This is a genomic window from Embleya hyalina (assembly GCF_003967355.1).
In the GTDB taxonomy this organism is placed as follows: domain Bacteria; phylum Actinomycetota; class Actinomycetes; order Streptomycetales; family Streptomycetaceae; genus Embleya; species Embleya hyalina.
Genome location: NZ_BIFH01000060.1, coordinates 1 through 57671, shown reverse-complemented (window position 1 = coordinate 57671; position 57671 = coordinate 1). Strand labels below are relative to the sequence as shown.

Genomic DNA, 57671 nt, shown 5'->3' with positions numbered 1-57671 from the left:
CGAAGGCGTCGCCTACAGTGCGTCGAAGGGCGCTCTGGCCCAGCTGACCAAAGTGCTCGCCGTCGAGGGCGGCCCGCTGGGCATCCGCGCCAACCTCGTGGCCGCGGGCGTCATCGAAACGGACTTCCTCGACACGATCCGCCCCGACAGTCGCGCCTACCTGGCGTCCTTCGCCGCCGCGCAGCCCCTGGGACGGGTGGCGCAGCCCGAGGAGATCGCCGAGGTCCTGTGCTTCCTCGCCTCGCCCCGCTCCAGTTTCGTCACGGGGGCCGTGGTCGCCGCCGACGGCGGATTCACCGCAATCTAGCGACGCATCGGACGGCACATATCCGCCGATCCGGCGACGGTGGCGAACTACACCAGCACGCAGGACCAGGGCGGCGTGCGCCGGAAGGACGACCCGAAGCAATGCCCCGTCGCGAACTGGACCCCGGCCGCCCCCACGAGGCCCTCATCATCGGCGTCCGGTTCGCCGTGGGTACCTGGACCACCACGGTCGACGACGGCCGGCGGGCCATTCTCGGCGGAGTCGGCTCCCTGGGGTCGGTGGTCGCTGGGAAGGTGTGCGCATGGGTTCAGCGACTGCGGCCGACTACGGCTGGATACGTTCCTCCTTCGTGTTCCCCTCGGGGATCGAAGTCGGATACAGCCTGACGCTGGTGAGGGGTGTCCCACCCGAGGAGGTGCTGCGGGTGATGGGGGCCGAGCCGCGCGGCGGGTGCCGGGGCGCCGAGGAACTCTTCGAGCGGCAGGACGAACTCGTCGCCGGATCCGACGAGTGGGACGAGTCCTTCCTCGCCGGCGTATGCGCGGTGCCGGGCGGGGACGGGGACTGGACCCTCGTCCTGCACTTCGACGGAGGCATCGGCATGCGGCCGGGATTCCTGGAGACCCTGTCGGCGGGGTCGCGTGCCGTCATGCACTCCAGTAACGGAGGAAAGCCCATCCACATGTTCGAATGGTACGAAGACGGTGAACTGCGGGCCGGTTTCGAGTGGCCCACGGTCCGCCACGGCAGCGCCCCCGACGACCTGGTGCCACTGATGCACGAGGCCGGGTTCGACTTGGGCGAGGAATCCGACGTCGACACGTACGACAGAAAAGCCGCAGTCCTCGCACTCGCTGAGCAGCTGACCGGCGTGCGACTGACCGAGGACCTGCTGGGCAACTCCACGTACCTGCTGGGACACGTTCCGGAGGAACCCGCCGACGACTGGACCGGCGTCGTGATCGACCTCACCGACGCAAACCGTCAGGGCATCCACAAGGAAGTCACCCGCGAGCAGGTCGAGCACGCCATGGAGCACCATCGAGCACACCGCGACCGGCCGCTCCGCCTGGACGAACCATGAGGGGTTGCCCTCACTGCGGTGGCCGCCGTGTTCGTCCTGGCGGGACGCTCCGCCGACGAGCGGCAAAGCCCCGACCCCGATGCTCCCGTCTACCGGTCCGACATCCGCCGAGCCGCGAACCGCCCGGCGCGAAGCCGCAGCGTCGCTGCGGGATTTCCGACCCCGGCCGGCATCGTCACGTCCTCGGCGCGGGTCCCGCAGGGCTGCGGCGGTGTGGCCGCCCCGGGCGCACGGCCGGACATCGCCGAGGAGTTCCGTCACACCAAAGGAACCGACCGGACCGCATTGCCGGTTCGAGGTGATCCCCGACGCCCGGGCCCAGGTCGACCGGGGCGACGAGGGCAGGGTCCTCGCCCACCTTCCATCGCCACCGCCGCGCGATGCTCGTGCGCGGCGCCGCGCGTGACAGCCCCCTACACCCCGGACACCCTCCTGAACCTCGATGGCGGGGTCCGTCCCGAGATGATCGCGACCGACCACGCCTCCTACTCGGACACGGCGTTCGGGTCGACCAAGGGTCGACCCGATGGTCGACACCTACCGGCGCCTGGGTGAACCGCCGACCCACCGCGTAGGAATCGCGCGACCACCTGCCCGCGCGATCTGCCACGGCGGGCGGGGCCGGATCCGGCAGGCGTATCGCGAGGGCCAAGAATGGCGGTCGACTCGGATATGGAAACACCGCATGATCGGGAACCGGGAAGATCAACATTCCGGATTTCACGGAAATCGCGGCAGAATCAGAAAAGGCCATCGCACACGTAGCGCATCCACCCGGTTTCGCGTGGCGGTTGCTGACCCGCCCCTGCCGAGGTCTTGTCCCGCAACAGTGGTGCCTTGCCTGCTCACACGAGCGGACAGGGCACCATCGCGTCGTGGCCGCCCAGGGTGCATCCCCGCGATCTGCCACATGTGAAGCCGCGCCGCGGTCCTCCGACCATCGACCTGTTCGTCGTCCCCGACGAGTCGTGGATGATCAGCCCCGGCCGAGTGGAGCGCTCCGCGGCGGAAGAAATCGGCGCAACGGCAAGAAAAGTGTCACCGCTAATTCCTTTCCCCGAGTGCGTATGCATAAGGGAAAGAAGGAAGCGATGACACTTTTTCTTTACATGAGATCTCGACGACCATGGGTGCACCGGCTTCTTTCCGAATACCACCCACCCAAAATTCCGGAAACTCCGCCGGGTTCGTTCCGGCGCCGGATAATCGCCCCGACTTTGATGTCGTCCGATTGTTTCGACAAGCCCGACGCAACTCGCCGCGCGGTTCGTCTCATGTCCCGAAAAGCGACATCGAAGTGCCGCCGGAACTTTCACCGTCTGCGCGGCACCGTATTAAGTCGGTCCTGCCGACCCAAACTCGCCCTCAGTCCTCACGGCACACTCGAGAAACAAGTTCGGAGGCGCCGTGAGGCGCCGCAGGCGGTCCGGCACAAATGGCTGTTCCGACGCGAGTCGGTGCCGGCCAAGGCGTCGTTGCGGACCGGGGAGACGAAATGGGAAATCGTGCTGGGTGCACATCCGCTCCCACGCCCGAGCAACGCCTTTCCCCGACCCGAGTGCCTCTCCGCACATTTGGGGGTACCAGGTGGCCTCGGCCCACGTGCTCGCCGCCGACGGCCGCATCCCCGCGTGCACGTCGGTCCGAAGTACCCGCACGACGGTGCCGTTGTGCCTGTACATCGACAACACGCGTGTGGTGCCGAAGGGCGACGCCGGCGCCTCGGGTGCCACGGCCCGAGATCGGTTTCCTCAATCACATCGATGCCTCCCATGGTGGGCTCGTTCGCCGATGTCCACCTCGTGCGGCGCCGGGGTATCGCCACGCGTGCGTGCCGGCGAGGCATCGACATGGACGCGCCTCCAAGTTCTTCGGGTTGACGAGTGTCCGTGCGGGGCTCTCATACGCGGTGCGTACGAACGATTACACGATTGCAACGACCGGGCCCACACGGGAAGTCACCAAGGTTGCACGACGGGGCTACGAAAGTAGCTGGTTGTACCGCCGTGCCCGTGCTATGAACCGACGTCGATCACGGGCCACTTCGCAACGCCCGAGGCGCCGTGCGACGAGCCGGTGGCGGTCGGGGTGCGGTGGTCGATGCGGATCCGGCGTTCGGCGACGGGTTGCCGGCGCCCCGGCAGCAGTTCGCGGGCGGTTGTCGACGAGAACGTCGAACGTGTCGGCCCTGTGTTTCGGGGGGAACGCAGGCCGGCCGGTGTCGGTTGCGGTGGGTTTTCCCACATCGGCTTCGAGGCGTGCGGGCGAGTGCGGACGGTGAACCGGGAAAGGCTCCCGGCTCCCCACGAGGAGGGTTCACCGGTGGAAGACGCAACGGGCAGTGATGCGCGGCTCGGCGAAGGCGACCCGCCCGACAAAGCCGAAACGGTGGGCGCGCCCGGCCCGTTCACCGCCGCGACCAAGCCGATTCCCGCCGACTGGTACCTGCGTGACCAGTCGCCCGCGCCGACTTTGAGGCCCGCGTTCGCGCCGGAGACCCCGGCCGAGCCCGCCGAACGCCGACGCGCGAACGGTCGGGGACCGCGCCGGCGCCGCCTGCGCACGCCGATCGTGTGGGGTCTGGCCGGTGTACTGGTGCTCGGCGGGGCCGGGATCGGGGCGACCCTGTTCCTGCGAGATGATGGCAAGAACGATCGGGCCGATACGGCGGTCGGCGCGGAGCCTGCCCCCACGCCCACGGCCTCCACCGCGCCTGCGGCGGGGAAGCCGCCGGCCAACGACGTGGACTCGCCCAAGAACCCCAAGGCGCTCACGCCGGCCGCCTACGCCGCGTGGAAGCGAATCGACCAGGCGATGGCGGCCGAGGGCATCAAGCTGAAGCTGAACTCCGGCAAACGCGGCTGGAGACACCAGCAGAAGCTCCTGGACGACAAGATCGCCGAGGTCGGCTCCCGTGAGGCGGCGCTGCACTGGGTGCTGCCGCCGGAGAAGTCGATGCACGTCCAGGGCGTCGCGGTGGACATCTACCCGGCCGACGCCCAGGCCTGGCTCCAGGCCAAGGGTAGCGAGTACGGCTGGTGCCGACTGTACGACAACGAGGTGTGGCACTTCGAGTACAACGCCTCGTACACCAGGGGCTGCCCCCCGCGCCTGCCCAGCGCCCTCGACTCGTAAGGGGCCCGGACCGCCGGCGACTCGTCGTACGACGAAACATGCGGTTCACCCACCCGGGAAACGTCCCGAGGTTCGCGGCCTCGACGAAGCCCGATGACCGCGTCGGCAACACCGGACCCCGTCCCGCTCGGACGCACCCGACACCGACCGACACCCCGCAACCGCCACCGTGTGGAGGGTGAAGGCGGGGTTGGGGGAGCCGACGACCACTACGTCCGGCGGTGGCGGTCGGCCGGTGGTGTCGGAGTCGTCGCGGTCATCAGGCTTGCTCGGGGTGCAACGCGAGGGTCTCCAATGCGGTGACCACGGCGTAGACGAGCAGTGACACGACGACTGCCGCGACGCCGTAGGCCCAGATGGCCGTGAAGTCGCCCATGTTGCGGCTGCGTTGCAACAGCGCGGCCAGGACGTCACCGGTGATGAGCCATTCGGCGACCAGTGCCCCACCGATCGCGCCGGGGGCGGCGATGCGCGCCGCAGCGAACAACCACGGCACGCTGTACCGGAGTTGGACGAGCGCGAGCACGTGGAGGCGGGAGCCGCCGTTGACGTGGATCAATTCCCGTGCCTGACTGGGCGCCGCGTCCAGGCCCAGTGAGGCGTTGACGAAGGTGGGCAGGAAGGTGAGCAGGGCGACCACGACGGCGACCGAGGTCTGGCCGCGGCCCAGCACCAGGGCGATGACGGGGACCATCGCGGCGATCGGGATGGCGGCGAGGACGATGAGGTACGGCGCGAGCAGCCGGTCGAGCGCGGGCGACAGCGCGACGGCGACGGCCAGGAGGATGGCTGCGGCGAAACCGGCGGCGAGACCGACGAGGGCGTGTCCGGCCGTGGTCTCGAAGGCGTCGGCCAGGTCGGACCAGTGGGTGTGTACGTCCGGGCCCTGGGTGAAAAGGCGTGCCACGTCCGCCGGGGTCTTCGCGAAGTAGGGGTCGAGACCGAGTGCCCGCACGAACAGGTGCCAGCCGCCGAGCGCGACCGCGACGGTCGCCGCGACCGTGCCCGCGGCGGCCGCGACCCGGCGCCACGAGCCGGCGACGGTGACCGGTGCCGGACCGACGGCCAGGTGCGCGCCGTCGCGGGCCCACGGGGTGGCGAGTCGCCCCAGAAGGCGTACACCGACGTAGCCGATCAGGGTGAGCGCGGCGGCGGTCGCGCCCAGTGCCCAGGTGCGCTCGACCTGCAGGGCGGACCGGGCCTGCACCATCGCCACGCCCAGGCCCGTGCTGCTTCCCATGTACTCGCCGAGCATGGTGCCCACGACCGCGGCGGGCGCGGCGACCGCAAGGCCGGCCGTGATGCCGGGTAGCGCGGAGGTGATGCGCACCCGCACCAGTTGTGCCAGGCGCCCCCCGCCCGCCACGTGTACGACGGCCAGGGCGGCGTCGTCGGCTCGGCGCAGCCCGACCACGGTGGCGACGTAGGTCGTGAAGAAGACGAACAGAGCAGTCATGACCACCAGCGGCGCACGGCCGACGAAGACGATCTGCAGGATCGGGGCGACGGCCGTCATCGGCATGCAGTAGATGGCCAACCCGAGCCGGGCCAGGACGGGTTCGAGGCCGGGGACGAGTACGGCGATCGAACCCGCGAGGATCGCCAGGCCGTTGCCGATCAGGAAGCCCACGATCGCGGCGCGCGCGGTGGCTCCCGCGTGCGGGCCGATGGAGTCCCACTCGTCCCACACTTCGGAGACCACGGCGAGCGGGGTCGACACCAGAGCGTCCGCCTCGACCACGGTCCGCGCGAGCAGCGTCCACAGGCCCAGGCACAGCAGGCCGGACACCGCCGGTACCAGGATCCGGCGCACATCCACCGATACCGTCATTCCGGGTCACCTCCATGAAAGAGCAGAGCGCTCACCTGATCGCAGAGTTCACGGAACCGGGCGGAGCGCTGGGTCCGCGCGTCACGCGGTCGAGGCGGGTCGACGTCGATCGTGGCCCTGATGCGCCCGGGACGCGCGCTCATCACGACGATGCGGTCGGCGAGCAGCACGACTTCGTCGATGCCGTGCGTGACCAACACCGTGGTCATCCCGCGTTCGGTCCAGATGCGTTGCAGTTCCGGATTCAGTCGCCGCCGCGTCATGTCGTCGAGCGCGCCGAAGGGTTCGTCCAACAGCAGGACGTCGGGATCGGAGACCAGGGCCCGGGCGATCGAGACACGCTGCTGCATGCCGCCGGACAGGTGCGCGGGTCGGGCCGCGGCGAAACCGCCGAGGCCGACCAGTTCGATCAGTCCGGCGATGTGCGCGGGGTCGGAGCGGGTCCCGGCGACCTGGAGCGGCAACAGGTCGACCACGTCCGCGACGGCCCCGGTGTCGACGAGTCGGGTGACGAGACGACCGCCGATGCCCTCGATGTCGACCTGGTCGTGCCCGATCGCGTGCGGCGGCCGGCGCCGGGGTGTCGGTCATGCGAACGATCACCCCCAACGACACCGACATACCCGTGCCGCGGATGCCGGCGGCGGGCGCCGACCCTCGCCGGGGTGGTCGCGTGCCGGGGACACGGTCCCATCGGGGCTGTTCCTCCTTCTCCGGTGGCGAGTTCAGTCGGAGTTGGACCAGACCAGGATGCCGGGGCCGAACTCCGTGGTCACCGGGATGTGTGCCTCGGTGACCTGGTTCAGGTCCACATACACGCGACGGTTCGCCATCACCGGATCCTGCACGGTCGCCCTACGCCGCCTCCCCTTTTTCGATCCCGACGGCGGATCGTTCCGACGAGCCAGGCGTTTGCGGCGTGGCCGCTCGAAGGCCCTTGCCGCCACCCCCGCGCACCCGTCTCGACGTGGAGCAGCAGGCCCGCGTGCACGCGGGCCCGTGGTTGGTGTGTGTCGTCGACTAACGAACAGTGGGCTCGGAGCCAGTGACCTGAGTCAGAGATTCGGTGGCAGGAGGCGGCGACTTTGTCGAGGATGTCGTCGGCGGTCTTCGTCCAGGCGAAGGGCCGGGGCTGTTCGTTCCAGGCAGTGAGCCAGGACCGGATGTTTCGTTCGAGGGATTGGACGGAGCGGTGGACTCCGCGCTTGAGCTTCTTGCGGGTGAGCTCGGCGAACCACCGCTCCACCAAGTTCAGCCAGGACGCGCTGGTGGGTGTGAAGTGCAGGTGGAACCGCGGGTGTGCCGGCAGCGACTTCTTGATGTCCGGTGTCTTGTGGGTCGCATGGTTGTCGAGGATCAGATGGACCTGTAGACCGGCGGGGACCTCCTTGTCGAGCTTGGTCGGGAACTTCCTGAACTCGGCGGCGCGGTGGCGGCGGTGGAGTGAGCCGATGACCTTGCCGGTCGCGACCTCCAGAGCGGCGAAGAGCGTGGTGGTACCGGCGCGGATGTAGTCGTGGCTGCGGCGTTCGGGAACGCCCGGCATCATCGGCAGGACCGGCTGGGACCGGTCCAGGGCCTGGATCTGCGACTTCTCGTCAACGCAGAGGAGCAGGGCCTTCTCCGGCGGGTCGAGGTAGAGGCCGACGACGTCGCGGACCTTGTCGATGAACAGCGGATCCGTGGACAACTTGAACGTCTGGGATCGGTGTGGCGCGAGCGCGAAGGCCCGCCGGATCCCGGAGACCGTCGACTGTGACATCCCGGTCGCCGCGGCCATCGACCTGGTCGACCAGTGTGTCGCGTTCTTCGGCGTCTCCTCCAGAGTCTTGACGATCACCGGTTCGACATCCGCGTCGGTGATCTTCCGTGGGACACCCGGCCTCGGCTCGTTCCCCAACCGGTCCAGGCCGTGTTCCGGAAACCGCCGCCGCGTGCGGACCGTGTCCGGAGCAATGCCCAACCGGCGTGACACCTCCATGACCGAGTGCCCCTCGGCGCACTCCAGCACGATCCGCGACCGCTGAGCCAACGCTTGGGCCGTCGTGCGATGACGCAACCAGCCCTCCAGCACGGCCCGCTGGGCATCGGTCACCGACAACGGCGGAATCTTCGGACCCGGACGACTCATACCGAGGTCACCTGCCGTTGCTGTCGGACCGGACGCCGGCGGGGTGGGCGGTGGCGTGATCACCGGCAGGTGATCGACGCGAACGCGTTCTCCCGACCGCACCCGCTCTGACCCCGAGATATCTACACGTGGTGAGTCGGCTGTCAGGAAATACACACTCGACGCCGACGCTATCCCGATGGCGCGGCTCGCCGGCAACCCGCCGGATAGTCCTGCTGTTCGTAGGCTGCGAATATCGCTACGACGGCTCGCTGTTGTCGGGGCCGTTCCCGAGTACGCGGAGGACGGACACGATGAAGCACGCGCGCAAACTGACGGTCGGTCTCGGTGCCGTGGCGATGTCGGTGGGCATGGTCGCCACTGCCAGTGTCGCGAACGCCGGCACGAATGCCACGGACTACGGCTACAACTCCTACACCGGTGCCAAGGCCGCGAAGGTCTATTTCCAGCACAACGGTGACGTGTTCTACATCCACGACCTGGCCGCCGACGGCTGGGGGGTGGCCGTCCAGTATCGAGTCAACAATTCCAACACCATCACGATGGTTCACTGGGGCGGTGCCAATACCATGGTCGCCATCGGCCGCAGCGAGATCCCCGAGGGCGCGACCGTCCAGTTCCGGGCATGCCGGTGGCTTTCCGACCGTTCGGATTGCGGCCCCATGGCTTGGAGTGAAAGCGCAGTCAAGGCCAAGGCCTGACACCGACCCCCAATGGGCAACAGGGCCTTCCGGTCGTCGAGTGGGAGTTTCACCATCCTACCGAATCCGGAAGGCCCTCACTCCTTCATCGGTAAATCGCCGCAGGATCGTTCGAAGAGGGCATCGCACCTGGTTACTTGCCCCTGAAGAAGTCCGGCGCAGAAGATCACGTGCAAGCTTTCCCGCCTCCGGGCCGAGGTCCGCAAGGCGGAGGCCCCGCGCGGCCGGATCGACGACCTGGCGATCCTGTTCGAGCCGGCCGAGGAGATGGACGACCCGGACATCCGGGTCGAGGCCGAGACGGAGCTCACGGCCGTCCGCGAGGCCCTCGACGAGATGGAAGTCCGCACTCTCCTCTCCGGCGAGTACGACGAGCGCGAGGCGCTGGTCGACATCCGCGCGGAGGCCGGAGGCACCGACGCCTTCGACTTCGCGGAGCGGCTGCTCCAGCGCATGTATCTGCGCCGGGCGGAGCGCCATGGCCAATCGACCGAGGTATACGAGACCTCGTACGCGGAAACGGTCGGCGTCCGGTCGACCACCTTCGTCGTGAAGGCGCCTTACGCGTACGGCTCGCTTTCCACGGAGCAAGGCAGGCAGCGCACCGGCTGGTGCACAGGTCGCCGTTCGACAGCCAGGGCCGCTACTCGATCTCCTTGGCGAGTGTCGAGGTGCTACCGGTCGCCGAGAAAACTGATCACGTCGAATTCGACGCGTCCGAACTGCGCGTCGATGTCTCCCGTTCCTCGGGCGCCCGTTGTTTCGGTATCCCTCCCGACTCGGCGGTCCGGATCACACACATTCCGACCGGCATTGTCGTAATTTGTCAGAACGAACGCACCCAAGGGCGGAACAAGGCCGGTGCCATGGAAGTCCTCCGGGCAAAGCTGCTTCGGCACGGTCATCAAGCGGGATGGGCCAACGCACACGTTCTTGATGACGACAGTGACGGTTTCCGGAGCGGCGACGACTCCAACCGTTCTTACGTCCTATTTCCTGGCGAAGCAGTCAAAGACGTCCGCACCGGCCGCGAAGCCGGCGAACTCAGGGCTGCGCTGGACGGCGACATCGACGGCTTTCCAGAGGCAGGGATTCGTTGGCGCGCTGCAGGCCGCCGCTCCCTTACGCAGAGCGACAGCGGCAATCGGGCGCTGACATGTCTTGAGCGTGTTCCAGAGGCTCATGGCAGACACCTGTCACCCGGAGACGTCAAGCCTCGGGAGGCACGCACGACCACCATCGCCCTCGACGCCCTCGACGCCCCCGATCACCCGGCGGGCCCGTCCGCCGCGATGACCGCGTGGGCACGCTTGGTTCGGGCCGTACGTTTCCTGACCGCGACCGCGACCGCGACCGCGACCGCGACCGCAGCGCGTGGCGTGGCCACCGGCGTGGGCACCGCCGCCGGCACGCGGCTCGTGTGGTGGATCACCCACCACTGAACCCCGCGCCATCCCCGCAACGCCCGGGGCGCCGTCGACATACCCCGAACTCCGGGCGTGCTGCCGCCCGCGAGGCGAACCCCGGCGGCCTCCCGGCCGGCGCGGCCGGACCGGCGACACGGACGCGCCGAATCACCACTGGGGTACCGACCAACGACACCAGCGGCGAAGCCGGGCGGATCAGCACGATCGCCGGTACCACCTCGACACAGCCGCCTACCGACAGGTCCCCGAACAGGCTCGGCGTCAGCGGCGCCCCGAACGGCCACCGTCCACAACCACGCCAAGCGACGACCAAGGGCGGCATGGTCCCAGCACCACGCCATAAACCCGTTGGGTACGCAACGCGCAGGCCGCTCCGGAACGAGCAGCCCATCAGGGCATGTTCGTCGCGGATCGGTCCGCGCCAGTCGGCTTCGGTGAGGAACTCGGCCCACCCGTACCCGCCCGGCGGGAGTGCCGAACCGGGGTTCGTCGGACAGACGCTCCGGTCGATCGGCGGCGAACCGCATACACCACCCGGGCCCCATCAACCGGAACGCGAGGCGCCCGCCCGTCGATTCCCGCTTCCCGACCCCGCACCGGTTCCTCGATTCGCGTTCGGTGGATAGCGATGCCGTGGGCGAGGTCCTAGCTTTTCGGCAAGCCAACCGTTCGCTCGGGCTCACGGAGGACACAATGCATGCTCGGCGCACGATGCCGGCGACAATCTTGGCGATGACTTGTGTCGTGGGCCTGGCGGGCGTCGGGCAGGCCACGCCCGCGGCCGGCAAGGAGGATCTCGTCACCAACGGGGCCTTCGAGCCGGAACCCGACTATTGGTGGACCACCGGTGCGACCACGGCCGAGACCGTGGAGGGGCGGGCGCGAATCACGGTGCCCGACCGCACCAGCGCGCCCTGGGATTCGATGCTCGGGCAAGGTGGTCTGCATCTGACGAATCTCGCCGTGTACACGCTTTCCTTCGACGCCTCGGCGACCGTGACCGCCAAGGTTCGGATCACCGTCCAGTCGCATCTCCCGCCCTACAGGACCGTCTTGGACCGAACCGTCACGTTCGCCGAGAACACCGCCGGGCATACGCTGCGCTTCCTGGCCATGCCCGGCATCGACGCGACCCAGGTCACCTTCCAATTCGGGGGGCGCGCCAAGGGGTTCCAGGCGACCGTGGACAACGTGTCGCTGCGGCCGACCGGTTCGCCGATCCCCGGAGTGCCCGCGAAACCCTCGGCCTCTTCCCGCCCCGGTGCGAAGCCGGCCGACACCCCCGTTGCCCGACCGTCCTCCGCTTCCCCGCCGGCCGGCGCGACGACGTCCTCGCCCGCCATCAAGGTCCCTCCGGCGAGTCCGGGCGAGAAGTTCTACACCGACCCGATGAACAACGCGGCGGCGTGGGTACGGGAGCACGGCTCCGACCCGCGTGCGGCGAAGATTCGTACCGCGATCGCCTCGCAGGCCGGAGGACGCTGGTTCGGCGCCTGGAGCGGGGACATCGGCACGGCGGTGCGTACGTACGTCGACGCTGCCGCCGCCACGCGGAGCACGCCGATCCTGGTGCCTTACAACATCCCGGACCGGGACTGCGGCGGCGCGTCCGCCGGCGGCGCCGCCGGTTCGGACGCCTACCGCCGTTGGATCTCCGACTTCGCCGGCGCGGTCGGCGACCGCTCGGCGATCGTGGTGATCGAACCCGACGCCGTCGCCAACGTCGACTGCATGTCGACTCAGGGACGCGATGCTCGCTTCGCCCTGTTGCGCTACGCCACCGAGCAGTTCAAGGCCAAGGCACCCAACGCCAAGGTCTACCTCGACGGCGGCAACGCGGGTTGGATCGAACCCACCGCCATGGCCTCGCGGCTGGCCAGGGCCGGAGTGGCCAATGTGCGCGGATTCGCGGTCAACGTCTCGAACCACAAGACCACGGCGGACTCGGCCGGTTACGCCGAGAAGGTCCGCGCCGCGCTGCCGAACGGCGGGGCACGAACCGCCAATTACCTGATCGACACCAGTCGCAACGGCAACGGCCGTGCCAACGGTGTGTGGTGCAACCCGGCCGGCAGCAAGCTCGGCAAACCGTCCCGGGCGGGGACCGGCGGGGCCGAGTACGAACTGTGGATCAAGGTGCCGGGTGACTCCGATGGCCCGTGCGGTATCGCCCCAGGTGTCGCGGCCGGCACCTTCGACCCGAACCTCGCCACCCGTTTGATCGATGGCAGCTGACCGCCAGGGCGCCGCCCGCGCCGCGCCGGGTCGGGTCGGGTCGGCAGGAGTCGCAGCGGGGCGCGCCCACGTCGCAGTCGACGCCTCCGCCGGTGCCCGCGTCGAGCAACCCGGCCGCACGTTTCGAGGCGTCGACCGGCGATCGGCGGCGGCGCGAGGTCGGCGACGACTTCCACGGCGATCCCATGTCCGCCACTTCGTCGCCCTCGGCGACCTGCTTGACGAACAGGGCTGGACGCTCGGCGACGACGCCCGCTACGTCCAGCTCGGCGTGACCTCCGAAGCCGACCGGCAGAAGGGCCTCAAGACCGCCGTGTCCCGGTTCGGCGGTCTCAACGAACCGGCGCACAGTGTGCGGCCGATCGGCATGACGACCGAGGCTGGTGGCGGATCCATCGTCGGCATCGCCTCCACGGCCGGCTTTCGGGGCGCCCCGGCGCTGTCCGCCTGATCGACCGCTGCGCCGGCGAGCTCGACCTGCGCGACATCAGCGTCCACGCCCGCTCCAGGGCGTAGTCGTCGGCTCGGCGCTCGTCCACGGCATTCGTCGAACGCCGCAGTAGACACGGCCTCGTGCCGTTCGTACATGCCATCGGCGAACCCGCGAACGAAGCCCTGTGGCAGATTCGGGACCTCGGACGCGACTTCCCCGACACCACCATGACGGGCATCGACGCGGCGTTTCCTCCATCGTGCAGTACCAACAACCGCTCTCTGTCGGCGAGTCGACTGCCGATCGCGCCTTCGACACGTCGCAGGCCTACACCTTCGACCCATCCTGAACCCGGCGAACTGGCTCGTCATCCCATGAAGTTCGCCGCCGGCGCCACCGCCGAGAACCGAGGTGCGACTCTCAGTCCCCGTGCGCCCATCCGTGCGTCTCGCTCACCTCTGCCGCACAGAGGGTGGGATCGGCCGGAACGCTTGCCGATGCCACAAGCCACGCTCCGGGAGTCGGTGCGCTGCGCGGGGGCGCGTTTCGGCGAGAGCCGGGTAGGCGCCGTTCGGGCCAATGGGGCCACCCTGCCGGGCCGTTCGCGTGTCGGTCCGGCGGGAGACTTCGGGAAGGAGGCCGTTGATCATGGGTTTGGATGGAGCGATATTCGCCGCTCAGGGTGGCTTGTTGACGGGTGGTCGTCCGGACGGGCCGAATTGGTTCCCGTACGCGTTCGTGGCGGTATAGGTGCTTATCGCGTTTTTCTGATCCCGCACTACCTCAGGAAGCGCAAGCGCTGATCCGGGGGAGGTGAGCGGTCGCCGATCGGGCGCGTGTGGTGCGTAGTTCGAGATCCCCATGATGAAGTCGCCACCGTCTGGCGTCAGTTGGCGACGGGAAGTGTCGGGTCGGTGACCCGGACGGCGGCTGGGATCGGCGCGGAGTCGGTGCAGAAGGACTCCATGTCACTGCCCGGTGCGGTTCGAAGTCGCCCAATGGGCCGGTCGCGGGTGGACGGGGGCAACTCCATGCACCGACACCGTGGCAACGCCCGCGCTGCGCGGAAGGCCATCGGACGGCATGGGGCGGGGCGCGACCTCGGGAGACGGCCGGAAAGGCGATCACTCCTCCACGGGCCCGGCTACGGGATGCGGGCGAATTCGTCGATGCCCGGATTGGGTTGCGTCCCGTCGGGGAGCGGCAGACCCGCGCAGGTCAGGTGCGGCACCAGCCGATCCGGGTCGGAGGCCCAGCGGTCTCGGGGCCGGTCGAATCAATGATCCAGGCCCGGAAGTCGCGGGACGGCTGTGCGCCCAGTGCCAAGACATGGTCGCTGTGTGCCAATGCGGGCTTCCTCGTCGACGGCAAGAATCGACACGCGTCACGCAGGAGCACACGCGCACGCCGCATTGCCACGGGGGGCACGGATGAGCCATCTGATCAGGGCGCAGGTGAGACGGTACGCCCGGCACGGCCGGGGCGCTCCTGTGCGGATCCTCGCCGAGGGGGCCGCGGCGGTGGGCAAGTGCGGACAGGAACAGGTGCCGCGGCGCATGGAAAGGGCACACATGCGGCGCCGGTGGCGCCGACCGTGGTTGGGGCACCAAGGCGGCGCCGGAAGCAGGCAGGACTCACCGCCGCGTGTGGCCCTTGCTTGCGTTTGCTCGAGTAGCCCGCACACGACGGTCCGGCTCCGGCCGGGGGCAGTTGTCGACGTTGCCCCGTCTCGGGCCGGACGGTTCTCGTTCTGTGCGACGTGCGCCGACGTTCGAGATTTTGCTCCAGGGAAAGTCGTGCTCCCTTGTGGAGGCGGCTTTCCCGGCTGTTTCTTCTTCGTTCCCAGGCCGGCAGAGAGGTATTTCATGGAGCCTACGACGTTCTGGAGCCGGCGCCGAGTGATAGCCGCCGTGGCGACTGGCATGGCGGCGGCGGCGCTGCCGATGACGGGTCTCTCCCGGGCCCGGGCCGCCGAGGGCGGCGATGTGGAGACAGGGGACGGTCTCGGTCTGCCCGACACCGAGCGGGCCAAGGTGGTCGAGGCGTGGATGACGGGGGGCAGGGCGACGAAAGCGGCGGCCGGTCACGCGCTGGCCGGCAGCGATACCGAGGTCGCGCTGTTCCTGTCCGAGACGCTGCCGAAGGTGGGGGCGGAGGACGACCGGGTCGCGATCATGGCGTTCCTGGCCGGGGCCGGAAAGGGCATGCAGCGCGACGCGGTCGCGGCCTTGAACGCCGGTGACACGGCGATCGCGGCGTTCGTCGCGAACGGCTTCAGGGCGTCCGTGCTGGAGGACTACCGGGTGGCCGCCGCCACGGTCATGAACGAGGGCGGTCAGGCCCTGACCCGGTCCGCGCAGGCGGCGTTGAACGACGGCACACCCGCCACACTGCACACGTTCCTGACCGAGGGCCAGTTCTCGGCCCGCGCCGAGGACATGCGCGTCGAGGTCACCAAGTACATGGCCACGGCCGGACCCGAGGCGCGCAAGTACGCCTCGCGCGCGCTCGGCGGCAGTGATGACGATGTCGAGTGGTTCCTGGAGGTGGGCCGGAACATCGCCCACGCCCGGGACCAGGAGGCGTCCAGGATCGAGGAGTTGGTCGCGGTCGTGGCCCGGGCGGGACGCACCGCCCAGTCCCAGACGGACATGGCCGTCACCGCTTCCGAGCAGGCGATCACCGCGGCCGGCAAGGCCAAGGAGGCCGCCGAGAAGGCCGCGGAGGAGGCCAGGGCGGCCCAGCAGGACGTGCGCAAGTCGGCGGCCGCGGCCCGGCGCGCGATCTCGTCGGCACAGGGCGCGGCGGACGCGGCGCGGACCGCGGTGCGCGCGTCCCAGGTGGCGACGGAGGCGTCGCGGCTGGCGTCACGGGCGGCCACGGCCGCCCAGCATGCCGCGTCGGCGGCGGCTTCCGCGGCGTCGCGGGCGTACAAGGCGGCGATCGACGCTTCGAAGGACGCCAACACGGCGGAGACGGCGAAGAACGCGGCGGTCGCCGCGCGCAACGCCGCGGCCAGGGCCCGCGAGATGGTGGCGGGGCTGGACAAGGTCCTTCGAGAGGTCGGACGGGCCAAGGCCGCAGGCAAGCAGGCTGCCGCTGCCGCCGCCGGGGCCGCCGGTGCGGCGGATGCCTCGGCTGCTGCCGCCGCCGAGGCCGGCGCCGCTTCGGGCGAGGCTCGCCGTGCGGCCGAACAGGCGCGCCGTCAGGCGGACATCGCCTCCTCCGCGGCACGCCAGGCCGGCGCGGCCGCATCGAGGGCCGACGCGCTGTCGGAGGCCGCCGCCGGTGCGGCGCAGTCCGCGCGTAGCGCCGCCAACTCGGCCGCCGTGCACGCCGACAAGGCCGCGGACGCGGCCGAGGAGGCGGTGAAGTACGCCGGCCAGGCCCGGGACTTCGCCAACAAGTCCACCGCACACGCGGCCGAGGCGATCAAGGCGGCCGACACCGCCACCAAGGCCGTCGCGGACGCCGTCGAGGTGGAGGCCAAGGCCCGTGAGGCCGAGGCGGCCCAATTGGAGATGGAGCGCCAGGAGGGCATCGCCGAGGCCCGGGAACTCGCCCGCGTCGAGAAGGAGACGCTGACGGCCCACGCGGGCAGGCTCAACCAGGTCCAACAGATCAACCAGGAGATCCTGGACCTCCTCGGCCAAGCCGAGCAGGCGTTGAAGGAGGGTGACCTGGCGCCGGCCGCCGTCGCGGGTCGCAAGGCGGCCGTGGGGCTGTTGCAGGCGAGCGGAACCTGGACTCGGGAGGCCGCGCAGTTCGCCCTGGCGGGTACGGACGATGCCATCCTCGGCTGGATCGATCTCGACCGGGCCCTGGCACAGGCCCAGGACGACCGTGAGACCGCCCTCTACCTGGCGCAGGTCGGCAGCCCCGCCGTCGCCGAGGCGGCCGCGCGGGCGTTGACCGACGACACCTCGACGGCCGTGGGGGACTTCAACACCTCGGGACGTGTCAAGGCGTCGCAGGAGGACAATCGACGCGCCATCTTGAAGATCATCAATGACGACCCCGGGCCCGCCGTGCGCAAGGGCGCGGAGGACGCGCTGAACAAGAACACCCCGGAGGCGCTGCAACACTTCCTCGACGTCGAGTTCCCCGAGTTGCTCATGGAGGACGATCGGGTCAAGATCGCCGCCCTGCTCAACGGCGCCGGGGTGTACATGCGGGTGTTGGGCGAGATCGCCATGGAGGGCCCGTCCTGGATGCGCCGGCAGTTCCTGGAGAAGGTCCGCTACCTCGCCGCGCAACTGGACCTCGACACCGACGCCCATGTCGCGGCCGTGAAGGGGGCGATCGCGGCAGCCGCCCGCATCGCTCACGAGGCACAGCAGGACGCCGCCCTGGCCTCCAAGGTGGCCGCCGAGGCACGCAAGGCCGCGGCCGAGGCCGCGAGGTGGGCCGCCGCCGCTCAGGCATCCGCCCGCAACGCCGCCGACTCCGCCGCCGAGGCCCGCAACAACGCCGACATCGCGGACAAGGCTGCCGCAGAGGCCAAGGCCTCGGCCGAGAAGGCCAGATCCGCCGCCACGATCGCCCGTGCCGCGGCGCGCACCGCGAACTACGCCGCGAACCGTGCTCTGCAAGCCGCCGAGAATGCCGACAACTCCGCGCGCCGGGCCCGCGCCTCGGCCGAGCGGGCCCGCCAGGATCAGCTCCGCGCGGGCAAGAGTGCCGCTGAGGCGGAGGCCGCCGCCCGGGACGCCCACCGTATCGGGCTGCAGGCCCGGGAGGACGAACAACGCAGGCGGGCGCTGGAAGCGCAGCGCAAGGCCCAGCAGGACCGGGACAACAACGTCAATCCCTCCGACACGCCTGACAACGACCGGGTCAGGCAGCAGGACCACTGGTGGGAGGACATGGACACCTGGATCAAGGTGGCCGGCTGGGTGGAGACGGGGGCGGGGGTCGTCGCCGCCGGAGCCTGCGTGGTCGCCGTCGTGGCACCACCCACCGCACCCGTCTCCGGGACCGTGGCGGCGGTCGCCTCCAATATCGCGATGGGGGCCAGCGGCGTGAGGGCCGGGCTCACCGGGTTGGAATACGGCTTCCGCAGCTCGGCATTCGGCAGGGCACTCGGCGGCTTCGCCCTGACGACCGTCACACGCGGGGGATACAGGCCCTTCAAGTTCGCCAAGAAGCAGTTGGACTACGTCCTGGCGGCCTGAACAGCCCGAAGCCCGAAGCCCGAAGCCCGAAGCCCGAAGCCCGAGGCCTGAGGCCCGAGGCCCGAGGCCTGAGGCCCGAAGCCTGGATGGTTGCGTTCCCACGGGAGCGCAACCGCCTCTTTCCCCGCCTCCCGCACGCGAATCCCGCATGCCACCAGGGGCCGGCGGGCTCGGCACTCCCCGCTCCCGGCGGTTGGTGTTCACTCTCTCTACACCCAAGGACCTCTCCATGAGATTTCTACGGCGGATCGTCGCCACCGGTGCGCTCGCGGCTGCCGGTGCCGCCGCGCTCTTCGCCCTCGCCACCCCCACCGCCGCCCCGGCCGCGTCCGCGCCGTCCACCGGGGCGGTCGCCGACGACCAACCCGGCTACGCCGTGGAGAACTTCGCCTACCCGGGCGCGGACAAGATCAAGACGGAGAAAGGCATCCTCCTCAAGCGCGGTGACGGGCACATCCTGCTGACCGGCTGCGCCGCCGGGACCGGGCAGCTGGAGGTGTGGGCCCGTGGCAAGGGCCAGTTCTGCTTCCGCGTCATCGGTGATTCCGGCCTGCTGACCCTCGAGGTCCCCTCGGTGTACGCGGTCAAGGGCGCCGCCGCGCAGTCCGCCGACGTCACCCTCACCGCCGCGGACAGCACCCGCCAGGACATCGAGGTCGGCAAGGACACCTGGACCCCGGTGGGCGAATCCGCCGATCCACAAAGCCGTGAGTTCGCCCTGCTCGAGATCCGCACGAGCAAGTGAGGAGGCCGCGCGCCATGTCTCGTACCCGGCACACCGACTTCGCCCGGCACCGCGGACACGGTCTCCGAGCCGTGTTGGCCGCAGGCATGTTGGCGGGCACCTTCGCGGTGAACGCCGTACCCGCGCACGCCGTCACCGGCCCCGCCGACTCCTCAGGCACTCACGACTACACCGCGCGCCTGGACATCGGTGGCGCCACACGCGGCTGCTCCGGAGTCCTGATAGACAGCGAATGGATACTCACCGCGGCCAGTTGTTTCGTCGACGACCCCGCACAGAGCCTCACCGTGCCGGCCGGCAAGCCGCAGCTGAGGACGACCGCGACCATCGGCCGCCCCGACCCGGCCACGAGTCAGGGCGCCGTGCGCGAGATCGTGGAACTGGTGCCGCGCACCGACCGCGACCTGGTGCTGGGCCGCCTGTCCCGACCCGTCGCCAACGTCACCCCGATCGCCATGGCCTCCACCACGCCCGGCACGGGCGAGGAACTGACGTTCGCCGGATACGGGCGGACGGCCACCGAGTGGGCGCCGCTGCAGTTGCACACCGGTGCGCTCTCGGTGAACGCGTCCACCGCCACCACGGCCACGTACACCGGCAGGGACGGTGCGGCCGTATGTCTGGGCGACACCGGCGGCCCCGTGGTCCGCACGACGAACGGCACCCACCAGCTGGTCGCCCTCAACAGCCGCTCCTACCAGGGCGGTTGCTACAACACCGATCCGGCCGAAACCCGCACCGGCGGAATCGCCACCCGCGTCGACGACCTGGCCCCCTGGGTGAACTCGAAGGTGAGCGCCGTCCCTGTCGCCGACTTCAACTGCGACGGCGTCGAGGACATCGCGATCGGCGACCCCAAGGCGACCGTCGGCGGCAAGGCCGCGGCGGGTCTGATTCGGGTGGTCTACGGCGGCGGCAAGGGCACCGCCGAGATCACTCAGGACCTCGGCTGGGTTCCCGGCAACGCCGAACCGGAGGACTGGTTCGGCGAGGTGTTCGACACCGCCGACCACAACGAGGACGGCTGCACCGACCTCGTCGTCGGCACCCCCGCCGAAGACCTCGGCAGCGCTACCGACGCAGGCACGGTCGACGTGCTCTACGGCGCGCGCAACGGCATCGGGACGGGACCCGCAACCCTGCACCTGGAACAGGGCACCGGCTCCGGGGCCATCGCTGCGGCGGCCTCCCAGACCGGGGACCGCATGGGCCACTCGGTCGCCGCCGGCCGAACCGCCGCGGGCGAGCCTTACCTGCTGATCGGCGTTCCCGGCCAGAGCTCCGGCAACCTGGCCAAGGCAGGGATGGTCTTCTACCTGCGGGGCACCACCAACACCTCCATCACCCAGGACAGTTCGACCGTCCCCGGCGGAAGCGAGGCCAACGACGGCTTCGGCACAAGCGTTGCCGCCGACGGCAACCACCTCGCCATCGGCGCCCCCGACGAGGCCATCAAGGACCAGGCCGGTGCCGGCGCCGTGTGGATCTTCGACCACAAGGTGAACACCGACGGCATCCCCACCCCTCTGCACGGCATCGACCAGGACTCCGACATCATCGACGGCGGCTCCGAGGCCGGCGACAGGTTCGGCGCCTCACTGTCCATGGCCGACTACCGCCCGGCCGGTGCCGCGGCCGCCACCGAGTCGGTACTCGCCATCGGCTCTCCCGGCGAGAGTCTGGGCGTCAACAATGTCGACCAACCCGAGGCCGGCCGCGTGGTCGCCGTCCGCATCACCGCCACGGGCGCCTTCAGCCAACTCAACAACTTCTGGCAGGGCACCGGCGACGACGCGGTGGCCGGTACCGCCGAACGCGGCGACCACTTCGGCGACCAGGTCGGCGTCGTGAACACCGCACCGCGAGCACAGAGCACCGCGGCCACCATGCGGATCGCCGTCGGCATCCCCGGCGAGGACATCAACACCGCCACCGACGCGGGCGCCATCCAGACCTTCTCGCTCCTCGGCACGCCCGGCGACTCCGACCACTGGATCCAGGCGGGCATGGTCGGCATCCCCGGCACCCCGGGAACGAACCAGTACCTGGGCCACAACATGCACTTCACCGGCACCGGACTGTACGTCGGCATGCCCTACGGTCCGTCCGACTACGGTGCGCTCCACGTCCTGCCGATGGGCAACGCGACCGCGGGCGGCACGATCGGCCAGACCACCACCTACCAGCCCGGCACGGGCGGCCTCCCTGCCACCGGCGACCGCTTCGGTCACGTGGCGCGGTAACTCCCCCTGCCCGGAAGCCTCCACCGGCCCCGAGCGGGCGGCCGTCGCCGTCCGGGGGCGCCCCCGCCCGGGAGTCGGCGCGGTCGCGGCCCACGGGACGAGGACGGTGCCGGGTCGAGCGCCGATGGCGGTACGGACGTAGGGGGCTTCACCGGCCGGGTCGGGCCGGCCGATGCCGGTGCGATCGGTGAGGACGACGTCGGAGCCGAAGCGGAACCGGCCCCGCCGACACCGGGAGCGGCGCCGGCGTCCGCTGCCCCGGGGCGCCCAGCGTCCGGTGCGCCCCCTCATCAGACGAAGAAGGAGACCCGACGAAACATGCATGAGTCACGTCCCGGGAGCACTGCCCGAATACGTGCGGCCAGACGACGTGCCCGCTCCACCGTACTCGCCGTGCTGATCGCGGTGACGGTGGGACTCGCGACCACAGGCATGACCCCGATACGGCAGGCCACCGACGAGAAGCCACGGCGGGCCCGCGAAGTGGTGGCCGCATCGAACCGGCCCGATGCTCGGACCCCGGCCACCGAAACCAGCTCCTTCCCCCTGGGGGCCGGAGAGCACTGCGAGTCCACGAAGGCGGGCTCGAAGGAGCGCAGGGCGGGCGCCGTCGAGGCGTGTGTGAGTGTCGGCCCCGCCCCGGCCGCACGCACCGCGGCGCAGGTGCGGGGCCTCGCAGCCGGCAGCTGTGACAACGCCGGCCCCGGCGTCTATTCGTACGAGCGCTTCGAGTACTGCGTGACCGGGGTGGACGTCCTCTACGTCCTGCGCAACAACAACGGCGCGGAGATCGGGCGCGGCACTCTGGAGATCGCCACCCGTGCGTCACTGCCCGCGAAGGGCACCACGTGGAACGAGCAGATCACGGTGAAGATGATCGGCGCGAGCGGCGACGTCACCACACTCAACGCCAAGTTTCGCGCCTCCTGCGGAACCGGCTGCACGGCGACGAAGACCGCACCCTGGTACGGCGGCGACCTGGCGCTCGGCCAGTCCCTCGGCGGCACCGTCGCCTACTCCTCGGCCCCCGCCGCGGGCGCCGTCGCGGAGTTCACCACCTCGTACAAGATGTACGTCACCTCCCCGGGCGCCACAGCCGTCGACCCGAATGCCTCGTGGGACAACCCACGCAGGATCCGCTGTGACGACGCGCTCGGAGGTACCTCGCGCGCGGGCTGTGCCGTTCCCTCGGTCATGCCCGTCGTGCCGATGAAAACGACGAACGCGGACCCCGGCGGCGCAGTCTCGGCCTACGACTGGGCGCAGAAGAACCTCGACGGCGCCTGGGGGAAAAAGGGAAGCCCGCTGACCCGGTCGACGAACGGCGTGGCCGCCCGCACCGCCGGCACGTGCGGCGGCTTCAAGGCTCAGCCGGAGCTCGTCACTGCCGACACCTGCGGTGACTTCCCCTTCGGCGAGGCGAAAGAGGGCGGTGCCGCAGGCGCGCAGTGCGCCGAGGTGATCCCCAACCTCGGCGACGGCGAATGGGACACGTACGTCCTGAACGACGGCCATGTCCTGAACCCCGCCGCACCCTGTGTGCAAGCCCATGTCAAGCCCGCCGAGAAGCAGTTCGCCGACACGCAGCTCGCCGACGGCTTTGTCGACCAACGGGTGATCGACGCCGACAGGTTCGAACTGGCGGTCTCGGTACCGGACACCGGCCCGCAGATCCGTTGCCTGAACAAACCCGCACCGGACGACTCGTTTCGCAACGAGGGCGGTTGGTTCAGGAACACGACCGAGGCGGTTCCGTTGATCAACCGGATCGACAAGGCGAGCGGGCCCGGACTGCGGCCGACCCGGGCTACGGCGTGCCTGGGCCTGAAGACCCCCGAGGGAAAAGGAACCAGCGATCCCATCACCGGCTGGGAGGACGCGCAGGACTTCAAGACGAAGAACGGGCAAACCGCCGGGTTGTCCCGATGCCACCTCATCGCAAGCATCCTCGGTGGACGAGGCAACGACGCGCCCACTCGGTACAACCTCGTCCCCTGCTGGCAGTCCGGCCTGAACACGGGAACGCCCAGCATGCGCACCTACGAGGCGATCGCGCAAAAACTGATCAAGGGCAAGCCGCCCGGTATCGGAACGGACGAAGCGGTCTTCTACCAGGTGACACCCGTCTACAAGAACGACGAGAGCACCGTCCCGGTGGGCGTCACGATGAGCGCCCACGTCGAACGAGCGAGCGGAGTGACCGAGAAGGCGTTCGCCAACGTCTACGTCACCAATACCCTGGGGAACACCGGGACGCTCAACCTCGGCAACTGACCCGAGATCCCCGCCGGTTCGGGCACACGGGAGCCGAGGAGAGTCTCACCACCCCACTGCCGCCTCGCGACGTCCCCGCACTCATCCCTCAGTCGACCCCACTCGCGCACACGGCAACCCGGCCGCACCCGTGTCCCGTGTCCCCGTCCGTACACGACAGTTCGATCGGCGGGCCGCTCCAGTGGCCCGCCGACCAGCCGTGGCCGTACTGCAACGCGCCGCCCGACAGTCGCGTGGCGCCCGGCAGTCCCCGCCACCGACGACGTGCGGCATTCCGGGGATCACTTCGTGCCGCTGATGCGTGCCGGATACCGATCCTCATCCCCGCATCCCACCGCCCCGGACGCGGACTCGGACCGCGTTCGGCACCATTCCCGAGTCGAGACTCGCCCCGGCTACGCCGCACGGCACCTCGACACGCGAACGCACGGATCCCGGGTCCGGAGTATCGTCCGCGGTCGGCCACTGCGGTTCACGGGGACGCGGGTTCGACTACCGGCGGGCCCCAAGGATCGTCCGCCGGCCCGTTCCTGACCCGCCGCGTGATGTCGGCTCGACCCGGCAGGCTCGGCGCACTCGCCGTCCGGCTCACCCGTGCCCGGGCCGAGGAACCGCCGGGAGGATGAGCGCATGAGTGTCGGTCACCAGTCGTACGCGTGGATCAACGAACCCGGATTACCCGTCTATTACCGCTTCACCTTGGTGCGGAGTCTGGAGCCGGACGAGGTCCTGCGTCGCTTCGGCGCCGATCCGGGCACCGTGAGGTCGATGACGCTCGAGGAGCGTTCGTCGCACCCGCAATCGTGGTTGTTGGTCTGCGTGCACGATCTCGGCGGCTGGACCCTGGCGATCGAGGACGACTGTCACGACGGCCCGGGGGAGAACGCGGTGACCGCGCTGTCGGCGGGGACCGAACTGGTCACCGTATACACCGATGTTCTCGCGCACCACCGCTTCACCCATATCGTCGACGGGGACGTTCGCACCGACTTCGACGCGCTGGACGCCGGCACGCGCTTCGGGAGCCGACCCGACGGCTTGGCGGCCGCCATGCGCCGGATCGGCCTCGACTCCCGCCCCGAGTTCGAGGATCCGGACGACGAGCCCGAGTACGTCGCCCACGCGGCCGCGATGCTTCTCGCCCTCGCCGAGGAGGTGACCGGCGTTTCCGTGACCGCCGAGATGTTGAGCGGCCCGGCACCCACCGCCGCGGTCCCCGAACCGGCGACGAACGGATGAAGCAACCCGGGCAACGGAAGGAACGGAGCACACGCGGGCGTGGCTCTGCTTCGCGTCGGGCCATCCGCCGATCCCCACCGGGAGCCGACGGTGGGGGGCGGCGGATCGGCCCGCCTCCCACGGCCGACTTCCCTGTGGGCGGCGGTGCGCGATGGTCCGGCGCCCTACACACCCACGCCCGCAGTGAGGCAACACCCTACGACCCCGACCGGCGCACCCGGGACCGGCCGTTCGTGCGGTGGCTGATCGACGGACTTGCCACGGCCGGCTCGACTCTCCGCCGAGACCGCCTCCTCCTTCGCCCCCCCGCGAACCGCTATCGCAGCCTCGGCGACACTCGCGCGGAGCTGATCGCGACCCTCACCGACATCGGCATCGAGCAGGTGCACACCGCGCATAGGGTCGGCCTCGTGGACCGGGCGCGGGAGCAGGAGTCGCGGGACCAGCCGGATCCCGCCCTCTCGGACGCGGACCTGCATCGCTTCCCGGGCCACGCTCGATCCGGCCGCGTCAGCCCTTCGACTCGATCTGCCGTGCGGGCACCCGGCCACGGTCGATGCCGCGGCGGCGATCTCGGGTGTTTCTCGGTTCTGTTCCTCTCGGGGTGTGTTCCGCGTCATCATGAGACTTCGGACCGTGACGAGCTTGGGGGCGTGTGGTGGGTGATCACAGCAAGCCGGAGCAGCCGTTGGACAAGGGTGAGCCGCCTCCCGGAAACGGCGACGGTCGTGTTCCCAAGCCCGAGGACCCGAAGGGCAAGCACAAGAAGGACCGGCAGGAGTGAGCGCCGTTCCCGACGACCTCGCCGTCCATCGCCGCCGCGCGCTCGCGGCGATGGACGCAGGCAACGCGTGGCCGAAGGAATCCCCGTGGCTGCGTGACGCCGTCGACGCCCTGCCTCGGGACGTGTTCGCGCCCGACACGGTGTGGACCTGGGACGGTCATGCCTGGCGCCGGGTCGACCGCGCCGAGGACCCGCAAGACTGGGCCCGGCTCGTCCACGCCGACCCGGACGAGGCGACGATCACCCAGATCACCGACGGCGTCCCGTCGTCGTCCCTGTCGTGTACGTCGATCGTCGTCGACATGCTCGACTCCCTCGACCTCGAACCCGGCCACCGCGTCCTGGAGTTGGGCACCGGCACCGGCTGGAACGCCGCCCTGATCGCCCACCGCACCGGCCCCACCGGCCACGTCACCAGCGTCGAGGCCGACCCCGCCCTCGCCATCGGCGCGGCCGCGACCCTGACCCGCGCCGGAGCACGCGTGGACGTTCGGATCGGCGACGGCGCCCTCGGCTGGGTCCCGAACGCCCCCTACGACCGGCTGATCGCCACCTACGCGGTCGACCGCGTCCCCCGCGCCTGGATCGAACAGACCACCCCTGGCGGCGACATCGTCCTCCCCTGGACCCGCCTGGGCTACTTCGCCCTCACCACCGCCAAGGACGGACGCTCCGCGAGCGGGTGGCTCCATGGCCTCGCCCAGTTCATGAACGCCCGCGGAACCCCCACCGCCCCCACGCACCGCCAGGTCCGCGCCGACCGCGACCCCGACCACCAACGCCCCCTCACCCGCGACCCGCGCCCCCTGCACGACAACGCCCACCTGATGTGGGCGCTGCGCCTGCGGCTACCCGACATTCTGTTCGACACCACCGTCGACACGGGCGGCGTCCACGCCCGCCTCCACGACGGCGCCGAGTCCTGGGCGACGATCTCCACGCCGCCGACCGGGCCCGCGATCGCCGCCCAGGGCGGTCCGCGTCGGCTCGTCGACGAACTCGAGGCCGCGTGGCACGCGTGGACCGCGGCGGGCGCGATCGGCCTGTACGAGCACGGCATGACCGTCACGGCCGACGACGAGCAGTTCGTCTGGGCGGGCGACTCCGACACCGGCCCCCGATGGCCCCTTCCCACGCCCGCGCCGATCACGATCGGGTGAAGCCGACACCGCAGCACACCGACGTCGAGCCTCGACCGGCACCGGATTCGGGACTATACGGGTCAATCGCCTTGGATGTCGCGTCGCATTGCTTCCCTGAGCTCCTCCAGAGCGGTGACGTACGGGCGATGGACGGCACGCCAGGTCGTTGTCCGGTTGTCGTCCCGCGTCGCGACCGTGCTTGTCTCCAGGTGTGTGGCGATCATCGCCTCCCGAATGTCCCGGAGCCGCCGGTACGCCTCGTCCGCCGCCCGACCGACCTCCGGCGAGGCGATCAGGCCCACCTCGTACCGGCGTCCCAGCAGGTCCTCCGACCGGAAGGCGTCCAGCGCCTCGTCCTTGCCCAGAGGTCCCGGGCGCCGGGCGGCGGCCTCCTGCAAGGCGGCGTCCGTCCGGGCCAACGCCCGGAGGTACCGGGCATAGCCGTCGCGCCGCACCGTATCGAGCCGGGCGCGCCGGTCCCGCCGCGCCCGAAACGCCTCGGCCGCCATGGTCGATGCGACGCCCAGGACGGCACCGGTCAAGGTCCCCACCAGCGTCAGCAACTCCACGCCTCAGCAACCTAGATGTCGATGGCCCACTGCGCGAGAGGATCAACCACAGTGCGGTGCAACAGGCAACGCCCAAGCCCGCACTGATTTGCGCCGAACCGGCGCCGCGAGTGTGGTGGTTCCTGTGGCGTCGCTCGGATTTCTGTCTGGTTTTCCTTACGACTTCCGGGTCGGGTAGGCGGCGACGACTGCGGCCGAAGGCCCGCATTCGTCGGTGCTCGTGCCGGGGGAGCCCGCATGGGAACCCCGGGATCAGTGGGCGTCCCGGGTGAGGAAGTCGAGCAGGATCCGTCGGCTGGTCTGGGATGTGAGGCTGCCGTACGCGTCGTCGAAGGCGTGTTCGGCGAAGGGCAGTTTCCGCACCTCTGCCGGGACGCCGTTCTTGCGGAGCGCGTCGCCGAAGTCGGTGACGGTTCCGGGGCGGGCGCTGCGGTCGCGGTCGCCGACCACGAGCAGGGTGCGGGGCAGTCCGGCGCGGATGTCTGAGGTCGGGGAGACCTCGCGGTAGCGGTCGGGGTATTGCTGGGGCGTGCCCCCGGTGAACAGTTCCGCCGCTTCGCGGGTTCCGGCCACGTCGTTCTTCCACATGTCGGTGACGTCGGTGCCGGGGTAGAAACCGATCACGGAGGCCGGGGGTTCGGGGGTGGTGCCCTCGGAGGCTTCGATGGTGCCGTTGTGGAGGCGGTAGGCGGCGTTCATCGCCAGGGTGCCGCCGGCCGACATGCCGCCGAGCGAGATTCGCGAGCTGTCGAGGCCGTACACGTCGGCGTTCTTGCGCACCCAGCCCAGGGCGGAGACGAGGTCCTGGGGGGCCTGGTTCCAGGTGGGGTGATCGCGTTCGGCCAGGCGGTAGTCGACGGCGAAGACGGCGACGCCGTGGTCGGCGAGCCAGCGGCCGGTGCCGCGCAGGTCGCTCTTGTCGAAGGTGTGGAAGCCGCCGGAGTGGGCGAGCACGACGGCCGGGACCTTCTTGCCCGGGGAGTTCCCGGGCAGGTACGCGTCCACTCGCAGCGGCCTGCCCTCGGGACTGGCGTACGTCTCGGTGGCGTTCGGCTTCGCCGCCGGGTAGCCGAGTTCGGTGAACACCTGGTTCAGGGAGACGTCGACGCCCGCGTTCCAGGCGGTCCGGAGCTGGGTTCCGCCGATGGCCAGCGCACCGACGGAGCACAGCGTCGCCACGATCGTGACCACGCGTCCCCAGCGCACCAGGCCGGCCCGCCAGGCGAGCCCGGCGAGGACGGCCGCGACGAGGGCGATCAGGGCCACGTGGAACGGATACTGCCCACCCAGGACCGGCCCGATCACTCCCGCCTTGGGGATGCCGGGAAAGTAGGCGCCGAGAACGATGGCAAGGGTCAGGAACGCGAGGAACGAGGCCAGGACGGCGGAGGCGCCCCGCAGGATCCGGATCGGCCGGCCGGTCGACGCGGCGGAGCTTCTGGGCATGGTCATGGCTGTACTCCCGGCGATGGTGCGTGCGGCGGCTTCCGCCGTCCGCGGACTTGTCGCGAGCCGCGAAGCCCTCGAAGCCACCTGTCGGGCGGCGAGGATCGACTCACGCAAGAAAGGTAGAAACCGGGCACCCGCTCCGGCCTCCCGCCACGGAGCCATTCCCTGCTCTGGTTCTCAGGTATGAGGTCCGTGGAAGACGTCGGGGCCCTCGCCGCCGCACTGCGCGGGGATCACAGGTTGGTGTGGCCGGGAACGACCAGGCCCGTCTCGAAGGCGAAGACGGCCGCCTGGGTGCGGTCCCGCAGCTGGAGCTTGTGCAGGATGTTGCCCACGTGGGTCTTGACGGTCTGCTCGGCGACAACGAGTTCGGCGGCGATCTCCACGTTGGACAATCCCTGGGCGACCAGCGCCAGGACCTCGCTCTCGCGGTTGGTGAGCACGTCGATCCGCACCTGGGCCGGCGGTTTCGCGGAGCCGCTCAGTCGGGAGAATTCCGTGACGAGTCGCCTGGTGAGCCCGGGCGACAGCAGAGCGTCCCCGGCGGCCACGACGCGCACGGCGTCGGCCAGTTGTACGCCCGAGGCGTCCTTGAGGAGGAACCCGCTCGCACCGGCCCGCAGCGCCTCGTACACGTACTCGTCGAGATCGAAGGTGGTCAGGACCAGGATCCTGGTCGCCAGGTCGGTCTCCCGAGTGATGCGGCGGGTGGCTTCGATGCCGTTGAGTCCGGGCATCCGGATGTCCATGACGATCACGTCGGGCCGAAGCTCCTCGGCCTCGGCCACCGCCTCCAGGCCGTCCCGGGCGGTCGCGACGACCTCGATGTCGGGATGGGCGCCGAGAAGCACCGAGAATGCCTCGCGAATCATCGCCTGGTCGTCGGCGATCAACACTCGGATCGTCATTCGGTGTGTTCCTTGTCTGTGTCTGTTCGGACGGCCGGGACGGCGGGCACCGGCAGCACGGCCGTGACCTCGTAGCCGCCCTCGGGGGTGGGGCCCGCGGAGACTTCTCCGCCGAGCATCGCAGCACGTTCACGCATGCCCAGGAGGCCGTGTCCGGCGCCCGGGGAGGGCCGGGCGGTCCGCCCTCCGGCGCCGTTGCTGATCCGCACACGAAGTGCGTCGTGTGCATAGGCGAGTTCGACGCGGGCCGCGGCGCCGGGGGCGTGGCGCAGGGTGTTGCTGAGGGACTCCTGCACGATGCGGTACGCGGACAGTTCCACGCCCTCGGGCAGCGGGCGGCGGACCCCGGAGGTCACCGCCCGCACGTCGAGCCCGGCCGCCCGGACGCCGGTGAGCAGGTCGTCGAGCCGCTCCAGGGTGGGCTGCGGCGCCTCGGGAGCGTGGCCGCCGGAATGGTCCTCGGCACGCAGCACGCCGAGGAGCCGACGCAGTTCGGTCAGTCCCTCCAGCGCGCCCGCGCGGATGCCGGCCAGTTCCGCGACCAGTTCCCGGGGCGGATCCGCGACCCGGTACGGGGCGGCGTCCGCCCGGATCGCGATGAGGGACATGTGGTGGGCGACCACGTCGTGCAACTCGCGGGCGATGCGGGCGCGTTCCTCCAGGACGGTGCGGTGCGCCCGCTCCTGCGCGAGCGCCACCTCCTGTTCCGCGAACCGGGTGCGGGCCTCCCTCGTCCTGCGCACCCCGGTCGCCGCGATCCAGACGAGGGCGAACATCACCAGCACGATCACCGTGAAGTACCAGGGCCCCATCCCGGCGCCCGCCACCCGGAGCCCCAGCAGCAGCGCGAGGCTCGGCAACACCGTCTCGGCCGTCACCCGCGGCGGGTTGCGCAGCGCGACGAGGAACAGGAGCCCGGCGTGCACGGCCCACGCCCATCCCATGTACGGCCCGAATGGCCCCCAGAGCGAGAACACCGGCAACATCGCCAGGGACAGCCACCAGGCCGGCAGCGGCCGGCGCAACGCGGCCACGAGCAGTGCCGCGTGGATCATCCCGACGGGCCTCAGCGGGATGTCCTCGGTGGCGGAGACCGCCGCGAACACCGCCACCGCGACGACCGCGACATGCGGCAGCCACCTCAGTGGCCTCGGCCCGCCCATGGGCGGCATCGGCTGCGGGACGGGCGTCAGCAGATCCCTGCGAACAGTCCTCAGCACCTCGCGCACCGTCCCCGTCCCGTCCTCGTCCATGCGATCAGTATCAACCAGTCGGTTCACGCCCCGGCCGCGCCGCCCTGCGACATCGCCCGGGCCCGCACCCGCCGGCTCCGGGCGGCGCCGATTCCTCACGGCCCGACCGGGACCACGGACGCCGTGGGACATCGGCGAGGCGGAGGCGCATCTCACCGTGCGCACCCGCGCCTTGTACCGGGCGGCCGCTTCCACCAGCCGGCCAAGTCCACCTCACGGAACCAGGCGGCTCCGGAGCCCACGGCTCCGGGACTTTCCGCACCACGAACACCTACGCAACGCATCACCCCGACTCGGAGCCCACCCGGACGCACTCGCGTTCGGAAATCGCCGCGCGTCCGCGTGCAGGCGCCACAAGGAGCGGGCCACCGCACGCGGGGCCGTCGGGGTCGCGCTGCCACATATCCATGGGCGAGTCGACGTGGCCGGGTGCCCACCGCGCTGACCGGCGGATCTGACACTGTGCTGCTGATCGCTGGTGAGGGACCATCTGGCGAGGCGCGGCCGGCGAACAACACCCCCGACCTGCCTCCCGGGCAGCCCCAAACCGCCGCTCAGGCACGTGTCGGCTGGATCGCCGTTCGTTAACGGCACGTCCGCCGTGAGTTCAGCGTGACCGAGGGACGTTCACCGGGAACCCACGGCGTTTTCTGCAGGCGTGCCCGCAAGGGTGGCGGGTTGGTCGCCTCCCTTGTCGGCAGGATACTCATCCGCTCTTGGCGGGCTGCTCGATCTGGTCGTCGAGCAGGTCCTGGGCGATGGTCGCGTAGCGGCTCGCGGTGATGTGGGACAGGTTGAAGACCAGGGCGCGGTGCAGCGGGTCGGTGCCGACGGTCAGGGCTTCGTGCAATACCCGGTTGCCGCGGATGCGTTCGAGGTGGACACCCTGGTGCAGCAGGTGCCGCTTGAGGTACTCGGCGCTGACGGGTTCGGTTCTCGGCGCGGTCATCGCGTTGATCAGGACGTGTCGGTTGGGAGTCCTCGGCCAGGTGGTGCGGCGTTGGTCGAGCCAGGCCCGCAGGGTCTGGTAGGCGAGTTCGCCAAGCCTTTGGGCGTGTCCGGCGATCGTGATCCGCCGGTTGGGCATGTCCAAGTCGTCCAGCGTGAGATGGATGGCTCTGGCGCGGGCGGCATGGATAGCGGCCGGGGCAACGATCAACCGTTGCCCCGGGGTGACGGCGATCCGTTCGACGGCCGGCACGTCGGCGCCCGAACCCGCTTCGAGTACCCGTCGTCGGCACCGGTACCGGGTTCGTGTGGTGGCTTGTCCACCCGCGACGTAGCGCACGGCCGCCGCGACGGCGGCCCCCCCACGCGGGGAACGGTCGCGGCCCCGACCGCGTACGTGTGGTCGGGGCCGTTCGGTGTCCGTGTCGTGGGGCACAGCCCGCACACCACGCCACGAGACGAATGTGAGGACCCCGCGAGGGACACCCCACCCACCCTGCGCCGGCAAACCGCCCCCGGACACGGCCGATTCGCCCGAACGATACGACACGATTACACACGAAGCCCACGATCCCGACGCCACCGGACCGGTTCGCAGCGTGAGCCGCGCATCGGTCGGCGCGGGCAGGGACACGGTCGGCGCCGCCGGACGGGGTCGGACGAGAATGGTCGGTTCCCAAAGTCGCGCGCCCCGGGTCCACGACCCCTCGTCGGGCGGTACCGCCCCACTCGATCCGCGCGACACGCGGTCCGAGGCGCGGCGCCGGCCCGCGACGCGAGGATCCCGGGGCCTGGCCGGGTGGGCGCGGGGGCTTATCCGATCGGTAGGCAGATTGCCCAGGCGTGGATGGCGGCTCCGGGGGTGTTGTCGCGTGGGGCGGGGACCTGCTAGCCCGTGTTGGTGTCGTTGGGGTGTCCCTTCTCCCCGGGGCCGATCCGCGAAAACCGTTTCGACGGATGCGACCAGATTCACAAGCCCCCGGCCCCCCGGCCACCTTTCAGGGCCACCCGTGGGTGGGTTCGGCGCCTCGGAGTGGAGAACCGAACTGCCGTTCGGACCGGTCCCGTTCACGGCCCCGGGAGAGTTCTGGCCCCGCTCGGGGACGACCGGCAGGCTGCCGCGGTCGGTCTCCGGCCGCAGCCGCCACGCACGGGTCGCGGACGGCTGTACACGATCACACATGGTCGGAGACGCCCATCCGCCCGTCTGTTTCTCGCGCTCGTCGTACGGGCAACCTCGAAGGCCGATACCCCCTTGGAGGACACGTTGAGATACCTGACTCTGCTGCGGAACGCCGCCCCGTCGCTGCTGGCCGCCGCACTGCTTACGGGAGTCGTGGCGCACCCCGCCGCGGCCGAGCACGCGGACGGGCACGGAGGAGGCGGAGACTGCCCGCACAACTGCCCGGCCGCAAAACCCGGCCCTCCGGGGCCTCCCGGACCCGCCGGACCCGCCGGACCCGCGGGGCCTGCCGGTCCTGCGGGGCCGACCCGGCCGACCCAGATCGTCCAGATGACCTACACGCTGACGTCCGGGCTCAACACGGGAACCGCGATGTGTCCGTCGGGAACGGCCATCACGGGCGGTGGATTCAAGACGCCCCTCGGAGGCAACAACCTCACCGCCCAGGTGTACGAGTCCTATCCGTCCGCCGCCGACACGTGGACGGTGTCCTTCAACAACTCGGCCGGCACCACGGGCTCCTACGTGGTCTACGCCGTGTGCCAACCGGTGACGGTGACCTGAAGCCCCGGCGCGCCGGCCGCCGGGCGGTGACACCCCATCGCCCGGCGCCGGCCGCCACGGCCCGGAACCGCAGCACAGGGCGCCCGTGTACGCCATGGACGGACTGCTGCGGATGTACGAGTACGAGGGATCCCGCGCCGCCGCGACGGAGCGCGCCGTCGACCCGATCGAGCGGGCGCCGGCCGGCGAACGGTGGCACACCCACCCACGCACACCCGACCCGAGCGACCAGAAGTCCGGGCCGTCCCCGCGGGCCGCGCGCACCGCCCGCCGCGACTCGTCCCGCCCGGCCGCCGGGGCAACGCCTCGTCGTCGTCCGGGCCGGCCACGATCCACCGCCCGTCGGACGCCTCGGCCGCGACCCGCTCGGCGGCCGGCGCCACGGTCGCGGTGTCGTCGCTCGTTCCGTGTGACGAGATGCCGTGCCACTCGCCCGGGTCCCACACCACCAGCACCTCCCCGAGGTGCACCGTGCCGCCGAGCGCGGAGTCCTCGGCTTCGCCGACGCGGGCGGGGTGAGACCGAGCGCGCGCAGCTGCTCGCGCTGCGCCGCGTTCAGCCTGTCCCACCCGGGTCGCTCGCCTCGCTCGGCCTGCTCGGGAGGTACTCGGCCGTGTGGGTCAGGTGTCGCTGCCACCCACGGAGAGTGCGACGGGACGCGCGCGCTCATCGACGTTCTGCCGCTGGGCCGCCATCTGCCCCTGAACACCTCGTTGCCGGCGTCGCTGCGGTTCTTCGCTCAGGCGCGCTTACCTGGGACGCCGTCGCGCTGGAGGCCCGCAAAGCTGCCGAGGCCGACACAACAGCCCCGATGAAACCGGAACCGCCCGCCATGAACCGGGCAGCGGTGTTCTCGCTCGCCGAGCGGCGCCAGGCCCGGCTTCCGCCCGACACCAGGCCGCTGCCCTGGGTCGCCCACTACGACCAGCTACTGCGACGCCGCCGACGGGACCGCCCGACCCCTGAAGGAGACAAGCCGTGACCTTCCCCCGCCGGCGAGGACTCACCGAGCGGGCCGCCACCGCCGCCGTCGACCAGGCATGCCGGATGTTGCGGCTGCCCACCATCCGCTCCCGGTTCCCCGAGCACGCCGAGAGCGCCGCCCGTGAGCAGATGTCCTATCTCGGCTCCCTGTCCGAGCTGTTGATGGCCGAGTGCGACGATCGTGCCAGGCGCCGCTCGGAGCGCCGGATCCAGGCCGCCGGTGCCCCGGGGTCGTCCGTGCCCGACGGAGAGGAGACGGTGACCTCGACGCGGTTGCGAGTCGGCGTCTACGAGATCCCGACGAAGCGCCGGCGGCGACAGTTCTGCGGGTACACGTCGGCCCAGCCGGTGTAGCCGTCGTCGTACATCACCGGGTTGTAACCCATGAGGCCGGTGTTCGTGCTGACATATCCACTGTTCTTCTGTACCCGTGCCACCAGGAACCCGGGGCCGGCGCCGTCGTGGTCGGCAACGAGTGTCCACCAGTAGCGTTCGTGGTCGCACTCGCCGGTCACGCGTACGTGCCCGCCGAAGCCGTCGTCGGAGCCCACGACGTAGTCGCCGGCGTGGTAGCCGCCGACTCCCTTGATGTGGAAGAGCAGTCGGCGCTCGACGTGCGCTTGTGCGAGGTCCATCTGCACGTCGTCCCAGTGCGCGTCCGCGACGGTCCATTCGCTCGTTCGGTCGGCCCGGCCGGGGAGGTCCTTCATGTAGAAGCCCTCGAAGGGACCATGGGGGTAGGGCTTCGCGGTCATGACGATGGGCCGGTCGGTGCCCGACGGTTCGACGACGACGAACGTCTTCACGTGGTCTGCGGTCGGATCGACGTCACCGCCCTTCCACCAGTACGTGTCGCTGCACCCCTTCGACAGAAGCTGGAGCCAGGCCTCCGCGGCGGCACCCCATTCCCGGTACGGATGGTCGGGGTCGCGCCCCTGCAGGGCCCGATCGAGCACCCCCCGCCAGTACGCGCAGTCGTCGCCTCCGGTCGCGTCGGCGTCGGAGGAGGCCGGCTTCTCGGACGTGTTCATCCCACACTCCCAATGCATGTTCCCGACGGTGTGCCACGACACCTACCACGGGACCGACCCGACACACGTCGGACCACTGCCGCCACCACCCGAAGGAACCAACACGACGAAGCGTCGACGACACTCACCACCGACAGCGGATGGTGCCGACGGTCTCGGCAACCGCCGCATCACGATTGCCGGACACAACCGTCCACTGGACGACCTCACCCACCACGCGATCGTGGAATGGCTCGATCATCGGCGAACCCGCCGGCCGAACACCGCGAACCCACACCTGCTGATCACCCCAAAGACCGCCGTCGAACTCGGCCCCGTCGGGGCTCTCGGCAACCGAAGCCACCCGCAACATGGCCGCGACCCTCGAACGCCTCCGCGTCGACCGCCAACTCGAAGGGCCCTGACCCACGGCCTCGAACCCCTCCAACTCGCCCTCGTCTTCGGCATCGACGAGAAAACCGCCATCCGCTACGCGGCCACGGCACGGGGCCTCCTGGAAACCGGTGCCCAATCGCAGGCGGTCGTGCAAGCATCCACGAATGATCAACGCCGAGGACCCGAGCGGCCGCCGGCTCCTGCGGGTCACGACGTCCCGGCACCACTACCCGGACACCGAACCGTCCCTCCTGCACATGTGGTTGCACCTGGACGAACCCCACGATCACTACGACCTGGACGAGTACCGCCACGTCACCGTGGAGGACGATCCTCCGGACTTCCCCATGAGCCGTTCTGGATCGGCGCATCGTCTCCGTCCGGCCGATTCGGTATCGGGACGCGGACATCGACTACGTTGCCGGCGCCACCCTGCGATTCGAGAGCGGCGACATCCGCGTCCTCGCCGTCGCGGCCGAGGCACCCGACGCCGACGGGCCGCGTCAACTCGACCTGCTCACGATCGTCGATTTCGCGCCCGCCGAACCCGCCGGCATCGACGAGGCGGACCGCGAGGAGCGGGACCAGGCCCTGGTCGGCGATGGCGCCGCGCTGGCGTTGTTCGCCATCGATCCGGACGGTTGGACCACCTCCGACCTGCGGCGGGTGACAGAAGAGCGTTCCGTTCGCCGGTCGATCGCCGGATGTCTACCGTGGAAGGCATGTCGGACAGCGGAGCCCAGGGCCTCGTCTGCTGCGTGGCGGCAGCCGCGATCCCCGTCTTGGTCATTCCCCTGATCGGTGTGGTCGTCCTGATCGTCCAGTGGATCGCGACCGGACACTGGTCCTGGACCTTCCAGGGGTTCGGCCGAGGTGAGCCCGGAAGGGGCAGTGAGACGATCTTGAAGCCCTGGGACTGGCCGGCGACGTCGACGGACGGGTGATCGGCGAACACCACCGCCGGACTCCACCCGCCGTCGGTGGTGCACATCGCCCGCCACGGGTTCCGGTCGTCTTCCTGTTGCTCGGCCTGGTCTGTCACACGCTCTCCTTCGAATGGGCCGGGCACGCAGCCGCAGGACGGTGCGGGCAGGCCAGGAATTCAGCGCAACGTGTTCCAGGGTCCGGGTCGGAGCGGGCCATCCGTTCGCACGTGTGAGGGGCGGCACGCGCACGAAGACCTCGCCGCGACCCGGACGTGTCGACCCGCTACCCCGGCCGCGTTCACGCGAAGCCTCTGATGGCCCGTCCGGGTCCCCGGGCGCCGCGGTCGTGGCCTGACGTCCGTGGATCGGGGGCGAGGAACGCCCGCCGGCCGGTGACCTCGCTCAGGAGAAGACGTCGGCCTCGTACTTGGCGCTGTGCTCCCAGGTGCCGGCGGGGAAGCTGGACTGCCAGGTGCCCAGCCGGATGTGCAGCTTCTCGTGCCTGGTCAGTCTGCCGGTGACGTGGATGGCCTTCGACTCGGAGGTGCCCACGCCGCTGCAGCCGACCTCTTCGGAGTCCTTCCAGGACTGGCTCGCCCCGCCGTGCTGGATCCACGCCGTCGTACGCGAGGTCGCCTCGCAGTTCACGCTCAGGTACCCGCCGATCGCGTAGGAGCCGTCGCCCGTCCACGTGACCTCGCCCTGGAACGACCCGCGTGAATACCCTCGCTGCACGTAGAAGCCGATGGGGTCGCGCCCCTCCTGGACGGACGACGCAACCCGCGCCGACGTGCCCGCGGACGCGGGTGCCGCGGTGGCGGCCGGGACCCCGCTCGCCACCGCGGCCAGGATGGTCAGGGCGACCGACGACGCCCTGCCGAACACACGAAACCTCATGGAGTACCGTCATCCTCTCGTCGGGAGCCCCGGCCGCGCGGCGCCGCCGGCACCTCGTCCACCGGCAGCCGACATCTCTGCGGCGAGGCCGTATCGCGATCACTCATCCGGGGTGTGACTTCTCCGCCCCCGGTCCGCCTCATGCGCCGCCGGGCCGGGATTCGCCCTTTCGGGGATGCCTCGGGAATGGATTCGACGGCCGGGACCGCGAGGAGCGGGACCAGGCCTCGTCCGTGATAGCGCCGCCTCGGGGTTGTTCGCCATCGATCCGGACGGTTGGACCGCCTCCGACCTGCGGCTGGTGTCCGTTACCACCGTCACGCCCCCGCACGCGCCGCCGTGCGCCACTGTCGGCGCCTCGAGGTGGCGGCGCACACTGGTGGGCGACGATCGGCCCGACCCGGAGGGGGCGCGCATCATGGCCGAGCACGGCGACCCTGTACTGATCACCCACATCGGCGGCGAGCTGGTGGAACTCCCGGGCAGCCTGTGCGGAATCAGGGCCGGCCTGCCGGACGACGCCGCGCATGCCGCGGCGCGCTTCGATGCGATGCCGTCGTCGCCTTCTCGCCCGAAGGAGACCTGCTCTCGGCCGAGGCGGACTCGGTCGTGTAGGTCAAGTGCATCGACAGCTGGGACGAAGGCGACTGCTGGGGTGGACGTCTTCGCGTCGAATCCGACCGCAACAAGGACAGGTGGATCGATTCATCCGACGATGGGTCAGAGCGGTGAGCAGCAGGGCCGACCCCGTCTGGTTCGTCGACAAGGGCGGCTGCCACGAGCTGTGGCAGGGCGGGAACAAGAATCGTCCCTGATCGACTCGGACGGCGAGCTGTGATTCGCCGCCGGCATGACGCCGGGTCGCTTCACTATCAAGGACTGACGGCAGCGGGCGGGACGTGCCGGCGTGCCGGCACACGAGCATGCTCGCCCACGCCGCCCGTGCCACATCCGTCGCCGATGCCGCGCGCGGCGCAGTCGTCGACGGACGGGATCGGGTCGGCGAAGGGCCGCGCCTCGCCGTGGGCTTCGTGTCGTTCCCGGCGGCGGCCGCGCGGATGTCGCACGGGCGTTCCAGAGGAGCCGGGAGCCTTCCAGCTCGATGGATGAGAACACGTCATTACATGATGCAATCGGGCCAGTCATCATTTGTGTGATTGCTTACTTCTTGTCCGTGACGTCAAGTTGTTGAGCGACGCCGGGGAGTGACTGTCGCAGTCCTGTCGTACTGCTTCCGGCGCCGAACCCTTCGTCGCGATTTCAAGGTGGGTGACGGCTGTGGCGATACAGGTCCAGACCTTGCGGAAGCTGTTCGACGACACACGGCCCGGGGGAGTTCTCGACGTCGCGCCGGAACTCCTCGGCGCGGACGCGGCTCTCGTCTTCCCCGGGGGCGTGCTGCACATCGAAGGCGTCGTGTGCGATGCGAAGGAGTTGCGCGCGGCCGGTCGGGCGGTCACCACGGCCGCCGACGGACCCCTGCCGGTACGGGTCGACTTCGGCCGGGACGGCGAACACGTTTCCGGTGTCAGGGCGTTCGTGGACCTGGGTGGCACCGTCGGCCTGGTTCTGGTCGACGGAGTGCCGAGCGGTGACGGGCCGCGGCCCGGCGCCTGGTTGGTGACGGGTGATCGGGTCCTGCCGTTGGCCGCGCCCCCGCGGTGCGAGCCCGACACCGATCCGGAGCGCCGCGACGGGCTCGGCCGACCGCTGCCGCCCCGGCGGCTCCGCACCGCCGAGGAACGACGACGCGAACCGCGGGCGTTGGTGACCTCGCGCGGCATCGTCGTCCCCCGGGCCGCGGCCGTGCGCCGCAAGGGCGTCACCGTGCTCGACTCGCCGATGGTCCGCGGTTGGTCCCCGCCCGAACCGCCACCCGGCGCCAACGGCATCAGCATCAACCTCGAACGCCGCACGTTCCGTCTCGTCGGCGCGCTGACCGCGCTTCCCGCCACCCCGCCGTACAAGACCACCATCGCCGGCCTGCTCATCGTCGGCGTCGGAACGTACACCGGCACCGCGATGGGCGCGTACGTCGTGCCCGACAGCGGCACCGACCCCTCGATGTTCGTGTACGCCGCGCTCAGCGGTGACCCGCTGCTCGGCTACCCGCCCCTCGAACTCAACGGTGTCTCGGCCGGATTCGGCTGGAACAGCAAGGTCCGCGTCCCCGCCGCCGAGGCGCTCGCGACCTTCCCGTTCCTCCAGGCCCTCGACGACCCCGGCTCGATCGGCCACGACGAGGAGGCCACCGATCCCCTCGACATCCTCGCCACCCTCGTCGGCAGCGGGAGCCTCGCCTGGGTCCAACCCTCCGAAGGCAACATCTGGATCGCCGCCGGCTTCGCCTTCAGCGTCTTCGAACTCATCAAGGGCCGCGCCATGGCCATCGTCCAGTTCGGCGACGACCTCGTCATCAGCCTCCTGGGCGCGGGCGGCGCGGAACTGCCCACCAAGAGCACCAAGAAGATCGCCCGGGTGGAAATCGGCGTCGAGGCCACCATCCGCCCCTCCTCCGGCGAACTCAGCCTCGGCGTCGGCCTCACCGAGAACACCTTCGTCATCGACCCGGACTGCAAGGTCCGCGGCGGCATCGGGCTCAAGGTGTGGTTCGGCGCCAATCCCAACGCCGGCGACTTCGCGTTCATCCTCGGCCGCATCCCCGCCGGGCGCGAGCTCCCCGTCCGCTATCCCCGGGGCGCCGAGGCCGCGCTCACCTGGGCCCTGGGCTCCACCGTCACCGTCTCCGGCAGCGCCTACGCCGGACTGACCCCCAAGTCCCTGATGGCCGGCGGCGCCCTGGAACTCGTCTTCGAGTCAGGCATGTTGCGTGCCTGGCTCATCGCCAGGATCGACGCCTTCCTGCAATGGAAGCCGTTCTACTTCGATGTCGGTATCAGCGTCCGCGTCGGAGTGTCCGCCACGATCCCGATCTGGTTCGTCCGGATCAGGATCTCCATCGAGGTCGGCGTCAGCGTACGAGCCTGGGGGCCGCCGGTCGGCGGCGAGGCCACCGTCCACCTGTGGTTCATCTCCTTCACCATCGGCTTCGGCCGAAAGCGCGACGACACCCCGCCACCGCTGGGCTGGTTCGGCTTCCAGGGCACCCTGCCCGTACCCCAGCACATGGTCCGCTCCACCGCCGGCGCCGGCCTCATCGGCGAAACCCCCGCAGGCACCACCCGCAGCGGACGCAAACCGTGGATCGTGGACAACGCCGGCTTCCGATTCACCGCCGACACCCAGGTACCGGTCAGCAAGGTCTACCTCAGCAGGACGGGAACCGAAGACGTCGTCGGCGGCCCACCGATCGACATCCTGCCCATGGCGCTGAAGGACCGGCAGAGCGAACTGCGCGTGTGGGTCACCTTCAACGGCGACGACACCTACGACCTCATGGAGTGGGGACGCGGCATCCTCCGCGGACCGGTCCCACGTGCCCGCTGGGGAGACAGCGGCGACGGCGGCGAACTCATCCCCGAACAGGTCATCGGCGTCGAACTCGCCTCACCACCGGTCGACAACGGCACCGACACCGGCTTCATCGACGAGGAGGGCATCTCCTTCGACCCGGTCACCCCGCCCGGAATCCAGCCCCTCGATCCCGCCGCCACCCCCGTCGGCCCGGTACCGCGGCGGCCCTCCCGGAGCGTGGTCGACATCCTCGCCACCGGGGTGAACACCCCCGCCGTCAAGGACCGCCGCAACGCCCTCGTGGACGCCGCCGGGAACCTCGGCCTCTTCGACCGCGGCCCCGTCGATACCGACCTGACCGCCTACGCGTCCGCCGCCGGCACCGCCTTCACCGCCGACCCGATGCTCATCCCGGCCTGAGCCGCTCTTCAGGAGGACCACCGTGACCACCGCACCCCAGGCCGGGGCTTCCGACCCACCGCGCCCGGCCACCGCCCACCGCACCCGCTTCTTCGACCACCGCATCCCCTCGCTCCACGCGGGCCGCTACGAGATCCACAACGGGCAACTGCTCCGCGACACCGACGGCGCCGACCGGCCGCTCGACGGCACACCCCAGCCCTTCGACGTCATCCAACCCCGCTTCGCCATCGCCCCCACCGCCGTCAACGCCCGCTACCCGGTGCCCGACGCCGTCGGCACGTACAGCGAGGTCCTGCCGCACATCAACCTCGACACCCCCGAACTCCCGTGGGCCCGGCCGCTCGGCGACCTCGGCGAACACGACGAGAGCATCCCGTGGATGGCCCTGTTCGTCTTCCGCCCCGGCGAACTCGACGAAGACCTGGAGGCGGTCGGCGCCGTCACCGTCGACACGGTACGCAAACTGCTCGCCGGGGAACACGGCCCCGGCCGCCCGCCGGACATCGACCCGAAAAGCCTGCGCCCCGACGAGTGCGACGAGAACTGCGTCAGCATCCACGTCCCCGCCGCCCTGTTCGACCGCGTCAAGCCGCTGCCGACCGAAATGGCCTACCTCGCCCATGTCCGGGAGGGCGGCAAACCCGACGCCACACGCGCCGGTAGCAGCCCGGAACCCGACATCGACCAGCTCAACGCCGTCGTCGTCGCCAACCGATTCCCCGACGCCCGAGGCGGCCTGCACGTCTGCCACCTCGTCAGCCTCGAAGGCCACGACGACGCCCTCACCGAACCCGCCGCCGAGGAAGGTGTGCGGCTGGTCTCCCTCACCTCCTGGACCTTCGAGACCCGACCCGACGACGGCACCGGCTTCGGTGACATGGTGCAACGACTCGCCACGACCGACGGCGTCACGCCACGCCGGGACCTGCGCCTGCGCGTCCCCGTCACCGAGCCCGCGAATGTGACGGAGCCCCAGCGCGAAGCGCTCGACCGCGTCGCGGGCGGCGCCACCACCCTCCCGCAGCGCCTGCCCACCGGCGAACGCACGATCGCCTTCCACCGCGGACCCTTCACCGCCCTCAAACCCCAGCCGCTGCCCGACCCCGGCGAGGGCCGGGTACGCCTGGACTCCTCCGGCGAAGCACTCGTCTACCTGGAGAAGTACGGCGTCTTCGACACCTCGTACGCCGCCGCGTTCACCACCGGACGCACACTCGCCCTCGCCGACGCCGACTACCGGAAGGCCCTGCTGGAGTTCCGCAAAGCCGCCCGGTTCGCGGTACGCCGCCTCGCCTCCCATCCGCGTCTGGTCGGGCGTGCCGTCTCGGCCCGGCAGCTCACCGCACCGCTCGCGATCGAATCCTTCGACCGCATGCTCCTGGACGACGACGGTGCCCGGCTCGGCCGCGCCGTCCGCGAAGCCCCCGCCGCGATGCGCGCCGGTCGCCGTCGCACGACGACGCGGGCCCGGCGCACGACCGGCGACATCGGGACACTGCTGGCCGACACCTCCGTGCGGTCCCTCGTCCGCGAAGCGGCCGGCGACGAGTTCGAGGGCGTACGGGCCTGGCTCGATCGGCTGCGCCTGCTGGAGATCGCGACCTTCGACAACCTCGTCCCGGACACCCGGATGCTGCCCCAGGAGAGCATCCGCTTCTTCCACGTCGATCCGGAGTGGATCCGCGCCGCCGTCGACGGAGCCCTGAGCGTCGGCGTCGGCCACGCCCTCGACGCCGATCTCAACAGCCTCGCCGTGGACGGCGGGCCGGTCCCGGAGTGCGGCGTGCTCGTGCGGTCGTCGCTGATCCCCGGCTGGCCGACCACCATCTTCACCGGGCTGCGCGCCGAGGTCGACGTCGAGCCGCTGCGAACGGCCGACTACGGCACCGACGTTCGACTCGTGCTGTACCCGCGGGTGATCGACCGCTTCGAGATCGCCGAACCCCCGCGCGGCATCTGCTTCGGCGTCGGCAACGTCGGCACCATCGAACTCCGCGAGATCGACGGCCCCCGGATCGGATACCCGATGGGCGAGTTCCCGGCGGATGCCGACTTCGGCGCATACCTTCGCGACCGGGAAACGGGGGTGCTCAACATCGGCGGCTCCGGCACGGCCCTGCTCGACGGTCTCGACACCGCGCACGGCGGCGTCCGGCTGACCTCGGCCCAGTTCGCCCTGCAGATGATCCAGGCACCGCAGGTCCAGTCCTTCACCCGCCTGTGAAAGGAGGCCCGAGATGTCCGCGGACACCACCCTGGTCGTTCCCGTCGAGGTGGCGGCACTCGCCGTCAACCGGCAGACCCGCGACACCGGCGACGATCACGTCATCCAGCGCTGGAACACGAATTTCCGAGGTGTCGCCCAGGGCAACCCGCCCGAACCCGCTCCTTTCATGGGCCTGGAGCAGTGGCGCGGAGACGAAGACCGGCTCGGCGTCTACCTCCAGTGGGAACTGCCCGCCGCCCTCACCCGCGGCCGGCACGACGAGGACGAGGGCGTAGGCGACTTCCCGCTCGTCCCCAACCGCTGGCTGGTGGTGCGGCACGAGGACGGCACCTCCAACGTCAGGGCGTGGATCGTCGAGAGCGACTACCTCGACCCCACCAACGGCACGGTCTCCTTCCAGACCCCGGACACCGAGCACCCCGAAGCCACAAAGATCGGCAAGTGCCACGATCTGACCGAAGCCTGGCGCGAACCCGACGACCGGCACACCCCGTTCCTCACGGCGATCGGCCCCGGGCTGCCGACCTTCTCCGTCTTCCAGCCGTACAACACGAACGTCTTCTCCATGCACGACACACTGACCGGCGTCGAACCCGTCGAACGGCTCGGCTACTTCGTCGCCGGCTGGTACGCCCAGCCCGACAGCGACATCCTCGCCGGAACCGAGGACCTCTCGAAGCTGCTCGACGATCTCGGCTGGACGGCGCCGCCCGGATCCGGCAGCGGTATCCGCAGGTCCGTCTACTCCGGCACCGTCCTCGGCCTCGACTGGCAGATCGACGGCGGAGTACCGCGGTCGAAGTGCCCGCACCGCCGCGACGTCACCGCGACCGTCGCCAACAGCGTGATGGAGGCCGTGGGGGAGGCGGGGACGTCCGCCGAGGGTGTGCTCTCCGTCGAAGAGGCCGAACTCTTCCGGGCGTTCCTGCTCGGCGGAACCGAGGCGCTGGCCGAACGGGACCTCCCCGAAGCGGACATCCTCACCGACCGCCGCGCCCACGACATCGGCTTCGGCCCCGTCCCCGGCGGCTACCACTGGTTCATCGGCGCCCGCGACGCCATCGAACCCGACGCCCCCTCCGCACCCGCCGGACGGACCTTCCTCGTTCGGGACGAGGAGGAGAACACCCTGCTCCGGCAACTCAACGAACTCCAGGCCCGGGCGGACGGGCGCGAACGCGAACTCCGCGCCGCCCGTGAACGCCTCTACCAGCTGTGGTGGCTCACCCAACGCGAGGACCAGCCGGACATCTTCCACGAAGGCATCGAGGACGCACTGGCACAGGCCAAGGCGGAGGTCGATCGGCTCTCCGCGGATACCGCCCGCGACTCCCGGCTGCCGACCGGCAGGACCGCCGACCAACTCGCCGCCGACATCGAACGCAAGTACCCGCAGTACAAGGCCCGTTCGGCCCGAACCCTGATCCGCGCGCCCCGCCAGGACTTCGAATACAGCGCCGATCCGGTCCTCGCCCTCGAAGGCGCCAACCTGCACGCCCCACTGGTCCGTAAGGAATCCCTGCCCTGCCGCACGCCGGATCGCCTGGTCACCGCGGCATCCGGAGTGACGGGCAGTCAGGTCGCCCCGCTGGTCGCGAAGGTGACCTTCACCAACCTCCCGCCCTGCTTCCCGGCCCTCGCCACCGAGTTCTTCATCCTCGACAAGGCGCTGAAGACCGGCAACTACACCAACGTCATCGGCACGATGCCCACCTTCGGCACCAGTGAGTGGGAGATGCCCTGGCAGCCGCTGTTCCTCATGTGGAAGGCGGAATACTTCCCGCTGCCCTTCCACGACGAGGGCGGCGACCACTGGGAGTTCATCGAACGCTCCCGCTACCGCTGGAAGGGCTGGCCCGAGGAAGGCCCCCCGCAGGAGATCACCACCATCACCGCCTCCGGCCGACAGATGCTCGCCCCCACCGCCGGGCACGTCCTGGAAGGCGAGATCGCCATTCACGCACGCCGCCGCGACGGCCTGATCCCGGCCGAAACCCTGCGCAGGCTACGATCCGACGCCAAGGAGACCAACGTCCTGTCGCAGGTCCTCGACGGCTTCGGGGCGGCGATCGCGCAACGACAGCCGGCCGGCGCCATTCAACCGCCTCCGGACGTCGCCGCCCTGCTGGGCGACGGCGACTTCGCGCCGCCCGACCCCGGCGGCGCACCGGCCGACGATTGGGATCCGTGGCCCCCGTCGCGGTTCCAGGAACTGCGGGCCGGACAGATGGCCTTCCTCGACCTGTCGGTCGTGGACCGGTTCGGCCGGGCCGTCGACCTGATCGGCGATGCGCTGCACTTCCGGCCGGAGATCGTCCGCACGATGGAACCCGAGTATTTCGCCCAGGAACAGGACGCCGACCGACTGATCGAACTCGGCCCCAGACTGCTCCAACCGGCCCGGCTGCGCTTCGACTTCCTGTCCGCGGACGGCGACGAGGACGTCGAACTCGCCCCCGGAAACAACCCCGTCTGCGCGTGGCTGGTGCACAACCGGCTCGACAAGTCGCTGGTGGTGTACGAACCGACCGGACTGGTTCTCGGCGAACTGCGCGTGACGCTCGACTCCCGGTCGACCAGGGAGGTCTCCTGGTCCGTGCTCCCCGGATCGAACATCACCGACTTCGAACAACTCCGGACGGTCTCGGCACACGCCTACGACCTTCTCGAGCCCGTCAAGACCAGGGGGCCCGAGGCGTTCGACGCCTTCCGGGCCACCGTGGACAAGGCCCTGCACACCATCGACCCGGAAGGCCCCGCCGATCCCGGCCTGGGCTTTCTGCTGGGTCGCCCGCTGGCCCTGGTCCGGACCCGACTGGAGATGGAGGCCCACGGCCCGCCGGCCTCCGACGTCAGCTGGCGGATGCTGTTCGAGGAGACCGTACGCGAACTGCCCTCCTACCCCTGGGTGGTACGCATGGGCGAGGCGGACCAGACCGACGACGGCGTCGTCGGCTACGTCACCGACGGCGATTACGAGCACTTCGACACCGTCGTCGACCCGGTGGCCGGCGCCGGCGACTACCTGCGCCCCATCGGTGACGTGCCCGCGCTGTGGCTGAACTTCGGCGACCGCAACACGACCGTGCTCACCCTCCTGGTCGACCCGCGCGCCGCCGCCCACGCCACCACGGACATTCTCGCGACCAAGAAGGTCCTCGTCCCGCAGGAGTTCACCGACGCCGCCCTCGCACGTATGTCGGTGAACTTCCGCACCGGCGACCTCCTCGCCGCAAGCGTGAACCTGTACGGCCCGTCCCGGGAACCGCAGGAAACCGTCCTGATGCCCGTGCCCGCGACCGTGCTGGGCGAGTGGTCCTGGACCGAGAACCGCCGCGGAGTGTGGGAGAAGCTCGCCATCCAGCCACAGGACGCGACCGACCTGCCGCTCGCCGACCCGGAGATCAGGTCCGGGTTCCTGACCCTGGACAACGCGGCGGCGCACACCCGTTCCAACGAAGGGAGCTGACGAGACATGGGTCTGGTCACACAGAGTTTCACCGTCGTGTCCGCAGACGAACCGCTCCTGTCGTACGACCTGACGACCGCCCCGGACCCGGTGGAGGCATCACCGGAGAACCCGCAGATGCCGCCGGAGACCTGCGAACTGATCATCGTGGCGTCGCGGCGCAGTGGCACGGCGGCCGACGTGGCGTCGATCAAGGTGAAGATCCCGGCCGGCACGGCCGCCCCCGACCTCGCGCTCGATCTGAGCAGGGCGGTGGCGTCCATCAGCCTGTCCGGGTGGTCGGTGGCACTGAACTCGTCCACGGAGGAGTTCGTGTTCACGCCGGTGGCGGAGTACGAGACGATCGGCCCGGACACCTCGATCACCATCCGGATCTCGGAGCTTCCGGTGAGCCGGAAGGTCGGCAGTTGTCCGGTGACGGTGACCGAGCGCTCGCGCACGGGCAACAGTGCCTTCCGCAACCGTGAACTGGTGTTCAGCGTGGGCAAGTTTCCGCCCGGCTTCTACATGCGGAACCTCATGTGTGACCCCTTGGTGATCGACAACGGTGGCGACGTCACCCTGACGTGGGAGCGCTCGGCGAACGCGGCCTATGAACTGCTGTACGGGCGCACGTGCCTGCCCGTCACCAACGTGTCCACCCGGAAGATCACGAACGTCACGTCCGACACGACGTTCTACCTGCGGGGCACCGTGGGTCAGGCCCCGGACCAGGTGGTGCGGATCCTGGCCGCCCAGGTGACGGTCGTCAAGCCGGACCTGGAGGTCGGGAATCTCGTCGTCCACGGCACGACCACCGCCAAGGGCGACGTCACGGTGGACAAGGACAGGACGCTGTATGCGCGCACCATGATGGGGCTGGGGCAGAATCCGACGATCGACGTCGGCGGACACCTCAACCTGTCGTCGTCGGACCGGACGACCACCGTCAAGGGGCCTTTGGTGGTGGAGGGCACCACAACGGCGAAGGACGACGTCTCCGTCACCGAAGGCGGTTCGATCGTGCGGATCAGGGACCTGCGAGGACCGTCCGCCGTAGCCTTGACGATCAACAGCAACACGAACGTGTTGCCGGGCAACGACGTCACGATCGCCGGCAACCTCACGGTGTCCGGCACCAGCCTGCTCAACGGCAACGTGACCGTGGCCACGGGCAAGCAGTTGTCCGCGGCGAAGATCGTGGCGGGCGCCGACGGCCTCACGGTCGGGGGACCATTCGCCGCGACCGTGTCCACCATGGACATCGTCGGCCCCGCGCAGGTCTTCCCGCTGACGTTCGGCCGGACCCTGGCGTTCACCGCGCCGACGGCGGGCCTGGCGATCGGCGAGGTCCACACCACCGGCAACTCCCGGAACTCCATCGTCAAACTCTCCGGAAACGGGACCAACGTCAGAGCCTCCGCAATGCGTATCGACGGTCGTACGGCCGCCAACGTGGCGGTGTTGCCGATTCGCAAGGGCGCCTCGTGCAGCGTCTACTTCGGGATGGAGGGCGGCGACAGCGGACCCGAATTCAGGGCCGCCTGGCTCGTCTGGGTGCCGTTCGGCAAGGGTGGCATCACGCCGTCCTCGGTCGCGGGCGACGTGGACCCGCCGGACTCCGAACCCGAGGAGACCCCGGAGAAGTCCGCCTCGCCCGCCTGACGGAGCGGCCCCGCCGCCCACCGGGACGACAAGACCGGCTACGACGGGCCGATCCTCAAGCACGGTACGTACGCCGACGCCCCGGCCGACCGCGTCGGCTGACCTTCCGCCGATCCGAGCCCCGGCACGCCTTCCGGCCGCCGGGGCTCGCCCGTACAGGCAGGGTGAGGTGTGAGAACCCGACCCGTCGGGCGGCCGCGCCGCGCTTGTCCCCACGGCCACCCGGGCCCGCCAGGGGCGGCCGAAACCGTACCGGGCGCACGGCACGGCGCCCGGTACGGGAGCCGTCAGGGGACGATGAGGGTGAAGGGCTGGTCCTGCGCGACGCCGTCGGTGCCGGTGGTCACGCGAACGGAGTTCGCCGGACAGACTCCGCCGGTGCGCCCGACGTAGATCCCGCTCTTCCAGTCCGCCGCGCTGTCCAGCGTCGCGATCGGCACGGAGCGAGCCACGTCGACGGTCTTCTTCAGCGTGACGCAGTAGCGTCCGGCTCCGTCCTTGCCGACCGATTCGACAGAGCCGGCCTTGCGGGTGACGGTGCCGGTCCTGTCGACCGAGACCGTCACCTGGGCGTGGGGGGTTGACGGTGTCGGTCGAGTCGGCTGCCACGGCGACACCGACGAACACGGCGCCGGCGGCCGTGACTCCGGCGGCGGCAAGGGCAAGCTTGTTGCGCATGCGCACGGGGAACCCCCTCCAGGGTTCGACCATTGAGCCGCAACCATCGGCTCTTCTTCGCGGGCACTTGCCCACCAACCGATGGGTGGTGGGCATGTCTCATGAGACATCGCGAAGTCTGGAGAAGGACGGGATCCGAAGGATGCTCGTCCCCGAGTCCGACGGAGCGGTGTGGTCGGTGACTTCGCCCCGTCCGCACCCCCGGTGCCGTACCCGCCGGCGTGGGTGATGCCGTGTTCGACGTTGTTTCGCGACCGCGGGGGCCCGGAAGTCGCGCCCGATGTCGCCCGGCGGGACGTGCCTGTCGTGGGGCGGGGGCGGGCCGTTCTCGGGGGAGTCGGCTCCCTGGTGTCGGTGGTCGTTGGGAGGGTGTGCGCATGAGTGCGGCGACCGCGGCCGACTACGGCTGGATACGTTCCTCGTTCGTGTTCCCCCAGGGGATCGAGGTCGGGTACTGCCTGATGCTGGTGCGGGGTGTCCCACCCGAGAAGGTGTTGCGGGTGATGGGTGCCGAGCCGCGCGGGGGGTGTCGGGGCGCGGTGGAACTCTTCGAGCGCCAGGAGGAGCTTTTCGCCGGATCCGACGAGTGGGACGAGTCCTTCCTCGCCGGTGTGTGCGCTGTGCCGGGCGAGGGCGGGGACTGGGCCCTGGTCCTGCACTTCGACGGGGGCATCGGCATGCGGCCGCGGTTCCTGGAGGTCCTGTCGGCGGGGTCGCGCGCGGTCACGCACGCGAGCAACGGGGGGAAGCCCATCCACACGTTCGCATGGTACGAGGACGGCGAACTGCGAACCGGTTTCGACTGGCCCACGCTCCGCCACGGGAGCACCCCCGACGATCTGGTGCCGCTGATGCACGAGGCCGGGTTCGACATGGGCGAGGAGTCCGACGCCGACACCTACGACCGCAAGGCCGCGGTCCTGGCACTGGCCGTACGGCTGACCGGCGTGCGGCTGACCGAGGACCTGCTGGACACCTCCGCGTACCGGCTGGGGCATGTCCCGGAGGAACCCGCCGACGAGGATGGGACCGGCGTCGTGATCGATTTCACCGACGCGAACGGTGACGGCTTCCACAAGGAAGTGATCCGCGAGCATGTCGAGCACGCGTTGCAGCACCACCGGACGCAGCGTGGCCGGCCCCTCCGCCGGGACGAAACATAGGAAGCAAACCGGACGCGTCGCGCGAGAGGCCCCGCGATGCGTGTGAGGGGCCCGCCAGGCGACCGGGCGGCGGGTCGGGGCACCGCACGGTTCGCCCCTCCTCGCGCGGAGGGGCACCCGCGACGAGTGCGGTGCCGTCGGGTCAGGGGGGCGCCCCGTGGAGCGGGGACGTCCTGCCGGGCGCGGTCGATCTCGACGCCGTTCCCGTGGTCCGGGTCGACCTGCTCGACCGGAACGCGCCGGCGAGCGACGTGAGGATCGGCGCATCCCATGGGACGTACGTCGAGGTCTTCGTCGCCGCGAACAGCACGAACCTCGCCGTGGTGGCGCCGGGGCGGATGCCGGACGAGCACGGTTGTCGCGATCTCCCGGGCACCCCGGGGCACGGCCGCGGCCAATCGTGTCGGGCACGACAGCGTGTGCGCACCGACAACAATCGTGTCGCCCGTATCGACACCGTTCGTTTCCCCAGCGGCAAGGGGATCCTGGTCCACGTCACGGTCTGGCCGCTCCCGGGCCGAGGCATGGTGTCGTCGGAAGTCCTCGCCCTCGGCGACGGCCCAGGGGGTCAGCGCATCCCGCGCCGTCGGCGGCGTCGTGGCCCGGGCCGGGTGATCCGCGGCGGCCCCGGGAGGCGGCCCGCCGGGATGGTCACGAAGCTCCGGCGCGGAAGCGCCCGCGGGGAGAGGCCGTCGCGGGTCACGGGCGGTTGCCGCCTGCGCAGGTGGCGGGTGGTTGGGGGAGCATCGGGGTGTGCGGCGGGATGGGCTTCGGCCTGGTGCGTTCGGTCCGGTAGTGGATCGTCGCGGATGCGCGGACGACGAACGGGTGTTCGGTGTAGGCGTGTTGCCATCGCACGGGCTCGGCGTCCGGGCTGCTCCCGCTCCCTGCGAGCGGGCCGTATTGCTCGCCCGCCCCGGGCGGTGGCGTCGGGTCCGGGGGGCGCAGGTCCGGAACCGGTTGTGGCCGCGCCCAGGTCGCCGTGTCCGGCGTCAGTCCGAGCCTGCGCGCCTCGCGCTCGAACGCGGTCGTCGACGTCGTGGGATCGTCCGTACCGTAGAAGTACACGACCGTGGACGTGCATGTCACGCCCGTCATGCCCGCCCGCGGCTTCATCCGGGGCGTGGTGTCGCGCCAGCACCGGTCGAAGACGAAACGCTCGAACTCCGCACCCGCCGGCCGGCCGAAGACCCGGAAGGGCACCTCCACCTCGACCCGCGCAAGCCGTTCCTCCGCGCGATGCCTCTCGTGCTCCTCCCTCTCGTCCGCCGCGAACTGCCGCTGACACGCGTACAGCCCGCCGAGGAAGGTCACGACCGCCAGGGTGATCACGGCCAGGACGAACCGGCCGAGCCACAACAGGCAACCACCCATCGGCCGCGTATCCGGACGCGAAGACATGCCCCCATCGTCGCCCGCAACCACGCCCGCATCGCCGGTCGTTGCGCACTCGCAACCCACCCCGCCGCGCACATCCGCTCAGTGCGCCACGGGGGTTCAGTACATCGCTGCGAGGAGTTCGCCGAACTCGACGTCCCGGCGGGGCAGTGTGGTGCCGAACTCGGTGTGCATCATGCGGTGGAGGAGTCGTTGCCGTGCGTCGATGCCGAGGTCGGGTTGGGTTCCGTCGGGGAGCAGCAGGCCCGCGCGGGTCAGGTGAGGAACCAGCCGATCCGGGTCGGAGCCCCAGCGGTCCCGGGGCCGGTCGAACCCGCACACCACGTTCCCGGACTGCGCGTAGTGGAACATCGTGAGCGCGTTGATGTTCTCGAAGGTGCTCAGGGCCACCGTGCCGGCCGACACTGCGGCGAGGATGTCGCGGTGTGTACCGCGGCTGCCGGCGTCCTCGACGGCGAAGGCCCACCCGTCGGCCTCGCCGCCCCGGATCACCCTCTCCCTGTCCGCGACCGCGGCGTGGCCGAACTCCTCGGCGACGTCCTCGATCCAGTGGTTCGCGTCGATCACGCTCTTGCGGGCCGTGCGCGACATATCGCAGCCCATGCGCCGCAGCAGCTCCGTCGCCGACAGCCCGCGTGCGAAGGTCACGCAGTACCCGAACTCGGTGAAGTAGGAGTCCTGCAGCCACTCGACAGTGTCGCCATCCACGGCTCGACTCCTTCAAATATTCCGACCGTCGCGGGACTCGGCAGGCTACCCGGGCGACCCGACACGACCCCGCTCCCTCCTCCCGGCGGCCGGGGCGCACGATGTCCGCGGCCGGGAACGGCACGCCGTGTCGGGCGAATTCCCTTCCGCGCCCGGCCCGCCTCGACCGGTACCCGCCGCAGGACTCCGCGTGCGCTTCAGGAGAAGCTGTCCCATTCGTCGGCGGGGATGCGGCTCTGCGTCGAGTCCGCGCATCGGGGTGCCCATTCCCGGGCGACGAGGACCGGCCGGGTCAGGACGCGGTCCCCGGCGCGTTGGACACGCATCACGACGCCGAGGTCGGGCGCGCACAGGTTCGCCTCCAGGGAGAACACCGCTTGAAGGCCGTGTGCGGCGAGATGCCCGAACAACGCGTCCTCCAGGAGGGACGGCACCCGGCCCACCAGCGGGATCCCGTCGAGGTTCACCTGTGGGCCCATCCGCGCGTCGATCGCGATCGCGGCCAGGCCGACCCCCCCGGTCGTAGTACAGGTGCACCCCGGCTCCCCCGCCGTAGTGGACGGGCCACATGTCGGCCCGCGACACCCACCCGGTGCCGTCCTCAAGCGATCCGATGGTCTCCAGGACCCCGTCGAGCGCGGCCGCCGCCCGCTCGTGGGTCATGCCGAACCTCAGCGGGCCCACGTGCTCGAACGGCGTGAACGACCACACCGCGCGCCGCGACTCCTCCACCACGTCCCACACACCCGCCACGTCGAACCCCCGCCGCTCGTCCGTCGATCCCGCAGCGCGCGACCGATGCGCGCCGCCCGTCGGGGAGGCTACGGGCACGGGGCGACAACCCGGCCCGCGTACCCCACCCCGCCGCGGACCCAGCTGGAGGACTGACGGGGCCGCGGCGCGTTCGGTGATGGGGCGGGCGGCGTGGACGGCTCGGTCGATGTTCGTGGGCACCTGTAGGTTCGGTGATCGTGTTCAAGGGTTGGTGGCATGTGCTGGCGGACGAAGAGCGGCGGGCGTGGGTGCCGGCGCCGTTCGTGGGTGTGGGGCCGCTGCGCTTCGGCATGACCCCCGACGAGGTGGCGGGCGCGATGAGCGAGGTCACCGCGGAATGCGAGCGGTACAGGCGTGGTTGTCCGCCGGGCGCGAGCGTCCACACGGTCGAGGAGGGGGGTATCGGGAGTTCGGTCTGCGCCTGTACCACCGGGGCGAGCGTCTCGCGGGCGTCGCGGTCGACGCCCTGTGCGGACCACAGGTCCTCGCGGACGGCACGGCGCCGGTCGGCCGCGTGCCCTCCGCCATCGAGCAATGGATGCTCGACCGTGCCGAGACCCGCCCGCCGTACACCGAACTCGCGTACGTGAGCGCGGGTGTTCCCTCCTGCGAGTCGTTGGGCGTGACGATCAACGTGCAACGGGAGGGCGACCGCCTCCTCACCCGGCCGATCTTCCACCCAGCCGAGGCACTCGACGACCTTCCCCACCGGCTGCCGCCGCAGGCCTGGGCGATCCACGACTGAGGGCCGTGCGCTCCGTGCGCGAGAACCGACGGACGGTCCCCACACGCGCGGCACCGCCGTCCCGGGGGGCGTGGACACTCGTCCGCCATACGCGGTGATGGCGCGTCCGCCCCACGGCGAACGCGCCCTTCCCCAGCCGCGACACCTCGAACCCGACCCGCGCCACCCGGGCACCCGGCCCGCGAAGGGCACACGCCCGGACGTCGAAGTCCCGGGATACCGACGCCGGCGCCCGCCGATGGCGCTTGTGCCCCGTGTGGCCCCGGCGGGGGAGGGATGACCGCAGAGGCGTCGGCGGGCGGGCCGTGTGACGATAGGTTCGCCGGGTGACGGTCGAACGCCTGCGCCTCCTGTCCGGCCCCGAATACACCGATGTCTGGGACCGTTTCGACGCCCGCTTCGCCTTCAGACCCAGCGTGTGCGAGTTTCCCGGGATCACGGAGCCCTCGCCGTCGATCACGTGGAGCCTGGACGCCTTGCGCGACGACCCCGGCGATCGGAATCTCGACCGTCTGGTGGACGTCGTCCAGGACGGGCTCGCCACCCGTTGCGGGCCGGGGGAGTCGCTGTGGCTCCTGGACTGGCAACACACCTGCCACCGGCTGCGCCCGGACGTCCCGGAGACCGACATGTTCCTGCCGCGCGTCCTCGAAGGACGCTCGCGCGAGGGCTGGCCGTTCGGCCCGTACCCCGACGGGGACTACCACGTCTTCCTCGCGGAGGACCTGCGATTCGGCACCTTCGGGCACCCCTGGGAACACACCTTCTGCGTATTCGGCGCGGAACTCCTGAACGAGATCGAACAGGACGTGCACCACATCCTGGGACGACCCCTGCGCCGGGACGGGGTACCCGCCGATCGACCCGCCCCGCGGCGGTGACGCGTGCTCGTGCCGTTCGTTCGGCCGCCCGGCCTGCGGCGCGTCGGCCGATGCCGTCGTTGGTGGGCGCGGGCACCGGCCCCGGATCCGGGGCGAGGGTCGCGTCGGCGGTGTGCCGGGATCGGTGTCGCGGCACCCGGTGAAGTCGTCGGCGCGGGCGCGGGCGGTGGTCTCCGTCCCGGGCGCCGACACCCGGTTCGACAGCGCCCGCCGTTCCCCGGAGGGAGCCCCGGAGTGTGGATGGTCGTGGCCGCCTTGACGCGTTCGGTGGCCTCGGACCGCCCCGAGCGGTTGCCGGGGCGCGGGGGTGGTCGTGGGGTCCACCCGTGTCTCCACCCGTTGTTCCACCCGTGGGTCCAGGTGCGGATAAGGCGGCGGCGACAGTGTGAGGACATGACAAACGCCGACTGGATCACCGACATCGTCCTCGTCCTCGTCGTCTTCCGGCAGCTGCGGGAAGGGCGGCTGGACCGCAAGACGTTCCTCGTCCCGCTGGGCATCGTGGCGTTCGTGGGATTCAAGTACCTCGACTCGATTCCCACGGCCGGCAACGACCTGGTGCTGATCGGCACGCTAATGGCGATCGGCGCGGCGCTCGGCGTGGCCGGTGGCGTCTTCACCCGGATCCGTTCCGCGGGCGGGCATCTGCTGATCAAGGCCGGTGCGATCTCGGCGGTGTTGTGGGTGCTGGGCATGGGCGCGCGGATGGGCTTCCAGGTGTGGGTCGACCACGGTGGTGCCGACCACGTCGTGCGCTTCAGCCTCGCGCACGACATCACCTCCGGGCAGGCGTGGGTGGCGGCGTTCGTGTTGATGGCGCTCACCGAGGTCGTCACGCGGGTGGCCACGATCCTCGTGCGGAGCCGGATGGTGGCCTCCGGCCGGCCGGTGACCGCGGCGGCGCGTCCGGTGTCGTCCCTCGAGCACGCGGCCTGACCGCGGGATGCGGCCTCGCCGTTCCCGTCGCCGAGGGTGTTCCCGTTCCCGGGCCGGCCCAGGGGACGGGAGCCCGGCGCGCGGGGGACGGCCCGCCGCGATCCTCGGGTCCGGTGGGCCGTGGGCCCGGGCATCGTCGTCCCGGGACTCCCCGGACCGCGCGCCGAGCCCGACGATCCCGGTCGCCCGCGCGGTGTGCCACCCCGGCCCCGCCGATGGAGAACCCGCGCGTTGCACGGGCCGAGGCGCCGTGAGGAACACGCCGTGCGGGGATTGACGCCCCCGGTGCCCTGACGCGATCTCGAGGCGTCGGTCGGGTCCCGTGTCGGGTGGCGGGCCCGACGGTCGCGGGATTGCCGTGGTCATCGTGGCGTCGGGGAGTGCCATGCGAATCCGGGGGAGGGGCCGCCGTGGTAGTAGATGTTGGAGCGGTAGACGGGCGTGTCGTTCGGGTCCGGTGCGTGGGGCCCGTCGTGGTCGGAGCAGCCTGCCGGGAGGAACGCGGCGGCTGCCACGGCCGGGGCGACCGTGCGCAATCGAGTCGTTCCGCGACGCTACCCGCCCGCGGGCGGCGTCCGCCGGGATATCGGTGCCCCCGCCTCGGGCGAACCGCGGACGTCCGTGCGTGCCGTGCCAACACCGGACGTCGGTCCGACCGGCGGCCTCCCACGCCCGGTACGGCGCGAGCGCGTCCTCGACGAGAGTCCGCGCGGCGGGTCCGGTGCCGTGGCCGGCGCTCGCCCGGACGACGGCCACGCTACGGGTGACCTCGTCGAACAGGCCGATCTCGCAGGCCGATTGTCGGGGTCGGTTCCTGTCGTGCGGCGCATGGACACCGACGAACACGACCGGCGGGAAAGCCTTTTGCACCAGCGGCGCGTCCACGCGCGGGATGATGTCCCTGGCCTTGTACACGCTCACCCGGTCTCGATCATCGACCCGCGACGATCGATCACGTGCTGACCGCCATTGCCGTGAACTTCGAACGCCTCGGCGACCGGCCTGCGGACGAGGACACCTCACCGCCGAGACCACCGACCGCGTTCCAGATCTTCCCGGACCAGAACGACATCCCCCGACCGAAGCCCTGGAGGGACCTCGGTACTTGAACCTGACTACCCAAGATCCCCGACTGCGAGGATGGGGCAGCACCGCTCAGAGTCAAGCTGAGGCGTTGGCGACATGGCCTATTTCCAGCGGGTCGGCCGTCCGCAGTAGAACTCGTACTTGGCCGTCATCCGGTGCATCAACGTGTTTTGTTCCGCGGAGCGGTCGCCC

The 57671-nt window shown here is 70.5% G+C and carries 40 protein-coding genes and 3 pseudogenes (1 of these 43 running past the window's edge); 27 read left to right on the top strand and 16 right to left on the bottom strand.

The annotated features are described in order from the left end of the window. From EMA17_RS49480 to EMA17_RS49465, 3 genes are all read left to right on the top strand, one after another. Nucleotides 1–307 carry the 3' portion of an SDR family NAD(P)-dependent oxidoreductase gene (locus EMA17_RS49480; protein WP_126643771.1) on the top strand. 497 nt of this gene lie to the left of the window's left edge, so the window shows 307 of its 804 coding nt (coding positions 498–804); the start codon falls outside the window, past its left edge; the stop codon is at nucleotides 305–307. Nucleotides 308–569: 262 nt separating this feature from the next. After that, on the top strand, nucleotides 570–1352 hold the full coding sequence (locus EMA17_RS49475; protein WP_126643770.1) for a DUF6461 domain-containing protein: 783 nt from the start codon (nucleotides 570–572) through the stop codon (nucleotides 1350–1352). A gap of 2322 nt (nucleotides 1353–3674) precedes the next feature. Continuing rightward, the gene (locus EMA17_RS49465; RefSeq protein ID WP_160161870.1) at nucleotides 3675–4487 is read left to right on the top strand and encodes a D-alanyl-D-alanine carboxypeptidase family protein; all 813 of its coding nucleotides are present in this window, start codon (nucleotides 3675–3677) and stop codon (nucleotides 4485–4487) included. Between the two features lie 259 nt (nucleotides 4488–4746). Here EMA17_RS49465 and EMA17_RS49460 read toward each other — a convergent pair whose 3' ends face one another. The 4 genes and pseudogenes from EMA17_RS49460 to EMA17_RS49450 all read right to left on the bottom strand — a co-directional run. Then, nucleotides 4747–6318 (bottom strand): ABC transporter permease, encoded by a 1572-nt coding sequence (locus EMA17_RS49460; protein WP_126643767.1) that lies wholly within the window; start codon nucleotides 6316–6318, stop codon nucleotides 4747–4749. Further along, complete coding sequence (locus EMA17_RS55700; RefSeq protein WP_307721599.1) at nucleotides 6315–6794, bottom strand: ABC transporter ATP-binding protein; 480 nt, start codon at nucleotides 6792–6794, stop codon at nucleotides 6315–6317. Before EMA17_RS55700 ends, EMA17_RS49460 begins: the two co-directional genes overlap by 4 nt. Nucleotides 6795–7043: 249 nt before the next feature. Next, nucleotides 7044–7151: a DUF6210 family protein gene (locus EMA17_RS55070; protein ID WP_246127414.1), complete on the bottom strand. Its 108-nt coding sequence runs from the start codon at nucleotides 7149–7151 to the stop codon at nucleotides 7044–7046. A gap of 245 nt (nucleotides 7152–7396) precedes the next feature. Beyond that, nucleotides 7397–8449, bottom strand: a pseudogene (locus EMA17_RS49450) (IS630 family transposase); the annotation flags it as partial. Nucleotides 8450–8742: 293 nt separating this feature from the next. Here EMA17_RS49450 and EMA17_RS49445 point away from each other — a divergent pair. The 11 genes and pseudogenes from EMA17_RS49445 (at nucleotide 8743) to EMA17_RS55690 (ending at nucleotide 26864) form a co-directional block, all read left to right on the top strand. Continuing rightward, nucleotides 8743–9150, top strand: a complete 408-nt coding sequence (locus tag EMA17_RS49445; protein WP_126643765.1) for a hypothetical protein — start codon at nucleotides 8743–8745, stop codon at nucleotides 9148–9150. A gap of 156 nt (nucleotides 9151–9306) precedes the next feature. Beyond that, a pseudogene (locus EMA17_RS49440) lies at nucleotides 9307–10253 on the top strand (PCRF domain-containing protein); the annotation flags it as partial. Nucleotides 10254–11309: 1056 nt separating this feature from the next. Further along, nucleotides 11310–12812 carry a glycoside hydrolase family 6 protein gene (locus EMA17_RS49430; protein WP_160161869.1) on the top strand — a complete coding sequence of 501 codons (1503 nt, stop codon included), beginning with the start codon at nucleotides 11310–11312 and terminating at the stop codon, nucleotides 12810–12812. Continuing rightward, on the top strand, nucleotides 12802–13263 hold the full coding sequence (locus tag EMA17_RS49425; RefSeq protein ID WP_126643763.1) for a Rossmann-fold NAD(P)-binding domain-containing protein: 462 nt from the start codon (nucleotides 12802–12804) through the stop codon (nucleotides 13261–13263). The genes EMA17_RS49430 and EMA17_RS49425 overlap by 11 nt, the downstream gene beginning before the upstream one ends. A gap of 1892 nt (nucleotides 13264–15155) precedes the next feature. Further along, the gene (locus EMA17_RS49420; protein ID WP_160161868.1) at nucleotides 15156–18419 is read left to right on the top strand and encodes an ALF repeat-containing protein; all 3264 of its coding nucleotides are present in this window, start codon (nucleotides 15156–15158) and stop codon (nucleotides 18417–18419) included. 229 nt (nucleotides 18420–18648) lie between these two features. Beyond that, nucleotides 18649–19164, top strand: a complete 516-nt coding sequence (locus EMA17_RS49410) for a hypothetical protein (RefSeq protein ID WP_174861545.1) — start codon at nucleotides 18649–18651, stop codon at nucleotides 19162–19164. Nucleotides 19165–19178: 14 nt separating this feature from the next. Continuing rightward, on the top strand, nucleotides 19179–21407 hold the full coding sequence (locus tag EMA17_RS49405) for a trypsin-like serine protease (RefSeq protein WP_126643761.1): 2229 nt from the start codon (nucleotides 19179–19181) through the stop codon (nucleotides 21405–21407). Nucleotides 21408–21725: 318 nt separating this feature from the next. Beyond that, complete coding sequence (locus EMA17_RS49400) at nucleotides 21726–23681, top strand: DNA/RNA non-specific endonuclease (protein WP_126643760.1); 1956 nt, start codon at nucleotides 21726–21728, stop codon at nucleotides 23679–23681. A gap of 630 nt (nucleotides 23682–24311) precedes the next feature. Next, nucleotides 24312–24920, top strand: a complete 609-nt coding sequence (locus EMA17_RS49390; protein ID WP_126643759.1) for a DUF6461 domain-containing protein — start codon at nucleotides 24312–24314, stop codon at nucleotides 24918–24920. A 658-nt stretch (nucleotides 24921–25578) separates the two neighbouring features. Beyond that, nucleotides 25579–25704 (top strand): hypothetical protein, encoded by a 126-nt coding sequence (locus tag EMA17_RS55695; protein WP_281290635.1) that lies wholly within the window; start codon nucleotides 25579–25581, stop codon nucleotides 25702–25704. Next, the gene (locus EMA17_RS55690; protein WP_281290634.1) at nucleotides 25701–26864 is read left to right on the top strand and encodes a methyltransferase domain-containing protein; all 1164 of its coding nucleotides are present in this window, start codon (nucleotides 25701–25703) and stop codon (nucleotides 26862–26864) included. The genes EMA17_RS55695 and EMA17_RS55690 overlap by 4 nt, the downstream gene beginning before the upstream one ends. Nucleotides 26865–26926: 62 nt before the next feature. On the opposite strand, the gene EMA17_RS49380 is transcribed toward EMA17_RS55690, so the two are convergent. From EMA17_RS49380 to EMA17_RS49360, 5 genes are all read right to left on the bottom strand, one after another. Further along, entirely contained in the window at nucleotides 26927–27415 is a 489-nt protein-coding gene (locus EMA17_RS49380) for a hypothetical protein (RefSeq protein WP_126643758.1), read from the bottom strand. 252 nt (nucleotides 27416–27667) lie between these two features. Continuing rightward, entirely contained in the window at nucleotides 27668–28867 is a 1200-nt protein-coding gene (locus EMA17_RS49375; RefSeq protein WP_160161867.1) for an alpha/beta hydrolase, read from the bottom strand. Between the two features lie 230 nt (nucleotides 28868–29097). After that, nucleotides 29098–29772 carry a response regulator gene (locus EMA17_RS49370; protein WP_126643756.1) on the bottom strand — a complete coding sequence of 225 codons (675 nt, stop codon included), beginning with the start codon at nucleotides 29770–29772 and terminating at the stop codon, nucleotides 29098–29100. After that, a complete protein-coding gene (locus tag EMA17_RS49365; protein ID WP_126643755.1) occupies nucleotides 29769–31025 on the bottom strand; it encodes a sensor histidine kinase in 1257 nt (418 codons plus the stop codon). Before EMA17_RS49365 ends, EMA17_RS49370 begins: the two co-directional genes overlap by 4 nt. Before the next feature lie 706 nt (nucleotides 31026–31731). After that, nucleotides 31732–32118, bottom strand: a complete 387-nt coding sequence (locus tag EMA17_RS49360; protein WP_126643754.1) for a hypothetical protein — start codon at nucleotides 32116–32118, stop codon at nucleotides 31732–31734. Between the two features lie 1368 nt (nucleotides 32119–33486). Here EMA17_RS49360 and EMA17_RS49355 point away from each other — a divergent pair. The 3 genes and pseudogenes from EMA17_RS49355 to EMA17_RS49345 form a co-directional block, all read left to right on the top strand. After that, nucleotides 33487–33720, top strand: coding sequence for a hypothetical protein (locus tag EMA17_RS49355; protein ID WP_126643753.1), 234 nt, complete (start codon nucleotides 33487–33489; stop codon nucleotides 33718–33720). Between the two features lie 811 nt (nucleotides 33721–34531). Further along, entirely contained in the window at nucleotides 34532–34702 is a 171-nt protein-coding gene (locus EMA17_RS53660) for a hypothetical protein (RefSeq protein WP_218043276.1), read from the top strand. Beyond that, nucleotides 34699–34932: pseudogene (locus tag EMA17_RS49345) on the top strand (IS21-like element helper ATPase IstB); the annotation flags it as partial. The gene EMA17_RS53660 and the pseudogene EMA17_RS49345, both read left to right, overlap by 4 nt. A 59-nt stretch (nucleotides 34933–34991) precedes the next feature. Here the strand turns inward: EMA17_RS49345 and EMA17_RS49340 are convergent. After that, nucleotides 34992–35735: a hypothetical protein gene (locus tag EMA17_RS49340; RefSeq protein ID WP_126643751.1), complete on the bottom strand. Its 744-nt coding sequence runs from the start codon at nucleotides 35733–35735 to the stop codon at nucleotides 34992–34994. A 124-nt stretch (nucleotides 35736–35859) separates the two neighbouring features. Continuing rightward, nucleotides 35860–36087, bottom strand: a complete 228-nt coding sequence (locus tag EMA17_RS49335; RefSeq protein ID WP_126643750.1) for a hypothetical protein — start codon at nucleotides 36085–36087, stop codon at nucleotides 35860–35862. Nucleotides 36088–36832: 745 nt separating this feature from the next. On the opposite strand from EMA17_RS49335, the gene EMA17_RS49330 reads away from it, so the two are divergent. Beyond that, nucleotides 36833–37054: a hypothetical protein gene (locus tag EMA17_RS49330; RefSeq protein WP_126643749.1), complete on the top strand. Its 222-nt coding sequence runs from the start codon at nucleotides 36833–36835 to the stop codon at nucleotides 37052–37054. A gap of 384 nt (nucleotides 37055–37438) precedes the next feature. Here EMA17_RS49330 and EMA17_RS49325 read toward each other — a convergent pair whose 3' ends face one another. Continuing rightward, entirely contained in the window at nucleotides 37439–37933 is a 495-nt protein-coding gene (locus tag EMA17_RS49325; protein ID WP_126643748.1) for a hypothetical protein, read from the bottom strand. Between the two features lie 1278 nt (nucleotides 37934–39211). Here EMA17_RS49325 and EMA17_RS49320 point away from each other — a divergent pair. Genes EMA17_RS49320 through EMA17_RS49300 form a run of 4 tightly spaced genes read left to right on the top strand, consistent with a single transcriptional unit; the run spans nucleotide 39212 to nucleotide 49110 of the window. After that, the gene (locus EMA17_RS49320) at nucleotides 39212–41767 is read left to right on the top strand and encodes a DUF6603 domain-containing protein (RefSeq protein ID WP_126643747.1); all 2556 of its coding nucleotides are present in this window, start codon (nucleotides 39212–39214) and stop codon (nucleotides 41765–41767) included. A gap of 22 nt (nucleotides 41768–41789) precedes the next feature. Beyond that, nucleotides 41790–43994, top strand: a complete 2205-nt coding sequence (locus EMA17_RS53105; RefSeq protein WP_174861544.1) for a hypothetical protein — start codon at nucleotides 41790–41792, stop codon at nucleotides 43992–43994. Between the two features lie 13 nt (nucleotides 43995–44007). After that, nucleotides 44008–47466, top strand: a complete 3459-nt coding sequence (locus tag EMA17_RS55055; protein WP_174861543.1) for a hypothetical protein — start codon at nucleotides 44008–44010, stop codon at nucleotides 47464–47466. Nucleotides 47467–47472: 6 nt separating this feature from the next. Further along, nucleotides 47473–49110, top strand: coding sequence for a hypothetical protein (locus EMA17_RS49300; RefSeq protein WP_126643745.1), 1638 nt, complete (start codon nucleotides 47473–47475; stop codon nucleotides 49108–49110). A gap of 287 nt (nucleotides 49111–49397) precedes the next feature. On the opposite strand, the gene EMA17_RS49295 is transcribed toward EMA17_RS49300, so the two are convergent. Then, a complete protein-coding gene (locus EMA17_RS49295) occupies nucleotides 49398–49676 on the bottom strand; it encodes a hypothetical protein (RefSeq protein ID WP_126643744.1) in 279 nt (92 codons plus the stop codon). Nucleotides 49677–50165: 489 nt separating this feature from the next. On the opposite strand from EMA17_RS49295, the gene EMA17_RS49290 reads away from it, so the two are divergent. Next, nucleotides 50166–50951: a DUF6461 domain-containing protein gene (locus EMA17_RS49290; RefSeq protein ID WP_126643743.1), complete on the top strand. Its 786-nt coding sequence runs from the start codon at nucleotides 50166–50168 to the stop codon at nucleotides 50949–50951. A gap of 699 nt (nucleotides 50952–51650) precedes the next feature. Here EMA17_RS49290 and EMA17_RS49285 read toward each other — a convergent pair. The 3 genes from EMA17_RS49285 to EMA17_RS55050 form a co-directional block, all read right to left on the bottom strand. Further along, nucleotides 51651–52352 carry a hypothetical protein gene (locus EMA17_RS49285; protein ID WP_126643742.1) on the bottom strand — a complete coding sequence of 234 codons (702 nt, stop codon included), beginning with the start codon at nucleotides 52350–52352 and terminating at the stop codon, nucleotides 51651–51653. Nucleotides 52353–52448: 96 nt separating this feature from the next. Next, nucleotides 52449–53057 carry a DUF6461 domain-containing protein gene (locus EMA17_RS52440; protein ID WP_160161866.1) on the bottom strand — a complete coding sequence of 203 codons (609 nt, stop codon included), beginning with the start codon at nucleotides 53055–53057 and terminating at the stop codon, nucleotides 52449–52451. Nucleotides 53058–53254: 197 nt separating this feature from the next. Further along, nucleotides 53255–53536 carry a hypothetical protein gene (locus tag EMA17_RS55050; protein WP_246127412.1) on the bottom strand — a complete coding sequence of 94 codons (282 nt, stop codon included), beginning with the start codon at nucleotides 53534–53536 and terminating at the stop codon, nucleotides 53255–53257. Between the two features lie 632 nt (nucleotides 53537–54168). Between EMA17_RS55050 and EMA17_RS49265 the strand changes: the two genes are divergently transcribed. The 4 genes from EMA17_RS49265 to EMA17_RS52435 all read left to right on the top strand — a co-directional run bounded on the left by EMA17_RS49265 (nucleotide 54169) and on the right by EMA17_RS52435 (nucleotide 57502). After that, nucleotides 54169–54576: a hypothetical protein gene (locus tag EMA17_RS49265; RefSeq protein ID WP_126643739.1), complete on the top strand. Its 408-nt coding sequence runs from the start codon at nucleotides 54169–54171 to the stop codon at nucleotides 54574–54576. A 326-nt stretch (nucleotides 54577–54902) separates the two neighbouring features. Then, nucleotides 54903–55457, top strand: a complete 555-nt coding sequence (locus tag EMA17_RS49260; RefSeq protein WP_246127411.1) for a DUF2716 domain-containing protein — start codon at nucleotides 54903–54905, stop codon at nucleotides 55455–55457. Nucleotides 55458–55850: 393 nt separating this feature from the next. Continuing rightward, nucleotides 55851–56393, top strand: a complete 543-nt coding sequence (locus tag EMA17_RS49255) for a hypothetical protein (protein ID WP_126643738.1) — start codon at nucleotides 55851–55853, stop codon at nucleotides 56391–56393. 956 nt (nucleotides 56394–57349) lie between these two features. After that, the gene (locus tag EMA17_RS52435; RefSeq protein ID WP_160161865.1) at nucleotides 57350–57502 is read left to right on the top strand and encodes a hypothetical protein; all 153 of its coding nucleotides are present in this window, start codon (nucleotides 57350–57352) and stop codon (nucleotides 57500–57502) included. The last annotated feature ends 169 nt before the right edge of the window (nucleotides 57503–57671 follow it).

Excerpts from the sequence above, each read along its gene's own strand:
- EMA17_RS49475 (WP_126643770.1), top strand. The coding sequence starts at position 570 with ATGGGTTCAGCGACTGCGGCCGACTACGGCTGGATACGTTCCTCCTTC.
- EMA17_RS49460 (WP_126643767.1), bottom strand. The coding sequence starts at position 6,318 with ATGACGGTATCGGTGGATGTGCGCCGGATCCTGGTACCGGCGGTGTCC.
- EMA17_RS55070 (WP_246127414.1), bottom strand. The coding sequence starts at position 7,151 with ATGGCGAACCGTCGCGTGTATGTGGACCTGAACCAGGTCACCGAGGCA.
- EMA17_RS49445 (WP_126643765.1), top strand. The coding sequence starts at position 8,743 with ATGAAGCACGCGCGCAAACTGACGGTCGGTCTCGGTGCCGTGGCGATG.
- EMA17_RS49430 (WP_160161869.1), top strand. The coding sequence starts at position 11,310 with ATGACTTGTGTCGTGGGCCTGGCGGGCGTCGGGCAGGCCACGCCCGCG.
- EMA17_RS49425 (WP_126643763.1), top strand. The coding sequence starts at position 12,802 with ATGGCAGCTGACCGCCAGGGCGCCGCCCGCGCCGCGCCGGGTCGGGTC.
- EMA17_RS49410 (WP_174861545.1), top strand. The coding sequence starts at position 18,649 with ATGAGATTTCTACGGCGGATCGTCGCCACCGGTGCGCTCGCGGCTGCC.
- EMA17_RS49405 (WP_126643761.1), top strand. The coding sequence starts at position 19,179 with ATGTCTCGTACCCGGCACACCGACTTCGCCCGGCACCGCGGACACGGT.
- EMA17_RS49400 (WP_126643760.1), top strand. The coding sequence starts at position 21,726 with ATGCATGAGTCACGTCCCGGGAGCACTGCCCGAATACGTGCGGCCAGA.
- EMA17_RS49390 (WP_126643759.1), top strand. The coding sequence starts at position 24,312 with ATGAGTGTCGGTCACCAGTCGTACGCGTGGATCAACGAACCCGGATTA.
- EMA17_RS49375 (WP_160161867.1), bottom strand. The coding sequence starts at position 28,867 with ATGACCATGCCCAGAAGCTCCGCCGCGTCGACCGGCCGGCCGATCCGG.
- EMA17_RS49370 (WP_126643756.1), bottom strand. The coding sequence starts at position 29,772 with ATGACGATCCGAGTGTTGATCGCCGACGACCAGGCGATGATTCGCGAG.
- EMA17_RS49365 (WP_126643755.1), bottom strand. The coding sequence starts at position 31,025 with ATGGACGAGGACGGGACGGGGACGGTGCGCGAGGTGCTGAGGACTGTT.
- EMA17_RS49355 (WP_126643753.1), top strand. The coding sequence starts at position 33,487 with ATGACCTACACGCTGACGTCCGGGCTCAACACGGGAACCGCGATGTGT.
- EMA17_RS53660 (WP_218043276.1), top strand. The coding sequence starts at position 34,532 with ATGAAACCGGAACCGCCCGCCATGAACCGGGCAGCGGTGTTCTCGCTC.
- EMA17_RS49340 (WP_126643751.1), bottom strand. The coding sequence starts at position 35,735 with ATGAACACGTCCGAGAAGCCGGCCTCCTCCGACGCCGACGCGACCGGA.
- EMA17_RS49335 (WP_126643750.1), bottom strand. The coding sequence starts at position 36,087 with ATGTTGCGGGTGGCTTCGGTTGCCGAGAGCCCCGACGGGGCCGAGTTC.
- EMA17_RS49330 (WP_126643749.1), top strand. The coding sequence starts at position 36,833 with ATGTCGGACAGCGGAGCCCAGGGCCTCGTCTGCTGCGTGGCGGCAGCC.
- EMA17_RS49325 (WP_126643748.1), bottom strand. The coding sequence starts at position 37,933 with ATGAGGTTTCGTGTGTTCGGCAGGGCGTCGTCGGTCGCCCTGACCATC.
- EMA17_RS55055 (WP_174861543.1), top strand. The coding sequence starts at position 44,008 with ATGTCCGCGGACACCACCCTGGTCGTTCCCGTCGAGGTGGCGGCACTC.
- EMA17_RS49300 (WP_126643745.1), top strand. The coding sequence starts at position 47,473 with ATGGGTCTGGTCACACAGAGTTTCACCGTCGTGTCCGCAGACGAACCG.
- EMA17_RS49290 (WP_126643743.1), top strand. The coding sequence starts at position 50,166 with ATGAGTGCGGCGACCGCGGCCGACTACGGCTGGATACGTTCCTCGTTC.
- EMA17_RS49285 (WP_126643742.1), bottom strand. The coding sequence starts at position 52,352 with ATGTCTTCGCGTCCGGATACGCGGCCGATGGGTGGTTGCCTGTTGTGG.
- EMA17_RS55050 (WP_246127412.1), bottom strand. The coding sequence starts at position 53,536 with ATGGGCCCACAGGTGAACCTCGACGGGATCCCGCTGGTGGGCCGGGTG.
- EMA17_RS49265 (WP_126643739.1), top strand. The coding sequence starts at position 54,169 with ATGCGAGCGGTACAGGCGTGGTTGTCCGCCGGGCGCGAGCGTCCACAC.
- EMA17_RS49255 (WP_126643738.1), top strand. The coding sequence starts at position 55,851 with ATGACAAACGCCGACTGGATCACCGACATCGTCCTCGTCCTCGTCGTC.